This window comes from Corynebacterium sp. HMSC062E11 (assembly GCF_001811845.1).
GTDB classification, from domain to species: Bacteria; Actinomycetota; Actinomycetes; order Mycobacteriales; family Mycobacteriaceae; genus Corynebacterium; species Corynebacterium hesseae.
In genome coordinates this window covers 1-57,671 of the sequence record NZ_KV806816.1, presented here as the reverse complement: position 1 = coordinate 57,671, position 57,671 = coordinate 1, and the positions used below count along the sequence as shown (strand labels likewise).

The window sequence follows — 57,671 nt, the reverse complement described above, 5'->3', positions numbered from 1 at the left end:
GCCCACGGCAGCGTGACCACGCGGAAGTGATCCGGCGTGGGCCAGTTAAAGCCGGTGCCCTGCACCATGAGGATTTTTTCGGCGCGCAGGATGTCGAGCATGAGCTTCGAGTCATCGTGAATCTCATACACGTCCGGATCCAGACGCGGGAAACAGTACAGCGCGCCCATCGGCTTCACTACGGATACGCCAGGGATCTCGTTGAGTTTCTCGTATGCGACATTGCGCTGCTTGAGCAAGCGACCACCCTCACCGGTGAGCTCATAAATCGACTGCCGCCCACCAAGTGCGACCTGAATCGCGTGCTGCGCCGGTACATTCGGGCACAGGCGCGTGCCCGCCAGCAAATCCAGGCCCTCGATGAAACCGCGGGCATGGGACTTCGGGCCCGTCAGCACCATCCAGCCCGCGCGGTAGCCGGCCACGCGGTAGGCCTTCGACAGGCCATTAAACGTGATCGTCAGCAAGTCCGGCGCCAGCGAGGCAATCGAAATGTGCTTCGCGCCGTCATAAAGAATGCGATCATAAATCTCATCCGCCAGAATCAGCAGGTTATATTCGCGCGCTACGTCCACGATTTTCTGCAGCGTTTCACGCGAGTACACGGCACCCGTCGGGTTATTCGGATTAATGACCACAATGGCCTTGGTCTTCTCCGTTACTTTCGCGCGAATATCTTCAATGGAGGGATTCCAATCGTCCTCCTCATCGCACAAATAGTGCACAGGCGTGCCACCCGCCAGCGACGTCGCCGCCGTCCACAGGGGGTAGTCAGGGGCGGGGATGAGAACCTCATCGCCGTCGTCAAGCAGCGCCTGCGTGACCATCGAAATCAGTTCGGAGACGCCGTTGCCCAGGTACACGTCATTGACGTCGAAGCTGGGGAAATCCTCCAGCTCATAGCGCGTCACAATCGCGCGACGCGCCGGGATAATTCCCTTCGATGTGGAGTAGCCCTGGGAGGTCGGCAGCGCCGCAATCATGTCGCGCATGATGACGTCCGGCGCATCGAAACCAAACACTGCCGGGTTGCCGGTGTTGAGCTTCAAAATGCTGTGCCCGTCGAGCTCCATGCGCTCGGCCTCCGTAGAAACCTCGCCGCGAATATCGTAGGCAACGCCCTGTAGTTTGGTGGATTGATCAAAAATCCGGTTCTGAGTCATGCCGGATATGTTACTTCTGGTTCCACTGTTCCAGCTTGCGTTTGGCCAGATTCATCGCATCCCCAGTAATTTCGCTTGCTTGACGACGCCTCTCCGCCCATTGCGCCTGCTCCAACGCCCGCATCTGCGCGCGTTCCTCCGCGCCCGCGGCCTTGAGCTCGCGCATGCGCTGGCGCTCGATCTGGCGCGGCGACGGGCGATGCCAGGATTCCGGGCCCACCTTGGCCACGTACAGCATGATCCACAACGCGGGGATGAGGAAAAGCAGGCCCGTTCCGGTCAGCGCGGCGGTGACGCCGGACATGGCACCGAAAGATGCAATCGAGCCGAACAACAACCCCAGCGTGCCTACCATGGCCGTGGCCAGTCGAGGCTTCTTCGTAGCCTGGTAGGCGCGCTCCATTTCACCTTGGGAGTAGATCTTGAGCTCCGTGCTGGCTTTGGTGGGGATATCCATGAAGACGGCCGCCAGCTCGCGGCGAGTCGTCGCCTCCATTATCGCGTCGGTGCGCTGTTCAAACTCGTCCATCGATAGACGGCCTTCACCCAAGGCCTGGGCGAGGTCGTTGACGGCGTTGGTCCGTTCGGCGTCGGAAAGCCGCATGCTGAAAGGATTAGTCACAATAGCCATCCTAACAGCCTATTTAGCTTGCTCCTTTTCGCGAACGAGGCCGGATAGGAACGGGAAGATTGCGACGGTGAGGGCACCGCCGGCGATGAAGATCGAGGCCATTTCTGTATCGACGATGCCCGAACCCACCGCAAGCGTCATCACCGCCACGATGATGGGCAGGCCGGTCGCCGCATAGAGCGCCACTTGGAGGCGCTCGCGGGTGGTTTCGACGTCGGAGCCCGTGTGGTGGATATTTTCGCGCAGGAACACTGGCAGGCCGCGGGTCACCAGGATAAGAAGCGGGATGCCGAGGACCTTGAGGGGCTCGTCCACGATGACCTTCCAGTCAATCGCCATGCCGGAGACCACGAAGAAGACCGGGATGAGCATGGAATAAAACACCACGTCGAGGCGGTTCTCCAAGCCCTTATGGAACTCATCGGGCACGATGCGGTTCAGGATGATGCCCGCCGCGAAGGCACCCAGCACGATATCGAGCTCAAAGACCGCGGTGACCGCCATGAGGATGGCCAGAATCAAAATGATGAGGCGCATGATGGTCTGGTTCGTTGAGCCCGCACCAGAGATGAAGGCGTCCTTGAACCACGGCATGAGCGTCGTAATGGCAAAGGGCATGATGGCCACGGCGACCGCGATTGCGATGAAGGCCAGAAGAATCAACATCGTGGTCCACGTGGAGCGCGTTCCCAAAAGGAGCGCCATCGCGGTAATCGGCGCGACCTCACCGATGGCGCCGTGGATGACCACGGAATCGCCTACCCGCGTGCCAAGCAGCTTGTCCTGCTTGAGCATCGGCGTGATGGTGCCCAGGGCCGTCGACGTCAACGCAATTGCCATGACGATGGCACCCGGGATGTCATCCATGAGGAAGTACGCGCCGACGCCACACACCACCATGCAGATGAGCCACGTGGAGAGCCCCGTCGCGGCTTCTTTCGATTTCAGGCTGGCGAGGTCGATTTCAAAGCCCGCAAGCAGGAACAGCGCGCCAACGCCAAGCTCCTTGAGCATGCCGATGCCGGGGTCTTCATGGGCCAGGCCCAACATCGATGGGCCGATGAGCATGCCGAAGAAAATCAATAGCGCCACGGCCGGCATTTTCTTACCCAGGGCATGGGATACCAACGGCGCCAACAGTGCCACCGCCATAATCCATGCGAAGGACACCAGCGAGTTGGTGTAGTTGGTCTCGCCCGAGGCGAGGACGTAGGTTACGTCAGTTTGCATGGGGTAGAGCGTACCTGTGGGGTATCAGGCACGCCTACCCCGTGCGTTGGTGGTGTGGCCGACGTCGCACTAGTCGCCCTTGCTTGCCGACGCCCCCGGAGCCTTCGGCACCCCTGGCGCGTCTGGCACAGATGGTGCTTTCGGTGCGGCTGGTGCGCTTGGCGCTGCTGGAGCAGCCGGCGCACTGGGCGCAGACGGCGCTGCGGGTGCCTGAGGTGCGCTGGGCGCGGCTGGAGCCTTTGGTGCCGCGGGTGCGCTGGGGGCCGCCGGTGGTGTCGGAGCGGACGGCGCGGCGGGAGCGCTTGGCGCAGTTGGGGGCGTCGGTGCCGAAGGAGTAGCCGGGGCACTAGGCGCTGCGGGTGCTTGCGGGGCGCTTGGTGCGGACGGCGCGGCGGGTGCGCTGGGGGCAGCCGGAGCCGCCGGTGCAATCGGAGCGCCAGGGGAGGAAGGAACTGCTGGAGCAGTAGGCACGGTTGGCACGGACGGAGCTTGGGGCGCAGAGGGAGCGCTTGGTGCGGACGGCGCTGCGGTGGGGGCCTGCGGAGAACTTGTCGGCGCAGATTGCGCAGCGGGTCCTTCCGGGGAAGGCGCGTTGGAATCTTCCACGGGCAGGCGGCGAGGCGTATCGAGGAAGGCCTTCTCACGCGGGGCAGGAAGGTCGCCGGAGGGGGCGATGGCGCTGTGCAGCATGAGCGCCACATCGCTGACCTGAGTTTCCGGCGCGATGGACTTCACGCCACCCGTGAGCATGACGTTGCAGAACGGGCAGCCCGTCGCGATCTGTTCCGCGCCCGTTGCCACGGCCTGCTCCGAGCGGAACTCGTTGATGCGCTTGCCTAGCTTTTCCTCCATGAACATGCGCGCGCCACCGGCGCCGCAGCAGAAGGCCTCGTCGCGGTTGTGGTCCATCTCCGCCAACGATGCACCGGTGGCCTCCACGAGCTCACGTGGCGGGTCGAAGACCTTGTTGTGGCGGCCCAGGAAGCATGGGTCGTGGTAGGTCACCGGCTTGCGGTCCTCCGGGGAGCGCGGCACCGGGACCAGGAGCTTCTCCCGCACCAAACGGTTGAGCAGCTGCGTGTGGTGCAGTACGTCGAAGTGGCCGTCGAAGTCGGGGTACTCGTTGCGAATCGTGTTGAAGCAGTGCGGACACGTCGTGATGATTTTGCGCTGGCCTTTGGGGACGCCGGCAAAGGCGTCGTTAAGCGTGGCGACGTTCTGCTCCGCCATCACCTGGAACAGGAACTCATTTCCGGCACGGCGCGCCGGGTCACCGGTACAGGTCTCGCCCGTGGCCAGCACGCCGAACTTCACGCCGGCGGTGTGCAGCATGTCCACCACGGCGCGCGTCGTGGCGCGGCCCTTGTCGTCATACGTACCCGCGCAACCGACCCAGAACAGGTACTCCAGGTCCGAAAAATCCTCCGCATCCTCGCCGATGATCGGCACCTCGATGCCGTCGGCGCGCGCCTCATCAATCCACCCACGGCGCTCCGAGGCGTTGCGCCCCCACGGGTTGCCCTTCGTCTCCATGTTCTTAAACAGCCCGGTCAGCTCCGACGGGAAATCAGATTCCGCCAGCACCTTGAACCGGCGCAGGTCCGCCACGTGGTCGATGTGTTCGATATCCACCGGGCACTGGTCCACGCACGCACCGCAGTTGGTGCAGGACCACAGGGCGTCATCATCAATCGTGCCGGCCATCGCCAGCACGTTGAGCCCCTCGTGCGGGTTGTAATTATCCAGCGCGCTCTGGCGCAGGTCCATCATGAGCTTCTTCGGGCTCAGCGGTTTGTCGGTGTTCCACGCGGGGCACAGGTCTTGGCAGCGGCCGCATTCGGTGCAGGAGGAGGCGTCGAGAAGCATCTTCCAGCTTCCCGGCTCGAGGTCCTCCAGGTCCGGCGTGGGCACAGCCCCCAGCGCTTTTTCACCCGTGGCGTTGCGCTGGAAGAAGATGTTGAAGAAGGCCATGAAACGGTGCCACATCACGCCCCACTGGAAATAGCGCGCGATGCAGGCGATGAACACCAGGCCCGTCAGCAGCTTCACCAGGGCAAAGAACTGCACCATGCTTGGCGACGCCTGCATAATCCCCGCCACACGCATGGTCAAGAAATCAGCCCACGGTGAGCCTCCGCCATACGTGGCGATGGCGGAGGCCTTGACGGCGAGCATGCCTAGGCCCTCGAGGAGAACGATGGCCTCCACCAGGCGTGCGGGGAAGACCTGCGAATTGTAGAAGCGGCTGCCGCGCTCGGTGTGGCCGAGTTTCAGGCGCACGCCAATGAGGAAGCAGATGCCCAGCACGGTGCCGATCGCGAGGACCTCTTCGATGAAGTGGTAGACCGGCCAGTCGCTGAGCCACGGCCAGCCTTTATCGGGCGCGAAGGTTTGGATATAGGCCTCGAACCACACGATGGCGCCGAAGAGGAAGCCCACCATCACGAGCCAGTGCGCGGCATTGACCAGCGGCCGGCCTTTGAAGTGGGTATGGCCGAAGACTTCGATAAGCACGCGGCCGAGGCGCGCCAGGGGGCGGTCGGTACGGTTTAGCTGCGTGGGGCCGCCGGAGCGGATGAACCGAAACAGCGCCGTGAGGCGGTAGAAAAAGTACAGCCACACCGGGACCGATGCGGCGATGGCAACCCAGCCGAACATGCGCGCTCCTTTAATTGCTGCTGTGTGTGCCTCTTACCTTAAATCCTCGGCCCCGAAATCAGTGAGTCAGCATTCAGCTAGTGTTTTCGGAGGCCGAGAAATAAGCTGACGTGTATGGGAAGAATCAGTGCGCCGAAGGCGGCGGTGGGGCTCATCGCAGGATTTGCGGCTTTCGGCGTGACGGGGTTTGCGGTGGCGCAAGGCGGTCTGACGGCAAACCTGGCGCTATCGGGAACGTTCTTCAACGTCAACATGCGGCACTTGGAAGGCGAGGCTTTCTCGCTCTTCGTGGATAGTGACAAGAAGGGCGAGGAGGACGTGCCGACGGCCCGGTTGAAGATGGAGCACGCGGTGGCCTCGGATCTTTGCCTCTACGTCACGACGGACCTGCCGGCGGTGGGGGAGGCCACGCTGGCGCTGAAGGCGAAGGGCGATAACAGCGTGGAGGCCACCGACTTGCTGGTTGGTGCGTCGGACATCGAGGGTTCGTTGGTCATGGAGGATGCGAACGTGGGCATCGACGCGCGCCAGCTGTCCACCACCGCGGATCCCGGAACGTGGGGCCTGTATGCAAAGAAGGTTTCGCTGACTGCCGACGACGTCCGCGCCACCTCCATCGGCGCCAAGACGCTGTCAGCACAGAACGTGGGTGTATCCGTGGAACGGGGCCGCGGAAATGGCTGCTGATCGGTTTAAGGCGTGGCGCGGTGGGCGACCCTTCATCCCGGGACTGCTGCTGATTCTTTCTGGTGTTGTCATTGCCTTTCCCGCGTATTTCACCGTGCACATCTCGGACCTGCTGGTCATGATTTCCACGGTGTCGGGCGTGTCCACGCTGCTCATCGGGGCGCTGTTGGTCATGTTCGGCTTAGGCGCGTGGTTTCGCCCGGCCACCTCGACGTATCTGGGAGTGCTCGGCATCATCGTGGCCGTGATTGCGCTGCCTACCTCTAACTTGGGAGGCTTCCTTATCGGCACGCTGCTCGGCATCATTGGCGGCGCGCTCACTCTGGCGTGGGAGCCCACCGATGTTTAAGCACCGTCCTTCGCGCTCACGGAGAGCGTTGTTCGTGGCCGCCATGGTCGCTGCGGCGAGCGCGACGGGCGTGAGCGCGCAGGTCGCCCCGGCGCAGCCCTACTTTTCCACCGTGAAGGCGGACGAGGTCATGCTAACGGGAAACGTGAAAGCCACGCTGGGCACGATGCCCACCCGCGACGGGGAGGTGCGCGTTATCGAGCTCACCGGCGATCGCCTTGCCGTGCGCAACCTGGCCATCACCTTGCCCGGAAATGCCGGCGATGGCCTGCTCACCACCGGTGGTTCAGCAACCACCGTGGAGCCCGCGCGCATCGTGGCGACCTCGCTGACCGCCACGCCTACCGTCGAGGGCGCGCGCACCGTGCCCGTCACGGCGGATCTCACCGGCGGCGATATCAATGCCGTTCTCGATCAGCTCGGAATTCCCCCTGCTCCGGACGCCGAGCTTCCCGACGCCCTCATGGAGCACCTTTCCTTAAGCGACGTCACCCTTGAGCTGGCGAACCTCACGGGTGACACGTTCTCGGCCCCGAGGATGTCCGTGACCGTCGACTAGTCCTCGCGGAACTGGGACTGGTGGAGGCGCCAGTAGGCGCCGTGGGCGTCGAGAAGCTCGGCGTGGGTGCCCTGCTCCACGATGCGACCTTCCTCCATGACGATGATGATGTCGGCGTCACGAATCGTGGACAGGCGGTGCGCGATGATGAAGGAGGTGCGATCCGCGCGCAGCGCGTTCATGGCGTCCTGAACAAGCACCTCGGTGCGGGTATCCACGGAGGAGGTCGCTTCGTCGAGGATGAGGAGCGCCGGCTGCGCCAGGAAGGCGCGCGCGATGGTGATGAGCTGGCGCTCGCCGGAGGAAATCGCGCCATTGTCTTGATCGATGACCGTGTCATAGCCCTCAGGCAGCGCGTGGACGAAGCGGTCCACGTAGGTGGCCTTGGCGGCGGCAATGACTTCCTCATCGGTCGCGTCGAGGCGGCCGTAGCGGATGTTGTCCATGATGGTGCCCTCGAAGACGACGGCGTCCTGCAGCACCATGCCCACCTGGGAGCGCAGCTCGTGGCGCGACATCTGCGCGGTGTCGACGCCGTCGAGGCGGATGGTGCCGGAATCGATGTCGTAGAAACGCATGATGAGGTTGACCAGCGTGGTCTTGCCGGCACCCGTGGGGCCCACGATGGCCGCGGTCTGGCCCGGTTCCACGCGGAGGCTGAGATCCTGGATGAGTGGGGTTTCGGGATCATAGGAGAAGTCCACGTCCTCGAACTCAACCAAGCCCTTCGCGCGCCCGCCCAGGCGGGAGGTGGGTTCTTCGGCGGGCTCTTCGTCGGCGTCGAGGAACTCGAAGACGCGCTCGGCCGAGGCCACGCCCGACTGCACCTGCTGCATCATGCCGCCGAGCTGGCCCAGCGGCTGGTTGAACTCGCGGGAGTACTGGATGAAGGCCTGGGCGCCACCCAGCGTGAGGTTGCCGGAGGCCACCTTCAACGCGCCGAGCACCGCGATGACCACGTAGGACAGGTAGGAGATGAACTGCATGATCGGCATCATCATGCCCGCCAGGAACTGCGCCAGCGAGGCGGAGCGGAAGAGCTCCTCGTTGCGCTTATCAAAGTCCTCCGTCATGGAATCGATGCGCCCGAAGACGGTCGCCAGGTCGTGGCCGGAGAAGGCTTCCTCGACCTGCCCGTTGAGGTCACCGGTGGCCTTCCACTGCGCCTTGAACTGCTTCTGCGCGCGCGAGCCGACGACCCCGATGACCACACCGGTCAGCGGCAGCGCCAGCAGCGCCACGAGGGCCAGCTGCCAGGACACGGTGAACATCATGACCGTGATGCCGATGACCATGAGCAGGTTATAGAACAGCTGCGAAATGGCCTGCTGCAGCGCCGTCTGGACGTTGTCGGCATCGTTGGTGGTGCGCGAAAGAAGGTCGCCGCGCGACTGCGTATCGAAGTAGTTCAGCGGCAGCCGGTTGATCTTCGCCTCGATGCGCTCGCGCAGATCGAAGACAACCTTCATCACCAGCGAGTTCAGAAGGTAGCCCTGCCACCACTGGAAGAGCGAGGACACCACGTACATCGCAATCACGATGCCGATGATCGTGCCCAGCTCGGAAAAATCAATGCCGAAGCCGGGGTTCAAGTCCATGGCGGAGGCCATGTCCGCGAACTTATCCTGCCCGCCGGCGCGCAGAGCGGCGATGGCCTGCTCCTTGGTCATACCGGCGGGCAGGTGGCGGGAAATGACGCCGGAGAAGATGACGTCGGTGGCCTTGCCCATCACCTTGGGCGCGGCCACGGCGAGGAATACGCACACGAGGTTCATCGCGGCAATCGCGACAAGCTGCGCCTTGAACGGCGCGAGCAGGCCAAAAAGACGCTTGGCGGAGGGCCAGAAGTTCTTGGCCTTGCGAGGCGCGTTCTCGCCGGTCTTCTCCTCGATCTCGGCTTCTAACGTCGCGTTATCTTGCTCAGTCATTTATGCCACCTCCTGGGATTCCACAATTTCGCGGTACGTCGTCGAGCTTTCCAGCAGCTCCTCGTGCGTGCCGCGGGCCACGACGCGCCCGGCGTCCATGACCAGAATCTGATCCGCGTCCACGATCGAGCTCACGCGTTGCGCCACGATGATCGTCGTCGCCTCCGCGGTGTACTCGCGCATTCCGGAGCGCACCGCGGCATCCGTGAGGACATCGAGCGCGGAGAAGGAATCATCAAAGAGGTACACCAGCGGCCGCGCCACCAGCATGCGCGCGATGGACAGGCGCTGGCGCTGGCCGCCGGAAACGTTGGTGCCGCCCTGGGAAATGTGCATGTCGAGGTCCTCGACGAAGTTTGCCTGGGCCACGCGCAGCGCTTCCCACAGCTCCTCGTCGGTGGCGTCCGGGGCGCCGAGGCGCAGGTTGGAGGCCACGGAACCGCTAAACAGGTACGGTTTCTGCGGCACGAGGCCCACGCGCTTGACGACGTCCCCTCGTGCCATATCGGCGATATCGGTGCCGTCGAGAAGCACGCGCCCCTTCGTCGGGAGATAGAGGCGCGGGATCAGGGAGAGCGCGGTGGTTTTGCCGGAACCGGTCGCGCCGATGAGAGCGGTGGTGGTGCCGGGGGTGGCGGTGAAGGAGACGTCGTGAAGCACGGGCGCTTCGGCGCCGGCGTACTGGAACGTGACGTTGTCGAACTCGACCACGCCCTCGGAGCGCTCCGGGGTGAGCGGGTTAGCGGGCTCGACGATGGAGGGATCGTGTTCGAGGACGTCGGTGATGCGGCGCGCGCAAATGACCGCGCGGGGCAGCATCATGGCCATGAAGGTGCCCATCATGACGGCCGCGAGGATCTGTAGCAGGTATTGCAGGAAGGCGGTCAGGGAGCCGACTTCCACGAGGCCATCGTCGACGCGGTGGCCGCCGAACCACAGAACTGCGCCCGTGGCTACGTTCAGGATGACGGTGATGATGGGGAACATGAGGACGAACAGCTGGCCCACCTTGAGCGAGAGGTTGGTGATGTCGCGGTTGGCGGTGCGGAAACGCTCGGCTTCGTGCTCTTCGCGGGTAAAGGCGCGGACGACGCGAATGCCGGCGATTTGCTCGCGCAGCGTGCCGTTCATGACGTCGAGCTTTTCCTGCCAGGAGCGGAAGAGCGGCATGAGGCGGACGATGATGACGGAGATGGCGGCCAGCAGCACGATGACGGAGACCGCGACGAGCCAGGACATTCCGGCGTCTTCGCGGATGGCCATGATTATGCCGCCGATGGACATGATGGGGGCGGCAACCATGAAGTTGAGCATCATCATGTAGACCATCTGGACCTGCTGGACATCGTTGGTGCCGCGGGTGATGAGGGTGGCGGTGCCGAAGTTGCTCATGTCTTCGGCGGAGTAGCGGGTGACGCGGCGGAAGACTTCGGAGCGCAGGTCGCGGCCGAGGCCCATGGCGGTGCGGGAGCCGAACCAGATGGCGGCGATGGCGGCGGCGACCTGGATGAAGGCCACGATGAGCATGATGCCGCCGGTGTGCCAGATGTAGTCGATGTCTACTTGGGCAACACCCTTGTCGATGATCTTCGCGTTGAGCGAAGGGAGGTAAAGCGTTGCCGCGGTGGACAGTGCTTGGAGAAGCAGCACCGCGATGACGTAGCCGGTATACGGCTTCGAGCGGGATATGAGGATACGTAGGAGTTCCATAGACCAACGTTTCATGTGAGCGGCCTGGAAAGGCCAAAGGTCAATGACCGCGCAAGTCTATCCCGCTAGACGCGAGTGCGTCTAGCGAGTGCGGTGGTGCAAGGACTGGCAGCAGGCTTCCCCATTTCCCTGCGCGAGCGTTGAGCTCGCGCGTTTAGCTCGCGCGCTAGAAGCAGACCGGGGCGCGCTGGGCGCGAGCCGTGACGGCGGCCCAGTCCTCGACGTCGTCGGTGGGCTGGCACAGGCCCTCCCACGTGGTGATGGCCACGCCGCGGGCCATGAGTTCCAAAAGAACGAGGTGGTGGTCCCCGGAAGCGGAGAGCTGGTTGAGGTCCGAGTGGTTGATGTCCGCGTCGGGGCCATAGCCCACGCGGACGTTGCCGATGAGCCGCAGCCGCGGCGTTGTCCCCTTTGGGCACGGCTCAGCAACGGATTCCGCGCCGGAGAGCCCGGCGAAGCGGCGCAGCAAACCGAAAGGCGCGGGGCGCTCGCAGTAGAGGTCCACGCACAGCCCGGCCCTGATGAGCCGTTCGGCGGTGGAGAGCGCGGCGGGGCTGTCCCCGACGATGGCAACACGCTGCATGAGAACCCCTTCAGTTCGGTAGAAATAGACTGTCTAGTCTGTAAATCTAGTCCGCTCGGTTCATTCTGGCTAATTTTTATTCTCCCTAGTACCCAAGCTCACAGCCCCCGCGCCCCACTGTGGGGCTGCGCACACGCCCGCCTCCCTTTAATGTGAGGTGTCATGACCGAACCGATAAACCTGCTGGACCGCGGCGACTACCGCGACCCCAGCATTAGCCCCGAAGGCACCCGCGACACCGCGCCGCTCGAGCCTGCCGTGGCCCAGCGCAACCAGGAACTCGTCGAGGAGTGGGCCGACAAGCTTTATGACGCCTCCGCCGAGACCATCACCCAATGGGCCGCCGAGCACGCACCCGGCCGCCTCGCCGTCACGATGTCCATGGAAAACACCGTGCTCGCCGAGCTCGCGCACCAAGCGCACCTCGACGCCGACCTCCTCTTCATCGACACCGGCTGGCACTTTCCGGAGACGTTGGAGGTGGCGGGGGACGTCGCCAAGCGCTATGCGGACCTGCCGCTGGTGCGCGTCCTGCCTATCTTGAGCCCCGAGGAGCAGGACAAGATTTATGGCCCGCGCCTGTACGCGCGCGATGTCGCGGCCTATAACCGCATGCGCAAGGTGGAGCCGCTCAACATGGCTATGGACCCGTATGTCGGGTGGGTGACCGGCCTGCGCCGCGCCGATTCCGAGCACCGCGCCACCGCCCCGGCGCTGAGCCTGGACCGCACGGGCCGGCTGAAGATTTCCCCAATTATTACCTGGGACCTTGATGACACCGACGCCTACATCAAGGAACACGATCTCATCATCCATCCCCTCACCCTCCAGGGTTACCGCTCCATCGGCTGCGCGCCGTTGACCTTCCCGGTAGGCGAGGGCGAGGATGCGCGCTCCGGGCGCGTTTTCGCAGACGGCAAGACAGAATGCGGGTTACACGAATAATGACTCTTTCACCACACCTTAAAGACTTAGAGAACGAATCCCTCCACATCCTGCGCGAAGTCGCCGGGCAATTCGACAAGGTAGGCCTGCTCTTTTCCGGCGGCAAGGACTCCGTCGTGGTCTTCGAGCTCGCCCGCCGCGCCTTTGCGCCGGCCACAGTGCCCTTCGAGCTCATCCACGTGGATACCGGCCACAACTTCCCGGAGGTCATCGACTTCCGCGATCAGCTCGTCGAGGAAACCGGCGCGCGCCTGCACGTGGCGCTGGTCCAAGACTGGATCGACCGCGGCGACATCCAGGAGCGCCCCGACGGAACCCGCAACCCGCTGCAGTCCGTGCCGCTGGTGGAGACCATCGCGGAGCGCGGATACGACGCCGTGCTGGGTGGCGCGCGCCGCGACGAGGAACGCGCCCGCGCCAAAGAGCGCATCTTTTCCATCCGCGATTCCTTCGGCGGTTGGGATCCGCGCCGCCAGCGCCCGGAGCTCTGGGACCTGTACAACGGCGGCAAGATGGCCGGCGAAAACGTCCGCGTCTTCCCCATCTCCAACTGGACCGAGTCCGATATTTGGGAGTACATCGGCGCGCGCAACCTGCAGCTTCCCTCCATCTACTACTCGCACCAGCGCGAGGTGTTCAACCGCAACGGCATGTGGCTGACCCCGGGCGAGTGGGGCGGCCCGCGCGAGGATGAACCGCTGGAGATCCGCACCGTGCGCTACCGCACCGTGGGCGATATGTCCTGCACCGGTGCCGTGGAATCCACCGCCGCCTCGCCCGATGAGGTGCTCGCGGAAATCTCCATTTCCACCCTGTCCGAGCGCGGTGCCACCCGCGCCGATGACAAACTGTCCGAGTCCGCCATGGAGGACCGCAAGAAGGAAGGCTACTTCTGATGACGACTACCCTCGCACCGAATGTCGGCGCGCTCAAGCAGCGCGATACCCTGCGCCTGTGCACCGCCGGTTCCGTCGATGACGGCAAGTCCACCTTCGTGGGCCGCCTGCTCTACGACACCAAGTCCGTGCTGGCGGACCAGGTGGAGTCCATGGAGCGTTCCTCTGCCGACCGCGGCTTCGACGGCATGGACCTCTCGCTGCTTGTCGACGGCCTCCGTGCCGAACGCGAACAGGGCATCACCATCGACGTGGCCTACCGCTACTTCGCCACCGATAAGTGCACCTTCATCCTCGCCGATACCCCGGGCCACGTGCAGTACACGCGCAACACGGTCACCGGCATGTCCACCTCCCAGGTGGTGGTGCTGCTTGTCGACGCCCGCAATGGCGTCGTCGAACAAACCCGCCGACACCTCAACGTCGCCGCGCTGCTGGGCGTGCGCCACGTGATCCTAGGCGTGAACAAGATCGACCTGGTGGACTACGACGAGGCCACCTTCCGCGCGATTGAGGCGGAGTTCAACGAGGTCGCCGCGCGTTTGGGTATCACCGATTCGGTGGCCATCCCGATCTCGGCGTTGAAGGGCGATAACGTGGTGGAACGCTCTGCCACCATGGACTGGTACGAGGGCCCGACGGTCCTCGAAACGCTGGAGACCGTCCCCGTGGCCACGGGCCGCGCCGATGATCTGGACCTGCGTTTCCCCATCCAATACGTCATCCGCGAGCACGCCTCCGATTACCGCGGCTATGCCGGGCGCGTGAAGGCTGGACATGTGGCGGTGGGGGATGAGGTGACGCTGCCGGGCGGGCGGACCTCGACGGTCACCGCGATTGATACCACCGACGGCCCGCTTGGCTCCGATGAGGCGGCGCGCGCCGGGGATTCCGTGGTACTTAGGCTGGCCGACGATATCGACTTGGCCCGCGGCGACCTCATCGCCGGTTCGCAGCGCCCGGAGGAGGTGCGCGAATTCGCTGCCACCGCGGTGGTCCTCACGGACAAGGAGCTGCGCGCGGGCCAGATGGTGAAGCTGCGCTATGGCACAGCATTGGTCAAGGCGCGCGTGGCATCGGTGGAGCGCATCCTCGACCTCGATGGCGTGGCGGATGTTGAGGCACCGGAATCAGCAGCCCTCAATGACATTGCGTTCATCACCGTCCAGACACAGGCGGAGCTTCCCGTGGAGGATTATGCCGCCCGCGGCGCGGTGGGCAACTTCCTGCTCATCGATCAATCCAGCGGCAACACGCTGGCCGCCGGTTTTGTGGGCCAGCGCCTGCGCTAGCTCCTCCCTTAACCCGCGGCTATATGGCCGCGGGTTTTGGCGTTTTAAACGTTCTTTTCGGCCTGCTTGCGGCCCAAGGTCTTGCGCAAGGACCAGATGAACTCCGCAATCATCAGGTAGACCGGGGTGCCGCCGGCGACCATGAAGAAGAAGGCGCCGGCGGAACTAGCCTCGTCGACGTAGTCATCAGCGCCGTAGAGAAGCTCAACACTGCTGGCGTTGCCGACCTCCGCGAGGGCACCGAGGCCGCGAATGGTGGAGATGATCCACATGAAGGCCAGCAGGCCCCACACGATGCACCACTGGATCGACTGGGCACGCTGGCGGGAGGGCTCCACGGCGAAGGAGAAGTTGCTCAGGTCGACGTTGAAGTTGGAGGAAGCCTGGGCGGTCGAAGGCTGGGGCATGAGCTGCACACCGGAGCCAGACGTGGCGATCTCACGGATGCGGGCGACGTCCACCTCGGGGCCGAAGGGATCCGCGATAGCTCGGTCATACTGCTCGCGGCGGTCCTGGCGGGAGAAGATGCTGTGGGCGGTGGAGAGTTCGTCGTAAAGCGCGGCGTTGGACGGGTCAGTCGCGGCGAGGCGGCGTTCGATCTCCGAGGCCAAAGTCGCAGAATCAGCGGAAGGGTCAAGGTTGAGGGAGCTATAGAGGTTGTAGTGTGCCACGAGGCGAAAAGTCCTTTCGAGGGGTTAGCAGGGATCGCTGAAATCTGCATTGTTATTGAGCGAACGGGCGTTGCCACCGTATCGCGCCTTGAGCTTACAGACCTCATCCACGCTGTGGCCGGCGTCGTAGTAGGCCGCATAGACCTGCTTGCCTTCGTGTTCCGAACGCAGCGAGCTGCATGCTGTTCCCGGCATGATCTTGACCCCGGCGTAGTGGGCCTCAACGCGGTTGATTTCGGATTGCGGGGAGTCGCCATAAGGGACGAGGAGGGAATCCACGATGAGAATGTAGCGGCCATCGCAGGTCTCTTGCGCTTGTGTGCTCTCAGCGCTGTCCTCAGTGCTCTGCTTGCAGAGAGGGATGTCATCCGTGATTTGCTTCGGGACATTGTCGGCACTAAGGCGGTTGGAATCCCAGCACTTGATCGTCGTTGAGTCAACGAGGTCGTCGTTTTTATAGGAAACCCATTCTCCGCCGCCCCAGGAATAGAGATAAAAAGAGGAGCTGTTTTCTGAGGCGAGGTAGAGCCAGTCGTCATTGCAAAACAGCGTCATCGGGCGGGGAATATCGTTCCTGGTCTTTTCAGCTGCTGTACCGCACCTGTCCTGAGGTGTGGCTTTAGACGTCACGGGTTTCGCGGTGCTCGTCTTAACGCTGGTAGTGCGGGTTTCACTGCTTGTTGTGGTGGCCTCAGCATTTGTTGTGCTGGTGCTCGGGGCCACCTGCGTAAAGAGGGCCTCCTGCTCTGTGGTTTCAGAAGAGGAGCGCGACATTAACAGCCACGTGACACCAGCAATGATCGCAAGGAGTACGACGACGGCGATGATCACTATGCTTCCCGAGCGTGCAGGACGTTCCGGGCCCTCGTTGCTTGGCGGGGCCCAGGGGTTGCTATTAGTCACGCAGGAAGCTCCTTAAAACGGGGGCGGCAGACAGCAGCTTCCACAGGAAGCCGTGTCACACTATAGCCGCATTTACCCTCACAATAAGGGGTTTAATTCGGTGGGACATCACCGCTCATGACTGTTTTCTGCTGGTCTTCGTCCCAGCGGAATCCGGCATGCGTTTCGCCGGTGCGCCCGGCGGTGGTCTCGCCCTCACGCGCCCAGTGGTAGGTCACGGCGATCACAGCGTCACTCACTCGCTCGACGGTGGGGAAGAAACCATAAGGCTCGAAGGTGGCGGTGCCAAGGTATTCGCCTTTGTGGAAGAGCATGATGTGGTGTGGCGAGGAGGCCGTGGCACCCTCGACGGTGATAATTTGCCAGCTCAAATCCGCGCAAGGGTCGAACCCTGAGGAGGAGGATAGTTGCCAGCCAAAGTCATTCCATGGCGCGATGCTGCCAATGCCTGATTGATAGGCCTCGTCGGCGTCAATATCCTCGCAGGACTCCGACTTGTCCGCGCTCTGGGTAGGGGAAGGTGCCTCGTTGCTCGTCGGCTCAGGGCTTATTTCCTCTTCCGTGGTGCTTTCGGCGGCAACGCTCGCCGAGCTGTTGTGGACCGCACTGAACATAGGGGTCTCTGCCTCGTCCTGATGGCTTTGCGCACAAGCAGCGAGTGGGAGGCAGATGAGGATAGCGCCCACAAAGGCAGGCCTGAGCATTATTTTTCCTTCCATAAAAAGTGCGCCTCGTGTGAGGCGCACGATTAGTTTTATTTTAGCGAGGAGGAACGTCACCGCTCATGACGACTTTGTTCTGGGCGGCGTCCCAGCGGAAGTTTGCTTCCGTGGTGCCCGTCGGAGCGGCATTGGCGTCGCCTTCTTGCGGCCAGTGGTAGGTCACGGAAATCTCACTGCCATTGACTTGCTCGACGCTGGGGAAGAAGGCGTAGGGCTCGGCGGTGGCGGTGCCGATGTACTCGCCGTAGTGGAAGAGCATGATGTGGTGCGGTGAGGAGGCAGTTGCGCCTTCGACGGAAATGGTCTGCCAACTCAGCTCCGCGCACGGATCGAAGTGGGCGGAATCAACCAGTGCCCATTCATGTCCATTCCACTGGGGAACCTGGGCGATGTTGTCGGCGAATGCGGCGTGGGCATTGCCAGCCTCGCAGACTTCGGCGACGGGGCTAGCCTGAACCTCTTCTGGGCTGCTGCATGCAATGAGGGGGAAGCAAAGTAGTGCGGCTCCGGCGAAAACTCGTGGTGTGAACATTGTGTTCTCCTTTCTGAGGTCTCGGTGTGGTTCCAGACCCTACAAAGGCCGCAGAGACCCCGGCCAGAGTTACGGAGAGCATTCCTCGGGTCAGCGGGTAGTCTCTCAGGCATGGAGAATCTGTCTGGTCGTACACTGTTCGTCGCCGCCGTGGATGCCGAAGCCACGCATGTTCCTGAGGGAGCGCCGCTGCTCATCACGGGTATTGGTACGGTTCCCGCCGCCATCGAGCTGACAACGGTGCTGGCGTCGGCAGAGGTGTTGCCGGAGCGTGTCATCAACATCGGTACTGCGGGCGCGCTTCGCGACGATCTCTCAGGCGTCTTCGAGATCTCCCACGTACGCAAGCACGACTTTCACCTGGAGGTGCTCAGCGATGTCTCCCGCTATCTGCTCCCGGAGGTCATCGAGCTAGAGACCTCCGGTAAGCTGCCGACCGCCACGCTTGCCACGGGTGACGCCTTTATTTCGGATACCCCGACCCGCACGCGCCTTGCCCAGGATTCTGCGCTGTGCGATATGGAGGGCTACGCCATCGCTGCGGTGTGCCGAAAGTTTGGTGTGCCGTGCACGCTTCTCAAGCAGGTTTCGGACACCGCTAACGAAGAATCCTATGGCTCGTGGGCCTCGGTGCTCGACCGCGCGGCGGAGGAGTTGGCCGCCGCCTTCGGCACGGTGTCCGCGGATTAGACCCCACATACGGAAAGTGCCCTAGTTGCCAAAACCATCGCTCCCGCCGCGGGTGGTGGGGGAGAAGTTTGGCAACTAGGGCAGTTGCACGGCCAGGGCTAGAGCCATGCACCGGTTGTGTGGCTAGCGGGCGCCGCTGGCCTCTAGGTTCTCGTAGAGCTCCATGACGTCCTCATGGCCCTCCGCCGTGGAAATCTTAATGTTTTTAGCTTCGATTTCGCCGGCACGCAGGCTGGCCATCTCCTGGTGGTAGCGGAAGACCACGGCAATGGTGGCAGCCACCGGCACAGCCAGGAAGGCGCCGATGATGCCGGCCAAGGCGGAGCCGACCGTGACGGAGAGCAGCACCATTGCCGCGTGCAGGCCCATGGCCTTGGATTGCAGCATCGGCTGGAGGACGTTGCCCTCCACCTGCTGGACGATGATGATGAGAGCCAAGGCGAGCAAGGCCTTCGTCAGCCCATCGGAGACCAGCGCGATGATGACGGCCAAAGCGCCCGCAGTGACAGCGCCAATGACCGGGATGAAGCTGGCGAAGAACGTAACTACGCCGATGACAAGGGCCAGCGGTACCTGGAGAACCCAGAGGCCGAGGCCGATGAGGATGCCGTCGACGGCCGCGACGGCTGCTTGCGCCTGAATGAAGCCAGATAACGTGTTCCACACGCGAGTCAGCAGCTCGGTGGCGTGCCAGCCGGCGGAGTAGCCGGTGTAGGTGCGCAGCCACGGCAGGAATTTATCGCCGTCCTTGAGGATGAAGAAGGCTACGAAGAGCATGATGGCGAGCGCCATGGCGATGGAGCTGGCCATCGATACACCGGAAATCACCCCGGTGGCGATGTTGGAAGCTTGGCCCTTGATGAAGGTGATGGCATCATCGAGGACTTCCTGGACCTTCGCCGCATCAATCTCAAAGGGCAGATCCTTGGCCATATCGACGAGCTTGTTTAAGCCGCCTTCGGCCTGGCTGACCAGGGAGGCACCTTGGGAGGACACCACCGGGGCCATCGCCGCGAACACGCCGCCGATGATGGCTAAGAATCCCAACAGCGTGGTGATGGAGGCCAGCGCGCGGGGGAACTTGTGCGCGCGCAACCAGTTGGTCACGGGGAAAAGCACCGTGCACACCAGGATGGCCAGGATGACCGGCAACAGGCCAACCCAGATGAACTTCAACAGGTAGCCGGCCAGGCCGACGCCCGCGACCACGATGATGAAAATCAAGCACACCTTGGCCAGGGAGATGGCGTCGCGCCCCAAGATGCGAGACTTGTCATCGGTCTTCGACACCGGGAGAGCGGCCTCCTCATCGGAGGAGTCCGCCGCCTGCGGCTTTTCTTCGTCGTGCGTAGTACTCATACGCTATATCTTTGCACATGAGCCGCGGAAACGAACTATGCGCGGATGCTGCTTACCTGGCGGATGATGCCGAAGCGGTGCATCGTCACCGAGACCGCCTGCTCGAGGAGGAAGGGAAGGAGCTCGCGGCGGCCGTCGGCCAGCACCGGCTGGTCTAGGACCACGGAGTTGGATTCCACCGCGGCCTCATAAACACCCGGCTCGACAGAACCCACGGTTCGAATGCGCGCGGACTCCAAGCCGGAAACCTCGCGGGCGAAGGCGCTTGCCTCCACGGCATCGACGTCAAAGCCCAGCTCGCGCAGCTCCGCGGCCTTTACCGGGGCGGCGCTGAAGCGCACGGGGGAGCCGGTGCGGGTGGCGGCGAGGGCGAGGCGGGAGACGTCGCGAAGCGCGGCATCAGTGCCAATGCGCACCTGGAGCGGGGTGAGCACCGGGCGGTAGCGGAAGACGTTGGCCTCGCAGACCAGGCCGGCGCGGTCGTGCTTGCGGCCGAATTCCTGCTGCCAAGCCAGCTCATCGAGCTCCGCCGCGCGCCACAGCCAGGCGGTGTCCTCCTCCGAGAGCTCCAGATTTCCAAAGGCACGCAGCTGGGCTGCCACCGGCTGCGAGATGTCCACGTCGAAGGGGCGCAGCGGACCCTCGGACCAGGTGCCGAACTGGGTCACGTAGTTCGGGCCGCCTGCCTTGGCGCCCGGGCCCATGACGGACTTCTTCCAGCCGCCGAAGGACTGGCGCTGCACAATCGCGCCCGTGATGCCGCGGTTGACGTAGGCGTTGCCCACCTCGACGCGCTCGAGCCAGTAATCGATTTCGTCGTTATCCAGCGTGTGGATGCCGCCGGTCAGGCCGTAGCCGGTGGAGTTCTGCCACTCGATGGCCTCATCCAGGGTCTCCGCATGCATGATGCCAAGCACCGGGCCGAAGCACTCGTTGACGTGGAACCAGGAACCTGGGCGCACGTTATCGCGGATACCCGGCGACCACAGGGTGCCCTCCTCGTTGAGCTTCTCCGGCTTCACCAGCCACTTTTCACCCGGCTCCAGCTGGGTCAGGCCGCGCAGCAGCTTCTCGCCCGGGGCCTCGGCTAGGCCATTCATCGTCGTGGTGATGTCGTAGCCGGGGCCGGTGATGAGGGTCTTGACGGCGTCGACAAGCTGCGAGCGCAGGCGCTGCGACTCGCCAGCCGCGCCGACGAAGATGACCAGGGAGGATGCGGAGCACTTCTGGCCGGAGTGGCCGAAGGCGGACAGGTAGAGATCCTGAATGGCCAGGTCCGGGTCCGCGGACGGGGTGATGATGAGCGCGTTCTTGCCGGAGGTCTCCGCCATGATGTTGAGCTCCGGCTTCCAGGAACGGAAGAGCTTGCCGGTATCGGAAGCACCGGTGAGGATGACGGCGTCGACATCGTCGTGGGAGATGAGCGCGCAGCCGGCGTCACCCTCATCGGTGAAGACGAGCTGGACCAGATCCGGGTCGAGGCCCTGTGCCTCGAGGCCGGCGCGGAAGGCCTCCACGACGAGCTTTGCGCAGTGCACGACCTGCGGCGCTGGCTTGATGATGACGGCCGAACCCGCAGCGAGTGCTGCCGCGATGCCGCCGGTGGGGATGGCCACCGGGAAGTTCCACGGCGGGGTCACCACGGTCACGCGGTGGGGCGTGAACTCGGCGGCGTAGCTCTCCAACAGGCGCGCGGACTGCGCGTAGTAGGTGCAGAAGTCGATGGCCTCGGAGATTTCCGGGTCGGTCTGCGTGACAGTCTTGTTGGCCTCGTAGGCGGCCACGGAGATGAACTCGCCGCGGCGGTTGGCCAGCTCATCGGCCACGGCCTCGAGGGCGCGGGCGCGGTCCTCGGCAGGGCGCGCGCCCCACTCGGCGCCGAGCTCGGCGGCGCGGGCCACGTGCTTGTCGACGACCCCCGCATCCGTCACCTCCTCCACGCCATGCTCACCCGGGTCGGTGGCCAGGGCCTTGAGCGCCCACTCGCGGTTGGCTTCCAGGGCCGGGTCGGTGTCTGGCTCGTTGGCGAAGCGCCCTGTGCGCGGTGCCTGGCGGCCGGCAGCCTGCTCGGCCTCCTCCAGGCGGTTTTGGGTGCGGCGCGGGCCGGCGAAGGTATCCCAGCGCTGCTCGACGGCCTCGCGGAAGACCTGCTCCTGGTCCTTAAGCGCCTGCTCCTCCGGGGCGAAGAGGGCGTAAAGGAAGTTCTGTGGTGCGGAGTTTTCCTCCAAGCGGCGCACCAGGTAGGAGACCGCGACATCGAAGTCCTCCATGTGCACCACTGGGGTGTAGAGGATCTGGCGGCCCTCGAAGGCATCGCGGACCGCGGCCTGCTGGGCCGGGGACATGCCCTGGAGCATTTCGGAATCCATCATGCGCATGACACCGCGCTTGGTGCCCAGCTTGTAGGCAAAAGCCGCGGTGTAGAGGTTGTGGGTGGCCACGCCGATGCGCACGCAGTCGGCGAACTCGGGGCGCAGGATGTAGTCGAGCAGGCGGTAGTAGTTGGCGTCCACCTCATCCTTGGTGGCATAAGGTGCTGCCGGCCAGCCGTGGATTTCACCCTGGACGTGCTCCATCGAGAGGTTTGCGCCCTTGACGATGCGAATCTTGATGTGGGATCCGCCCTCGGCCACGCGCTGCTTGGCAAATTCTGCCAGGTGCGCCAAGGCGTCGAAGGTATCCGGCAGGTAAGCCTGCAGGACGATGCCTGCCTCGAGGTTGGTGAACTCCGGCTCGCTGAGTAGCTCGGTGAACAGGCGCACCGTGAGGTGGAGGTCGTGGTATTCCTCCATGTCCAGGTTGATGAAGACCTTATCGGGGCGGCGCGCGGCGGCCTCGTAGAGCGGGCGCAGGCGTTCCTTGAGGCGGACCAAGGAACCCTCGATATCCCACGGGTTGAGCTGGGCCACCATGGAGGAGGCCTTGACGGACACGTAGGTCACGCGCGGGTTATTGATGAGCTTGAGGGTGCGCTCGGCGCGGGAGCGCGCTTCGTCGTCGCCCAGCACAGCCTCACCGAGAAGGTTGAGGTTGAGCTGCTCGCCGGACTCGGCGGCCTTGTCCAAGGTCTTGTTGAGGGCGTCGCTCTCGGCGTCGAGGACCAGGTGGCCGACCATCTGGCGCATGCGCATGCGCGCCAGCGGCATAACCAGGTTGGGCAGGATCGGTCCGAAGAAACCACCCAGGCCCACCAGCGAGCCGTTGATGAGGCCGAGGAAGGACGCGTCATAGGTGGTGGTGACGGACTTCAGCGCGTGGGCGGCTACCTTGTCATCCTCGGGGCGCATGACGCGGTCCACGAAGTCCATGGTGAAGGCCACCCCGTCCGGGTTGCGCAATAAGTCTGCGAGTTGTTCTGTGGCCGGATCCTGCTCGTCGGCGGTGGAGGCGAGCCAGGAGTGGGCCTGGGCCGCGGCGTCGGCGATCAGCGCGGCGTCAATGTCGGTGGATTCGGGAACGGGGGTGTGAGCATCGTTAGTCATGGATTACAACCTTTATGGGTCTCAAGGCACACTGGTGCGGCCTTGCGGAAAGCGGAAATTGCAGACTTTCTAGTCCAACACGGGCGCATACTCTGCGCCGTGCCGTTCAGTCTGTGTGAAAAGAGGTGCTTATTTAACGCTGGCGTACACAACCGGTGGCCGGTCGGAAGAACGACGCTGCCTAATGAAGTGAGTATTCATGTGCGACCACCCTTCTTGTGTGTGGGGAGCAGCCAGGCAATGGCCTGGCCTGAGTAGCGAGAAATCGGTGACCTTGATATGGTCCGCCGCACAGAAATCGTAGACGTGTAACCCATCTCGCTTACATGAAAGCTAGCCCCTTAAGTTGGGGTGAGTCAATCCCACAGGTGTTGTTTTGAGGGGAGGGTGCTACCCCCGTGTTAGTGGCTGAGATAGTCCGCGAGATCTGACGCGATTTTCTGTGCGCCCAGAGGCCCCAAGCCGAGTGCCCACGTATCGTCGCTGACCTCGATGGCATGGCCGTCTTTGACCGCAGGTAGCTGTTGGAACGCCGCGGTAGAAACGGCGGTGTCTTGGCCGGTGGTGGAGGGATCTCCGTAGCTGCAGTAGAAGATGTAGTCGGCGTCCGCTTGGTCAATGTTCTCCGGCGAGATTTCCGCAGCGAGCTCTTCGATGTCCTGGTTGGCGGGGCGGGCGAGGCCGGCGTCATCAAGCACCGTTCCAATGAGTGAAAGGCGCCCGTAGAGGCGTACCTTGCCCGGCATGAAGCGCAGAATGGTGACGGTGGTGTCTTCGCTAGCTGGCCCGTCCTCAATGACCTTCTTTACTTCTTCGATCTTCTTGTCATAGTCGGCCATGACTTGTTCGGTGCGCTCCTCTTCTCCGAGGGCTTCGCCGATGAGTCGGAAGTTTTCTTTCCAGGTGTATCCAGGACGGATCGAGAAAACGGTAGGTGCGATGGAATTGAGCTGGTCATAGTGCTTATCCATGCGCAGCTGCGAGCCGATGATGAGGTCGGGGTTGAGCGAAGCAATCTTTTCCATATTGACTTCGTTGATCGTGCCTACCGTTTCGATGTCACTTGCTTTGTCGGCCATGTAATCCGGGACGGGATTCTGGCCCTTGGACGTGGTCATGCCGACTGGCTTCATGCCGAGTGCTAGGACGGAATCGAGTTCGCCGCTTTCTAGAACAACCACCCGCTGCGGCTTGTCTTTGAGTTCGGTCGTTCCGCGTGCATGCGTGACCGTGCGTGGGAATTGACCAGGGGCTGCATCGCTGCCAAAGCTTTGGCTTTTCTCTCTCGCCCCGGCAAAGCCTTCGCCTCCGGTGGCCACGGAGTCATTTCCCGAGGCTGAATTGGAGTTTCCTGATTCTTTCCCGGACGGTGAGGACGCAGGGTTAGAAGCGTCAGCGTTTGAGTTGGTGTTTTCGAGGCTGGCGCAGCCGGTGAGCGCTAGCGCTGCGGTAAGACCAACAGCAGTGAGGCGGAGGAGAGGGGTGCGGGGTGCGATTTTCTTTCGAATGTTCATAAAAGGTAGCCTAACCTAAATTAGGTCGAGCTAAGGAAACGTGAGCATATGAAGGTATTTGGGTGGTGTCGGTGATTGAGCAGGGGTTGCGCGCCGGAAAGAGAAATACCCGGCGTCTTGGTTGGGTAGTAGTTGCTGGCCTTGCCATTCTCTGTATCGGCGTGGCGCTGTCACTGGCGTTGGGCGCGCGTAGCATTCCCTTCAGCGACGTGTTGGCCGCCCTTCGGGGACAGCCTGGTATAGCTTCCTCGATCGTGTGGGAGAGGCGTCTTCCCCGTACACTCGTTGCTGTTTGCGCAGGCTGTGCTTTGGCCCTCGCTGGTGCAGTTCTGCAGATCATGACGCGCAACCCTTTGGCAGATACCGGAGTTTTCGGGATTAACGTAGGCGCCAGCTTGGCCGCCGCCATTGCTCTGGGCTGGTGGGGGTGGCAATCACCTTTTGCGTTTTCGCTCGCAGCCATCATCGGTGCGGCAGTGACCATGCTGCTGGTCACCGCGGTCGGGCGTGGCAGAGCGGGCGATGTTGATCCGCTGAGACTGATTCTTGCAGGCGTAGCCATCGGGGCGGTATGTGAGGGCCTGTCCTCCGCGCTGATCCTGATAGATCCTCACGCCTTTGCAAGAATCCGTGCTTGGGTGACGGGCTCCGTTGACGTTGCTTCGTGGACGCCAGTGGTGATTGCCTTCGGCGGACTGGTGGTAGGCGTGGTGCTACTGATTGTCTTTGCTCGCCACTTGCCGCCCCTTGCTCTGGGGGATGACGTTGCGGCGAGTCTCGGCATTAACCTCAAACTGACTCGTTTGGGGCTTGTCGCGGCGGTAACGGTGTTGGCTGCTACCGCCACCGCAGCGGCGGGGGTGATTGTGTTCGTTGGACTAGTTATCCCGCATGTTGTCAGGCTGTGCGGGATATACGAAGAGCGGGCACAGCTTGTCGCCGCTGCCGTGGTGGGGCCTTTGTTTTTATTGGGTGCCGATATTGTGGGCCGCTACCTCACTGCTGCTGAGTTGCCGGCTGGCGTCACGGTGTCGCTCATTGGTGCCCCAGTATTGATTGCGCTGTCCCATCGCGCTGGAAGGAGGCTGTGATTGTGAGCGTGAGAAGTGTTTTGTCCTTTGCAGGCATTGTGATCGTCGCGCTGGCTATTGCTGCCTATTCGCTCTTCTCGCCTGGTGCCGGGCAGGATAGCGCAGCGTTGTGGTCCGTGGCTACGAATCCCAATAGCACTGACTTTGCGGCCACCGTCGTGTGGCAATGGCGTGCTCCGCGGGTGGTTGCCGCGATTGTCGTAGGAATGTGTTTGGGCATCGCGGGCGCCATCTTTCAGATCCTTACTCACAATCCTCTGGGGTCGCCCGACATCATCGGGTTTAATACCGGTGCCTATACCGGTGTCATCGCGGTCTCCTTGGCGGGCTTTAGCTCCGCATTCAACATTGCGCTAGGCGCGTTGATGGGTGGGGCTATCACTGCGTTACTCATCATGGGGCTTTCATTTGGCGGAAGGCTCACGGGAGCAAGGCTGGTTGTGGTGGGGATTGGAGTGACGTTCTTCCTTTCAGCAATAAACAAGTGGTTGATTCTTAGTGGTGAGTTGGAGCAGTCCCTAGGTGCGGCGACTTGGGCTGCTGGAACATTGAATGCTGTGTCCTGGGTGCGAGTTATTCCATTGGGGGTGCTGGGAGGCGCGGCGTGCGCCGCTGGGTTGCTGCTGCGTGGCTGGTGTGACGCGCTTGCCCTGGGGGATAGCACGGCGAGTGCGTTGGGGTTGAACGTGAGTCGTGCACGTGTGGTGATGGTTCTGGTTGGCACAGTTCTTGTCGCTGTGTCGACGGCGATAGCGGGCCCAATCTCATTTATTGCCCTCGCGGCCCCACATATGGCTCGGTTGCTCTCGCGTCCAGACAGGACGCCGGTGTTGCTCTCTGGAGGACTCGGTGCACTTTTCTTGCTCGCTGCCGATTTAGCAGGGCAGCGGCTGTTTTTCCCAATTACTCTGCCTGCCGGTCTTATTACGGTCTGCGCCGGTGGCATCTATCTGGCGGGTTTGCTGCTGTGGCAATCCCGATCTGCCGGAATGAAAGGTCAGTAAAGTGAACCAACTAAAAGTATGTGACGGTGCGCCGAGCGTGCGGGCTGAGGGGGTGAGCATGTCCTATGGGAGGACTGCCCCGTTAATTCTCGACTCGGTGGATGTGTCTTTTCCGGCCGGGAAATTCTCTGCCATTATCGGCCCCAATGGTTGTGGAAAATCCACTTTGGTGAAGGTGTTGGCGCGGTTGGAAATGCCGAACGCGGGCGCGGTGTGCATTGGCGAAGAAGATGCAGCCGCATTCTCTCGGCGTAGCTACGCTCGGCGCGTCGCCGTGATGTCGCAGCAATCCATAGCTCCCGAAGGGATCAATGTCAGGGAACTGGTTGCGCGCGGGCGATTCGCCCACCAAGGATTTATGGGGTGGAGGAGCCAGGAGGACGAGCGTGCCGTTAGTCGTGCGCTAGCAAAGGTGGGCCTTGAACAACTGGAGACGGCCGAGGTAGCGGCGTTGTCTGGCGGTCAGCGTCAGCGTGCTTGGTTGGCCATGGCCCTCGCCCAGGAAACGCCTGTGCTCTTCTTGGATGAGCCAACGAGCGCGCTTGACATTGGATACCAGCATTCCTTCATGCGGCTGATGCGGCAGCTGGCAGGAAGCAAAACCCTTATTGCGGTCATTCATGATTTGGCGCATGTATTGCGCTATGCGGATCACGTCGTGGCGATGAAAGATGGAACGGTGCGGGACGCGGGCGTGCCGCGCGAGGTCATCACCCCTGCCCTTATTGAGGAACTCTATGGGCTGTCAGTCCGCGTTGTAGATGTGGACGGTGAGCCGGCAATCGTCCCTGTAGGGTGAGTCTCCGCCAAACCGGGTTTGTTTTCCCAGCGTGTTGGCGATAAATAAAAAAGTTGAGTCGATCGGGAACAACTTTGAGTTTGCCTGCGTTGTGTAGGTTGAGTGACCGGCGCTCAGGTTTGGATGACTTTGAGTGTCGCTTCTGTTAGAGTCGCTGACTGGACGCGGCAGAAGTTGAGTCGCGCACTATCAACTTAAAACAAACCCCAACACGCAAGGAGAAAAGATTATGGGACGCGCAGTAGGAATTGACCTTGGTACCACCAACTCGGTTGTATCCGTGCTGGAAGGTGGCGAGGCAACCGTTATCGCTAACTCCGAGGGTTCCCGCACCACCCCGTCCGTCGTGGCTTTTGCCAAGAACGGCGAAATTCTCGTTGGCCAGTCCGCCAAGAACCAGGCGGTCACCAACGTTGACCGCACCATTCGCTCCGTCAAGCGCCACATTGGCACCGACTGGACCATCGATATCGATGACAAGAAGTACACCCCGCAGGAGATTTCGGCCCGCACGCTCATGAAGCTGAAGCGCGACGCCGAGGCTTACCTGGGTGAGGATGTTACCGACGCCGTCATTACCGTCCCGGCTTACTTCGAGGATTCCCAGCGCCAGGCCACCAAGGAGGCCGGCCAGATTGCAGGCCTCAACGTCCTGCGTATCGTGAACGAGCCGACTGCCGCCGCGCTGGCTTATGGTCTGGAGAAGGGCGAGCAGGAGCAGACCATCCTGGTCTTCGACCTCGGTGGCGGTACCTTCGACGTCTCCCTGCTGGAGATCGGTGACGGCGTTGTTGAGGTCATGGCTACCGCTGGTGACAACCAGCTCGGTGGTGACGACTGGGACCAGCGCATCGTCGACTGGCTCGTCGATAAGTTCAAGGCTTCCCAGGGCGTTGACCTGACCAAGGATAAGCGCGCTGTCCAGCGCCTGCGTGAGGCTGCTGAGAAGGCCAAGATTGAGCTGTCCTCCTCCCAGTCCGCCAACATCAACCTGCCGTACATCACGGTGGACTCTGAGAAGAACCCGCTCTTCCTGGATGAGACCCTGTCCCGCACCGAGTTCCAGAAGATCACCCAGGACCTCCTGGACCGCACCAAGGAGCCGTTCAACCAGGTCATCAAGGATGCTGGCCTGTCCCTGTCCCAGGTTGACCACGTGGTCCTCGTCGGTGGTTCCACCCGTATGCCGGCCGTGTCCGACCTGGTCAAGGAGATGACCGGCAAGGACCCGAACAAGGGCGTTAACCCGGATGAGGTTGTGGCAGTCGGCGCTGCTCTCCAGGCGGGCGTGCTGCGCGGTGAGGTTAAGGACGTGCTGCTTCTCGACGTCACCCCGCTCTCCCTCGGCATCGAGACCAAGGGTGGCGTGATGACCAAGCTCATCGAGCGCAACACCACCATCCCGACCAAGAAGTCCGAAACCTTCACCACGGCTGATGACAACCAGCCTTCCGTGCAGATTCAGGTCTACCAGGGCGAGCGCGAGATGGCTTCCGCCAACAAGCTGCTCGGCTCCTTCGAACTCGGCGGCATTGCCCCGGCGCCGCGTGGCGTGCCGCAGATCGAGGTCACCTTCGACATCGACGCCAACGGCATCGTCTCCGTTTCCGCTAAGGACAAGGCCACCGGCAAGGAAAACACCATCAAGATTCAGGATGGTTCCGGCCTGTCCCAGGAGGAGATCGACCGCATGGTCAAGGACGCCGAGGCACACGCCGAAGAGGACAAGAAGCGCCGCGAGGAGCAGGAGACCCGCAACCAGGCCGAGTCCACCTCCTACCAGACCCGCAAGTTCATGGATGAGAACTCCGACAAGCTGCCGGAGGATCTGAAGAACCGCGTGACCGAGGCTGCCGATGCTGTCGATGAGGCGCTGAAGGGCGATGACATCGAGGCGATTAAGTCGGCCGTCGAGAAGCTCGGCACCGAGTCCCAGGAGCTGGGCAAGGCCCTGTACGAGGCGCAGGCTGCTGAGGCGGGCGCCGAGGGTGCCGCTGCTGGCGACGCCGCTGGTGACCCGAACGTCGTCGACGCCGAGGTTGTCGACGAGGACGACGAGAACAAGGAGAAGTAAACCATGACCTCCCCTCAGGACCCGGGCAACCCGGCCAATACCGACCCTGAGGCAGCCTCCGCTGAGGCTGCGGAGGCTGCCGCCGCCGAGGCCGCTTCTGCCGACGGCGCCGTGGATGACGCCACGGCGAACACCGCTGAGGCAGAGGCCGCGGTAGAGGACGCCGCCCGCGACATCACCGATGAAGCGGCCGCGGGTGAGGAGACCGTTGCGGAAAACTCCTTGGAAGCTCAGCTCGCTGAGCGCACCGAGGACCTGCAGCGCCTCAACGCGGAGTACACCAACTACCGCCGCCGCACCGAGCGCGACCGCCAGGCCGTGATCGAGACCACCAAGGCCAAGGTCTTGGCAGACTTCCTGCCAATCCTTGATGACATGGAGCTCGCTCGCCAGCACGGTGACCTCAACGAGGGGCCGCTCAAGGCCATCGCGGACAAGCTCACGGGAGTGCTGACCAAGAACCAGCTGACCCCGTTCGGCGCCGAGGGCGATGCCTTCGACCCCGAGGTGCACGAAGCGGTCCAGGACCTGTCCACCGGTGACGAGCAGGTCATCGGCACGGTTCTGCGCCGCGGCTACACGGTGGGGGAGCGCGTTGTGCGCACCGCCATGGTGATTATCGCCGACCCTGCCGAGTCAGCCGATACCGCTGAAAGTCCGGATAGCTCGGACAACGCAGAATAGGTAGTACAGGTGGCGTCAGGGCTCAATGTTCCTTGGCGCCACTCTTCTTTTCACTATTTAGTTAGCTTTTTTACTTAGCAAAAAATCTTAAAACCCAACCATGAATCGATTCTCCTGAAAGGAGGAGATGCCCAGTGAACGCTAAGCCAGAATGGGCAGACAAGGATTATTACGCGGATCTGGGGGTCTCCTCATCCGCTACCGCCGAAGAGATTAAGCACGCTTACCGCAAGCTGGCCCGCCAGAACCACCCCGATGCCAACCCGGATAACCCCGCGGCGGCGGAGAAATTCAAGCAGGTGGCTGAGGCCTATGACGTGCTCTCTGATAAAGCTACCCGCAAGGACTATGACCAGTTCAAGGCCATGATGCGCAGCGGTGGCTTTGGACGGAGAGGAGGCGCCGGGTTTCCCGGCGGGTTTCGATCCACGCACATGGGTGGACCGGGTGCGCAAGAATTCGACATCTCGGACATCTTTGGAGGATCCGCTCGAGGAGCGTCTCAAGGCGGCGGTCTTGGGGATATCTTCGGTGGCGTTTTCAACCGCGGCGGTGGTGCTGGCCACACAGCTCGGCCGTCGCGGGGGGCCGACGTCGAAACGCAAATAACCCTCGACTTCCGTGAGGCGGCTAAGGGAACCACCATCCCGCTGCAGCTCAGCGGCGAAGCTCCCTGCACTACGTGCCACGGCTCCGGCTCCAAGACCGGCAAGCTGTCGACGTGTTCGACGTGCGATGGCACCGGTTTCACTTCTGAGCAGCGCGGTACCTTCGGCTTCTCCGCGCCGTGCACGGACTGCGATGGCACAGGCCAGCGCGCCGAGGATCCGTGCCCGGATTGCTCGGGTTCCGGAACGGTGCACCGCACCCGCTCCATTACGGTGCGCATCCCCGCTGGCGTGATCGATGGCCAGAAGGTGCGCCTTGCCGGCCAGGGCGAAGCAGGCCCGAATGGCACTCCCTCCGGTGACCTCTTTGTGGCGGTTACGGTAAAGCCTGACAAGGTCTTCACCCGGGAGGGCGATGACCTGCACGTCACCGTCCCCGTCTCCTTTGCGGAGCTGGCCTTGGGCGACACCATTACGGTGCCGACCCTCGATTCACCCGTGCGCGTGAAGGTACCGGCGGGCACTCCCGACGGCCGCACGTTGCGAGTGAAGGGCCGCGGTGTGGCCAAGCGCGGCGGCAAGGCCGGTGACCTCATGGTGACCGTACAAGTTACGGTGCCCTCCACCCTGGATGCTGCTGCCTCCTCGGCGCTGCGCAATTACGCGCAGGCGGAGAAGGACTCCGGCTTCGATCCGCGCGCCGGCTGGGCCGGCAACACAGTAGCCCGCTAGGAGGAGGTGCATGATGAGCAAAGACAGGATGAACCGAAGCGATGCGGCGCAGCCCAAGGCGATGTACGTCATCTCCGTGGCTGCGGAACTGTCTGGCATGCATGCTCAAACCCTGCGCACGTATGACCGGATGGGGTTGGTCTCCCCGGCCCGCACCTCCGGCGGAGGCCGCCGCTATTCCGAGAGCGATATCGAGCTTTTGCGCAAGATCCAGACGCTCTCGCAGGATGATGGTGTGAACTTGGCTGGTATCAAGTCCATCATCGAGCTGACCGCGGAGCGCGACCGCCTCGCCGCCGAGCGCGATGAGTTGCAGGCAGAAGTCGAGCGCTTGCGCAGCCAGGTGCGGCCATCGCGCGGCGAGCTGGTCCACGTGCCGCGTTCGACATCCGTGGTGATGTGGAAGCCGCGTCGCAACCGACGCCGCGACAGCTAGGCACTTCCCCCCTCCCTTGTGGGAGGGGGTTCTCCTGTTTTGGGGCCCAGCCAGCCCTGCTCGGCCTGAGGCCGCGTGCTCTTCGCCTAAAAAGTGCCGTTGTTGCCAAAGTTCTTGTTCAAAATTGCTCTGGGCCTTCGAACTTTGGCAGCAAGGCGCCTTTGGTCAACGACCCCAAAAGCTTTCCTCATTGAAAACGTGAGTTTGGCAATACTTATCGCTACACTCGCGTCCAGAGTTGTGCCGCCCGTCACGTGTAGTTGCGATTGTGCGTGCGGCCACCGTTACGGTACTGAATCCATGAGAAAGGCACTAGGCACATGACTTTGTACGCAAACCCAGGCACCCCTGATGCCATCGTCAACTTCCGCGAGCGCTATGACAACTACATCGGCGGCGAGTGGGTACCGCCGGTCGATGGTGAGTACATGGACAACATCACCCCGGTGACCGGTGAGGTTTTCTGCCAGGTGGCCCGAGGTAAGGAAGTAGACATCAACTTGGCCATCGATGCCGCGGAGAAGGCTTTCGAGACTTTCGGCAAGACCACCCCGGCGGAGCGCGCGCTCCTGCTGCATCGCATCGCGGACCGCATCGAGGAAAACCTGGAGAAGATCGCCGTCGCGGAAACCTGGGAGAACGGCAAGGCTGTGCGCGAGACCCTCGCCGCCGATATCCCGTTGGCTGTTGATCACTTCCGCTACTTCGCCGGCGCCATCCGCGCACAGGAGGGCCGCCTGTCCCAGATCGACCAGGACACCGTGGCTTATCACTTTCACGAGCCGCTGGGTGTGGTGGGGCAGATTATCCCGTGGAACTTCCCGCTGCTGATGGCGGCGTGGAAGATTGCACCGGCGCTGGCCGCAGGTAACACCATCGTGATGAAGCCGGCTGAGCAAACCCCGGCATCGATTCTGCTGCTCATTGAGATTATTGAGGACCTCCTGCCGAAGGGCGTGCTCAACATCGTCAACGGCGTCGGCGAAGAAGCTGGCGTGGCTCTGTCCACCTCGGAGCGCATCGCCAAAATCGCCTTTACCGGCTCCACCCCGGTGGGCAAGATCATCAACAAGGCTGCTGCGGACAAGGTCATCCCCGTCACGCTGGAGCTCGGCGGCAAGTCACCGTCCATCTTCTTCGCGGACATCATGGACAAGGACGATGCCTACCTGGAGAAGTGCGTGGAGGGCTTTGTCATGTTCGCCCTCAACCAAGGCGAGGTCTGCACCTGCCCGTCCCGCGCATTGATCCACGAAGACATCGCGGACAAATTCCTAGAACTGGCGGTGGAGCGCGTAAAGAAAATCAAGATTGGCCACCCGCTCGATACCGAAACGATGATGGGCGCGCAGGCCTCCCAGGAACAGATGGACAAGATCACCGAATACCTTGAGGTGGGCCCGAAGGAGGGTGCGGAAACTCTCGTCGGCGGCCACGTGAACAAGGTGGAGGGCCTGGAAAACGGCTACTACATTGAGCCGACCGTCTTCCGCGGCACCAATGACATGCGCATCTTCCGCGAGGAAATCTTCGGACCGGTGCTCTCCGTGGCCACGTTCAAGGACTTCGAGGAAGCCATCCAGATAGCCAACGACACCAACTTTGGCCTTGGCGCCGGTGTGTGGTCGCGCCACCAGAACACCTGCTACCGCGCCGGGCGAGAAATCCAGGCCGGCCGCGTGTGGGTGAATCACTACCACGTCTACCCGGCGCACAGCGCCTTCGGCGGCTACAAGGAGTCTGGCATCGGACGCGAGAACCACCTCATGATGCTGTCCCACTACCAGGAGACGAAGAACATGCTGGTGTCCTACTCTGAGGAGCACGCCGGCCTCTTCTAAAAGGCAGCAACCCCACGTGGCTGCCTACTAATAGCGTCGTGCGATGATGCCCAGACCCCGCAGGAATGCGGGGTCTTTCCAATAGGAGCCATGATCGCCCGGAAGTCCGCTAGCACCTGGCAGAGGTGTTGCACCGAAGGCGGGGGAGGTGGGATCGGGGCCATGGATGCCACCATGCGGACCGGTGGTAATCGTGATGGGATCCTCGGTGTTCCGCGTGCTCCAGATCCTGCCATGCAATTGCGACGCTCTATCCGCCGAGGCGCCCGGGCTGCCGACGAGCACGACGTCATCCGCAACATAGTCCTGCTGCGCGGCCTTACCTACAACCACCGAGCCATAGGAATAGCCGATGAGGATGTGCTGAGCCCGAGGAAAGCGCTGCCGCAAGGCGCGTTGGAAGCGGCCTAGCTCGGCGGCCCCGCGGCGCGCCGGGTCTTCGTGTGCCGCGCGGGACAATGTGGGCGGGGCGGAGTAGCCAATCCACGCCACCGTAGGCCCATGGGTGGCGCAGGCGATGGCGCGTGCGCGCTCCACCGCAGTGGGCCAGCTTGCTGTAACGGAAGAACCTACCCCGCCCACAAACGTGCTGACCTGGGCGGCCTGTGTGCCGATGTTCTCTGGGTCCACGAGCGCCACCAGCCGCCCAGGGCTGGCCTCGAGCACGGTGACATCAGGGTTAGCCGCGGCCAGAGAGCGAACCTCCTCGCTGGCCATGGTCAGCTGGAGCTCGTGCAACTCGGTCAGCGAGAGGTCGCCGAAATCCTCCAAGCGGCTGGGGGGTTGGGCCAGCTCCGGAGTGCACAGGGCGGTGAGTTGGCGGGCGCAGGCCCAATCGAGGACGTCGGCAAGCGCGTCCAACTGCCCCAGCGCCACGCTGGCGGGTTCTGCAAAAGCGGGGACCGAAGCCAGCCGCACAGCGCGTGCGCGCAGCTGTTCAATTCTCTCCTGCAGTGGTGCGTAGAGGCTCAGAATGCGCGCGGCAAGGCGCATCTGCTGCACGGGATTCACCAGATTGTCGCTGGCGCGGTGCAAGGAACGCCGCGCGGCATCGGCGCCAACGCCAGAAATCGCTAGACCTACCCAATGATGGTGCGACGCAGCTATATAACGTTCCAGCTCAGATGCGTTTCGTTCCATCCCTAACGCTTCCAACCGAAGCGCCCCGGCCGCGCTCATTGCGCTCCTCCCAAACGTGAGGAAAGCTCTGCATCAAGACCGTGGGCCAACCCCACGAAATGGTCAAGCTCTTCCAATTGCGTCCTCCGAGCTTCTTCGCTGGCCCGCCGGGCGTCCTCCCATTGGGCGCCGAGGAGCGCAAGGGCGCGGGCGGTACGGGGAGGTTCCTGCAAGGACGGAAACGCGGCGGGGCAGGCATGGCCGAAGAGGTAGCGGATCTGCTCGCGGGCAGCCCGGTCAATGTCGAGGTGGTTCATAGCATCGAGACTGCGCCAGCTCTCCTATTGCCGTAAAGGGCGGCCGTCGCGATCCGCGAAATCTGTGGATAACTAGTCCGGGCTCGTCTACCGTGGGCCGCATGAAGGTAGCAGCAGTTCAATTGACCAGTACCGGAGACGTTGAGGACAACCTCGCCGCAGCCCTCGACAAGATTCGGGAAGCCGCGGACAACGGCGCGCAACTTATCGTCCTGCCGGAAGCTACCACCCAGAGCTTTGATTCCGGGCGCCTCGATACGCACGCGGAGGGTCTCGATGGCCCCACCGCCACCGCCGTGCGCGCGCTGGCAGAAGAACTCGGCGTGTACGTGGTGCTGGGAATGTTCGCCCCGGCGGATACCGTCCAACGGGGAGAGAAGACCATTAACCGCGTGGCCAACGTCGCGCTCATCGCGGGCCCCGGAGTGCTCGGCGGCTACGAAAAGATCCACACTTACGACGCCTTCAAGTACAAGGAATCCGATACCGTCCGGCCCGGTGAGTCACTTGTTGTCTTCGACGCCGGGGAGCTCACCGTGGGTGTCGCCACTTGCTATGACATCCGCTTCCCCGAGCAGTTCAAGGAGCTAGCCCGCCAGGGTGCCCAGATCATCGTCGTGCCCACCAGCTGGGCGGATGGCCCGGGCAAGTTGGAGCAGTGGCGCCTGCTCAGCGCTGCGCGCGCGCTCGATTCCACGACCTATGTTTTGGCCGCGGGTCAGGCTCGCCCCGGTGGGGAGGCGAAGGCGGGGGAGGCCTCCGGGCCGACTGGCATCGGGCACTCCGTCCTCGTGGCGCCGGATGGCACGCGCCTCGCCGAGGCTGGTTATGAGCCGGAGATCCTCTACGGCGAGGTGGACCCAGACACCGTGGCGAAGGTTCGTGAGTCCCTCCCCATTCTGGACGCCTAAGCTCCGTGTGCACGACTAAGCTCCGTGTGCACGCCTAAGCGCTTTAGCGCTTAGGCCCACTGGGACTTCTTCCATGCCGCCCAGGCCTCCCAGTCATCGCCCCACCCGTCAAGCTCCGCGGCGGAGGCCGCCCACTCGTGGCCACGCTGCCAGCTATCCGTGGTGATTGCCTCCTCCGAAACGCCACCGTCGAGCAGCGCCGCGCGCGCTAGTTCGATGCGATCGGCAGGACCGATGAGCACGAAGCGGCGGTCCGTTCCCGCCGCGAGCACCGGTTCCATCGGTTCATTGGCCACCACTGGGTTGAACCCGGCGGCCAGCGGCCGTGCTCCGAGCAGCCAGGGATCCTGCGAATCCCGAACGATGTGCCGCAGAGTGAGCTCCGGAACCAGGGCCTGCAGGTTGGCCTGAAACTCCGTTTCATAGTGCTCGCCCGGCGAGGGGGCCACGGCATAGACCTCGAGCCCGGAGGGGAGGGTGCTCCCCAGGGCGTCGAGAAGCAGCGCCCGGGCGCCTGCCCACCCGGTGCCGAAGGAAATGAGAGTGGTCTCGGAATCGAGCTGCGGTGGCTCACCGGCGGGCATGCCCAGCGTCCACCAATCGCCCGGCTGGGCCTTCGCCAGCATCGAGGAGGCCTCACCCGCCAGCGCAAGGTGGAATGTCAGCTGCCCTGAATCATCGGAGGGCGCTGCCGGGGTCAGGGGGCGCCAGGTACCGGGCGTGAGCTGCGAGGTCACCGGTACGTGTTGGCCCGCGCGGTAGTCCAGCGCCATGCCGGATTCCAGCCGGACCACAGCGGTGTTCCGGTTGGGCTTGTCCACCGCCACGACCTGGGCGCTGTGAGCAGGGGGAGTGCCGGCGGCATCCGCCTCCTGGGCGGCGCTGCGCATGATTGAACACACGCTGGAAATGGTGCGCGTTGCCACGTCGTGCTGGTGCGGCGTCAGCCCCAGCACCGTAAGCCCCTGCACCAGGGAAGCCTCGAATTTGGGATACACCTCAGGGGGGAAACCGTGGCGGCGATGATCACGCCCCATCTGCGCTAGGCGCTTGGCGACGTCCCCCCGAACCCCACCGTCCTCCACATTCTCCAGCACCCACGCCAGCGCGGGGGCCAGTGAGGGGTGCGTGTCCTTCATCGACAGGGCAAAGACTTGGCGGGATTCGGCCACGGTGGCAAAAAAGTGCCTGTGTACTGCATCGCGATAGTCCTCGGCATGGTTGCGCAGGTGCTCACCCAGTTCCCTCATGCCCGCCCATCCTAGCGCCTGGGGGTAGCGCCAAAACCCCCTAGGGTTATACGTCAGGGGTGGCAAAGCGGGGAGGGAGTTGTAGTGTAATCTACGGTTCATTTCCCGAAAGTGGGTGAGTCTCGTCTCAAGGATGCCGCGATGCGCGGCATGGAAGGAAGATCTCGCATGGAAGATTTCTCTGCGTACACAATCATGACCGACGTGGGCTGGATTTCCTTGCTCATGGTTATCGGCAACGTTTTGCGCCACCAGATCAAGTTCGTATTCCAGGACTTGCTGCTGCCTGCCCCCATCACCGCGGGCCTGCTCGGCTTGATCTTGGGGCCCAATGTCTTGGGCTGGATCGGTTTTTCCGAGAACCTCGGTGATTACACCTCACTGCTCATCGCCGTGGTCTTCGCTTCCATGGCCTTCTCCATGGAGATGGGCGGCAACATGGGCAAGGGCGCTCGCAACATGTGGGGCTATTCCACCATGATGTTCACCGGCCAGTGGGGCCTGTTCATCATCCTTGGCCTCTTGCTGTTTAAGCCTACTTTCGACACGCCCGACTGGTTCGGCATGATGCTGCCCGTTGGCTTTACCGGCGGTTTCGGTACCGCCGCGGCCGTCGGCGGTGCCTTGGAGGGTGTGGGCGCTGAGGCAGCCTCCTCGCTGGGCTTTACTTCCGCTACCGTGGGTACCTTGGCCGCCATCGTCGGCGGCATCATTGCGGGTAACTGGGGCATCCGCAAGGGCAAGGTTTCGCACGTTCCGAAGCAGCTCCCAGAGGAGCTGCGCCGCGGCTATATCTCGCGCCTGGAGGATCGCCCCTCGCTGGGCCGCGCGACGACGAACCCCTCCGCCATCGAGCCCATCACCCTCCACGTTGGCTTCATCGCCCTGACCGTGATGACCGCCTACGGCATTAACAAGGGCATCGCCTCCATCTGGGAGAACGTCTCCATCCCGCTGTTTGCCATGTCCATGGTCGTGGGCCTGCTCTTCCGCGCCGTGATGAACATGGTGGGTGCTAAGGACTACCTGGATAAGGACACGGTGAGCTCGGTCTCCGGTGCGGCGACTGACTACCTCATTGCCTTTGGTGTGGCGGCCATCGTGCCGGCAGCTGTCGCAGCCTACTGGCAGGCCCTCCTGCTGCTCTTCGTCCTGGGCACCATCTACTGCATCTTCTTCCTGATGTGGTTCCCCGCCGAGTTCTTCGGTGAGCGCTGGATTGAGCGCGGCATCTTCGGCTGGGGCTGGGCCACGGCCACCGTGGCTACCGGCATTGCGATCCTCAAGATCGTGGACCCCAAGCTCAAGTCCGGCACGCTGTCGGAGTACGGCATGGCCTACATCGGCTTCGGCCCCTTCGAGATTTCCTGGACCATCATCGCGCCGCTGTCCGTTATGTACGGCTTCACCGCTGGCTTTGGCTGGATCTCCCTGGGCATCGCGGTGGTCATCTACCTCGTGTTCAAGTTCACCGGAATGATGCCGCCGCGCGGAACCATCTTCAAGGAAGGCATCGGGCACGTCGGCTCATCGAAGTAGACGCCAAACCCTTCGCACGCAATCCCCCAGGTCGTGGCCTGGGGGATTGTTTTATTGGTAAGGGTGTGACTTGACTGAAGGAGAGCTTGTTGAACACATTGCTCTTTAACTGAAGATAGGGGTAAAATTAAGAAGTTATTAGCGTGGCGCTCGCCCAGTGTCTGCCTTTCTTCCTCTATGTGAGCGCAAACTTAGGAAGCCGTATGCATTTTCTTTATGAAGACTCACTTCGTGAGCGTGTACTCGAGTCTGCGCTTCATATCGGAGCTGCGGAGGGAGATGAAGCCATCTCCGTCGAATCCGTGGCCAAGCTGGCGGAGCTTAGTGCTGCTCAGGTGCTTGCGGAGTTTCCTGACCGCGAGGCCATCGTGCGGGCGATCCCCGAATATGTGACTGACCGCAAGGTCAAGTTTCTTGAGGAAACGCTCGATGCGGCCCCAGGCTACGCCGATCTTTTTACCAAACTGACAACTTTTACTGAGGCCTATTACGAGTACGCCGAGCGTGAGCCGGAGCTGTTTCGCTACCTCTTTGAAAAGAAGGCCTATGTCTTCGAGGACGAATGGCAGGCTCTCTTGCAGGGCAATTTGTCCTATAACCGGACCTTGGACCTGATCTATGAAACCATCGCGCTCATCGCGACGGAGGAAAAAATCCAGGTTGGAAGCGATGTGTGTTTCGAATCGGTGGCAAAGCTCAGCGTTGCTACCTTGGCCACTGTTCATGGCATGGCACACCTCAGTGTTCTCGGCGTACTGCGGCACCAACACTCGGTGGTGCGGCGCTTCAACCTGCGCGAGGTATGCAAGGCGCTCATCGGAACGCTGTTCAAGGCGGCGGAGTCGCTAGAAATGTCGAGCCTGCGTGATCCTATGCAGGATTACCGTGCGATGCTCGCCGGCTTTGTTCCGGACCGCGATCCAGCTCTCGATATCTCTGCGATTGAGGATTTACAGAAGCTTCCTGCGGAACGCGCGCGCATGGCCGTCATGGAACGCGCTATCCAGCTGGCGGCGTGCGACGGGCTGAAGGCAGTGACCATCGAGAACGTGGCCGAGTACTTCGAGGTCTCCGATGTGTTCATTGCTTCGTTGGTGGACAATGACTTCGTGCTGCGTGAATCCGTGGATCAGGAAACCGACTGTGAGCTGGAAGCCCGCAGCCTCTACCTCCTAGAGCAGCTGCCGGAGGATGCATCGGCCGTCGACAAGCTCCTGTGCGTAGCGGTGGCCTACTTCGATTACGCGGTGACCTACCCCGAACGTTATAGCGCCTGCATCGCCGCTGCCTCTGGGTCCGTGGTGCCGCTGAGTGCGGATGGCGAGGAACAGACCAAGATGGGTGTGTCCTTCGCATTGTTGATGCGTTTTGCCCGCGAAGCGCTGCGGGAGGCCGGGTACGAACCGGAGGATCGCCTGGTTTATATCAAGAACTTCACCCTGTGGGCCGGTGCTGACGGCATGTGCCACCTAGCTTCTATGGGTGAGTTCCGTGGTATCGACCTCGAGGAAAAGTGGTCCATCTATTACTTTGTGACGGGCGTGGTCCTAGCGACCTTTGCCTACGATCTTCCCGGCAAGCAGCCGCAGACTATCTAGCCCGTTTAATCGTAGATAAACGTAGATAAACACCGGCTCTTCCGTTCTGCTGAATCCAGCAGGGCAGAGGGGCCGGTTTTCTTGTGCCCACGGCGTGCCAGGATAGGCGGCGTGTCAGTAAAGGCACGCCATATCAGCGGAAAAGGGAAACTTGAGTGTGAGCCGATCAACCTGGCGTAGACATGGAAATTTAAAAAAGTTCTAGTTGAGTGGAACAGACTCAAGTTCTGTGGCGTTATAGACAGTGAAGCTTCCTTCGCCACTGTTGTTGCGGGAAGGTTTGGACAAACAGTAGAAACGGAGAAACACAACAATGAGTTCTTTTAACCCCACCACTAAAACTCAGGAGGCCCTGCAGCAAGCGCTGCAGACGGCCTCCGCCAACGGTAACCCGGACATCCGCCCGGCACACCTTTTAGCAGCCATCCTTGAGCAGAAGGACGGCATCGCCGCCCCGGTGCTCAAGGCCACCGGCGTGGATCCGGAGACGGTGCTGAAGGAGGCGCGCCAGCTTATCGACGCCCTCCCGAAGGCCGAGGGCGCCAACATGGCGAACCCGAACTTTAATCGCGACGCCCTCAACGTCCTCACCCGCGCTCAGGAGCTGGCGGGTGAGCTCGGTGATGAGTTCGTCTCCACCGAGGTCTTGCTCGCCGCTATTGCGGGCTCCAAGTCGGATGCCGCCGAGCTGCTGACCTCCCGCGGTGCCACCTATGACGCGCTCAAGGGCGCTTTCCCTTCCGTGCGCGGCGCGGCCAAGGTGACCTCGGAGAACCCCGAGGAGCAGTTCCAGGCTCTGGAGAAGTACGCCACGGACCTCACCGCCCGCGCCCGCGAGGGCAAGATTGACCCGGTGATCGGCCGCGATCAGGAGATCCGCCGCGTGGTCCAGGTGCTCAGCCGCCGCACGAAGAATAACCCGGTGCTCATCGGTGAGCCCGGCGTGGGTAAGACCGCCATCGTGGAGGGCCTAGCCCGCCGCATCGTGGCGGGTGACGTCCCGGAATCCCTCAAGGGCAAGACCCTGCTGAGCCTGGACCTCGGCTCCATGGTCGCCGGCGCGAAGTACCGCGGCGAGTTCGAGGAGCGCCTCAAGGCCGTGCTCGATGAGATTAAGGCTTCCGATGGGCAGATCATCACCTTCATCGATGAGCTGCACACCATTGTCGGCGCCGGTGCCACCGGTGAAGGCTCCATGGATGCCGGCAACATGATTAAGCCCATGCTGGCCCGCGGCGAGCTCCGCCTGGTCGGTGCTACCACTCTCGACGAGTACCGCAAGTACATCGAGAAGGACGCCGCCCTGGAGCGCCGCTTCCAGCAGGTCTACGCCGCTGAGCCTTCCGTGGAGGACACCATCGGTATCCTCCGTGGACTCAAGGAGCGCTACGAGGTGCACCACGGCGTGCGCATCCAGGACTCAGCCCTGGTCTCTGCCGCGGAGCTCTCGCACCGCTACATCACCAACCGCTTCCTGCCGGATAAGGCCATCGACTTGGTCGATGAGGCCGGCTCTCGCCTGCGCATGGAGATTGACTCCTCCCCGCAGGAGATCGATGAGCTGGAGCGCATCGTCCGCCGCCTCGAAATTGAGGAGCTGGCCCTAAAGAAGGAGTCGGACGCCGCCTCGAAGGACCGCCTGGCAGCCCTTCAGCAGGAGCTGGCCGATGAGCGCGAGAAGCTCGGCGAGCTCAAGGCCCGCTGGGCCAATGAGAAGAAGGCCATCGATGACGTGCAGACCATCAAGGAACAGCTGGAGGATCTGCGCCGCCAGGCCGAGATTGCGGAGCGCGATGGTGACCTAGCCCTGGCCTCCGAGATCAATTACGGCAAGATGCCACCGCTGGAGAAGGAGCTGGCTGCGGCCGAGGAGAAGGCGAAGCAGCAGCACAACACCATGCTCACTGAGGAGGTCACTCCGGATACCATCGCGGAGGTCGTCTCCGCTTGGACAGGCATCCCGGCCGGAAAGATGCTGCAGGGTGAGACCGAGAAGCTGCTCAACATGGAGGCCGTGTTGGGTGAGCGCGTGGTGGGCCAGAAGGAGGCCGTCACCGCGGTCTCTGACGCCGTGCGCCGCGCGCGTGCCGGTGTGGCTGACCCGAACCGCCCGACCGGTTCCTTCCTCTTCCTGGGCCCGACCGGCGTGGGTAAGACGGAGCTGGCGAAGGCTCTGGCGGACTTCCTCTTTGACGATGAATCCGCCATGGTCCGCATCGACATGTCCGAGTTCGGTGAGAAGCATTCCGTGGCCCGCCTCGTCGGTGCCCCTCCGGGATACGTTGGCTACGACGCCGGCGGCCAGCTCACCGAGGCGGTGCGACGCCGCCCGTACACGCTGGTGCTTTTCGACGAAGTCGAGAAGGCCCACCCGGACGTCTTCGACGTGCTGCTCCAGGTGCTCGATGAGGGCCGCCTGACCGATGGCCAGGGCCGTACCGTGGACTTCCGCAACACGGTCATCATCCTGACCTCGAACCTGGGTGCCGGCGGCACCAAGGAAGAGGTCATGGAGGCGGTCAAGCGCAGCTTCAAGCCGGAGTTCATCAACCGTCTCGATGATGTCGTGATGTTTGAGCCGCTGACTTCGGATTTGCTCACCGGCATCGTGGACATCCAGCTCAAGGGCTTGGCCGAGCGCCTGTCCGGCCGCCGCCTGACGCTGAACGTGTCCGACGCCGCCAAGCTGTGGCTGGCGGAGCGCGGCTACGACCCGGCCTACGGTGCCCGCCCGCTGCGCCGCCTGATCCAGCAGGCCATCGGCGACCAGCTGGCCAAGAAGCTCTTGGCCGGTGACATCGTGGACGGCGATACCGTGCACGTTGACGTCGCCGACGGCGGCGAGCACCTCGACCTAGCTGCCCGCACCGCCTAAGGCGCCGCCTAAACCGGTGAGCACGATAAGTGCTCACCGCGCTCACCGGTCGCCAGCACCCGCTCATGCCCCTATGATCTGGGGGCATGAGCATTTTGATCTCCCCTCACGAGCTGAGTGAGAAGATTTACCGCGGTGACAAGACGACCATCCTCGCTTCCCTCTGGGCCCCAGGGGAAGGCGAGGCCTTCAATCTTTTTTCTTCCCTTCACATTCCAACCGCCCAGTACGCGGACGCCGCGTCAGCCTTCGTGGGCCTGCCGGGCTCCAAGGTCGGACGCAACCCACTCCCACAGACCGAGAAGATTCAAGAGTGGATCGATCACTGGGGCCTGCGTGAGGATAGCGAGGTCGTGGTCTACGACGAAGGCCGCGGCCTCTTCGCCGGCCGCGCGTGGTGGACGCTGCGCTGGGCGGGCATCCAGAACGTCCGCATTCTCGATGGCGGCCTGTCCAACTGGCGCGCCCAGGCAATGCCCACGCTCACCGGTCCGGGCAACCTGGGCATGACCTCGAACCTTAAAGTGAAGCCGGGCTCGATGCCCACGGTCACCATCGATGAAGTCAAGGAACACAAGGGCCTGCTTCTCGACGTTCGCACGCGCAACCGCTTCGCCGGCCGCCGCGAAAACCTCGACTTGAAGGCCGGCCACATTCCGGGCGCGGTCAACCTGCCCGAGCGCCTCTTCCACACGAAGGACATCACCGTGTGGAAGTCCAAGGAAGAAATCCTGGAAATCCTTGATCAGCACGGCGTGACCAAGGAGAACGTGGACGGCGCCATCATCTACTCCGGTTCCGGCAACCACTCCGCGCTCACCATTGCCGTTCTGGAGCACGTGGGCTTTACCGGCCTGCGCCACTTCGTTGGCGGCTGGTCACAGTGGTCGGCCAACCCGAAGAATCCCGTGGAGCGCGGGGACCGCGAGCACGTCTAGAATCCTCGCGTGACCAGCGTGCCAGCGCCTATCGGGCGCGCCGGGCGATTAGAGTCGGTCAGTGATGCCTTTCGTACTCTTATCCCTCGCCGCCCTCGCGCTCGCAGCTGGTCTCATCGTGCTCTGGTTGGATCAGCGCCAGCGCGCCGCGCACTCCGCCGGTGATGCAGCGACCGACACCCTCACCGATACAGGCGCCTCTGCCGACGTTATTGCCACCGATTCTGCCGACGGCGCAGCCGAGGCCGTGGCCCCTGAAGCCGCCGAGCCTGAACCCGCTGAGCCCGAAGCAACCGCAGAGGCCTACCCAGAGCCCGAGGCCGAACCTGTGCTCGCCGAAGAACCCGAGCCCACAGTAGAGCCCGCCATCGCATCCGAGCCGGAGACCACCCCAGAGCCTGAGGCAGAGCCGGCCGTAGAAGCAAGCGCAGAACCGGCACCAGCGCACAGCTTTGCCGAGCGCGCAGAGCGCGCCAGGCACCTCGTGCCGGGCAGCGCCCGCCGCGAGCGCAAGGCCTTTGGCCAGCAGCGCGGCTGGGAATACATCAAGCACGATTCCTACCTGGCCGATGAGTGGACCCGCGGCGCCGCCGCCCGCGGCCAGGAGCCCCGGGATATCGTAGCCGGAAGCGTCCGCGGCCATGAGACGCTGCTCTTCGACATCGGCGCTATCCCCGTCATGGCCATGCGCACCGGCGCGGCCTCCGACGTTGTGGTGGATTTCCGCCGAGCAGGCGAGGAAGCGGAGAACCATTCTGAGGATCTGGTGTACGTGCGTGAGGAGGAAGGCTTCGAGGTCTTCGCCACCGATGCCGGGGTGGGACAACGCCTCATCGATGCCCGCGTCACCGACGCGCTGAGCCGTCTTCCCGCCGCGGTAACCGCCGTGTGGATGGAGGGGGAGTGGGTGCTTGCCCAGACCACCCGGCAGGCACGCAGTGCCGAGTGGGAAGCACTGCTCGAACCGCTGTCTTTGCTCGCCGATTCCGCCCGCGTGCTCCCACCGCGCTCCGAGGCTGCCCAAGTGCTGCGCGTTGATGAGCTCGACCCGAGCCGCGATATCCCGGAGCCCCCGCAACCGGAGCCGACCGGGCCCACGGCAGTTCCGGATCGTGATGATTCCCTCGATACCCCGACCATCCAGCGCCCCACCGAGCCGGTGGTCATGCCGAGCCGCACTACCAGCGAGGCTCGTGGCACCATCGACCATTCCAGCTTGGGTGCGGACGAGGTGGACGCGATTGCCGACGGCCACGAACACCCCGCCCCCGAAAACAACCAGGCCCGCCTCCCACGCCGTTTCGACGGCGGCTCCTCCATCTTCGACTAGGCCCGCCAACCCGGCACCAGCACTAGTCGCGGGCAAGCGTGCGGCAAGAGGGTAAACTACAGGGCGGATTTTTCAAGGCTATAAAGCCACAGACTTTAAGGAGCGAGCGATGAGCCTGGATCAGCAGAAGAAGCAACGCCTAGCAGAGCTGGTGAAGGAGCTGGCCGTCGTCCACGGCAAAGTCACGTTGTCCTCCGGCAAGGAGGCCGATTACTACGTGGATCTGCGCCGCGCCACCCTGCAGCACGAGGCCTCGCGGCTTATCGGCGCGCTGCTGCGTGAGCTCACCGCCGACTGGGATTACGCCGCCGCCGGCGGTCTGACCATGGGCGCGGACCCGGTCGGGTTGGCCATCATGCACGCTGACGGTCGCGATATCGATGCCTTCGTCGTCCGCAAGGAAGCCAAGAAGCACGGCATGCAGCGCCAGATCGAGGGCTTTAACGTTGAGGGCCAGAAGGTGCTCGTCGTCGAGGACACCACCACGACCGGCAACTCCCCACTGACCGCGGTGAAGGCGCTGCGCAAGGCGGGCGCTGAGGTCGTCGGCGTGGCCACCGTGGTGGATCGCAACACCGGCGCTGGCGATGCCATCGCCGCCGAGGGCTTGGAGTACCGCTACCTGTTGGGTCTTGAGGACCTCGGCCTTGCCTAAGCCTGAGGACGAAGCGGAAGCCAAGGGCCCTACCGAATGGAATGAGGGCCGCCACGGCGTCGGCCCTTGGGAGGGCCCGATCCCGCAGGGCCCGGAGGCGGAGAAGTACGATCCCGAGCTGCTCGCGGAAGGGGATCGTCGCAACGTCGTCGACGCCTACCGCTACTGGACGCGCGAGGCGATCCGGGAGGACATCGATAAGCGCCGGCACGCCCTGCACATCGCCATCGAGAACTTCGAGAACGATTCCAACATCGGCACCGTGGTGCGCACCGCCAACGCCTTTGCTGTCGACACCGTCCACATCGTGGGCCGGCGCCGCTGGAACCGGCGCGGCGCCATGGTGACTGACAGGTACCAGCACCTCATGCACCACGCGAACGTCAGCGATCTGATGGCCTGGGCCGCCGACCAAGGCCTCACCGTCGTGGCCATCGATAACACCCCCGGGTGCGTTCCACTGGAGACCGCGGAATTGCCCGAGCGCTGCCTGCTCCTCTTCGGGCAGGAGGGGCCCGGGGTGAGCCCGGAGGCACAAGATGCGGCGCTGATGACCTGTTCCATCGCGCAATTTGGTTCGACTCGCTCCATCAACGCGGGCGTGGCCGCAGGCATCGCCATGCATGCGTGGATTCGCCAGCATGCGGATTTATCAAAAGCTTGGTGAGATCCCGCGCACTGTGTTTACATCTAGGTAACGAATTCACATTTAAGAATGATGAGACAACAGTGTTAGAGAAATGGTCCCACCGCGCTGACCTCGCGGAGACAGCCATCAATGAGCGCCACGCGCAAGCCGTGTGGGGCTTGCCTCGTACCAACCTTGCCGTGGTGAGTTGGCCACCCACCACCAAAGAATCGCTCTTTGTGCACTGGCATTATTGGTGGCAGGCGCACTATTTGGACTGTCTTGTCGACGCCGCCTTGCGCAAGAACACCAAGGCCCGCCGCGCGCGCATTTCCGATACCATCCGCGGCATCCACGTGCGCAACCTCCGCGCGCTGACGAAGAACCGCTACTACGACGACAAGGCCTGGATGGCCCTGGCTATTTCCCGTGCCGGTGAACTGAAGAAGCAGCGCCCCTACAAGAAGTTGGGCACCCTGCAGCACAACATCCGCGATGGCATCGATTCCCAGGTGGGCGTGCTGCCGTGGCGCGAGGGCGAGACCTTCCTCAACGTTCCTTCCAACGGGCCGGGCGCTATCATGCTCGCCCGCATGGGGCGCGTGGATGAGGCCCGCCACATCGTGGACTGGATCTACGATCACCTCATCGATGACGATGGCTTCGTCATGGACGGCATCCGCATGCGCATGGACGGGCAGGAAATCGTCCGCAATATCCACCCCTACTGCCAGGGCGTGGTGCTCGGTGCTTGCTTGGAGATTGTGCTGGCGCTGCGGAAGCAGACGGGCCTGCGCTCCGTGGAGGACATCGACACCATTCATGAGGCCGAGCTCGCCGCGGACATGATGGACTACACCACCCGGATCCGCGGCCTCGTCCAGGCAGTAGCCACGGGAATGGCAACGTATACGGGTGTCATTGATTGGCAGACTGGCGACGGCGACGGTGGCCTCTTCAAAGGCATCCTTGCCCGCTACCTGGCTGACGTGGCGGTGCGCCTGCCGGGTGATTCCCCGGCTAACCGCGCGACGAAGAAGCTGGCCGCGCGGCTGGTGACGGCCTCGGCGGAATCCGTCTGGGAACACCGCCTAGAGGTGGACGGCTTGCCCATTTTCGGCTCCGACTGGACCGCGGATGCGAAACTGCCCCACAACTACGGTTTTGGGCCTTCCTCCTTGGGTCAGAAGGTGGGCATTATCCGCGTGGCTGAGCGCGATTTGTCCGTTCAATTGTCCGGTTGGATGTTGTTGGAAGCCTGCACCCGAATTGTGAAGTACAAGTCAGAATCCGCCTGACGGCAGAATATGCCCAGCTCAAGGGGGCGTTTAAACCCGTGGGAGCCGGGGTTTAAGTGAGGTCACACCGCTTCTCGCGGCGGAAAACCACAATAACAGGCATACTTGGATGTTGGAACGTGTTGTTTCGCTGGTTTGTGAGACGGCACGGCTTACTGCACAGCAACTCCAAAGGATGGAATTTCATGCCTATTGCAACCCCTGAGGTTTATAACCAGATGCTGGATACCGCCAAGAAGGGCGGCTTCGCATTCCCGGCAATTAACTGCACCTCCTCCGAAACCATCAACGCCGCACTCCGCGGCTTCGCCGAGGCTGAGTCCGACGGCATCATCCAGTTCTCCACCGGCGGCGCCGAGTTCGGTTCCGGCCTGTCCGTGAAGAACAAGGTTGCCGGCGCCAAGGCACTGGCTGCCTTCGCTCACGAGGCTGCAAAGCACTACGGCATTAACGTTGCGCTGCACACTGACCACTGCCAGAAGGAAGTCCTGGATGAGTACGTGCGCCCGCTGATCGCCTTCTCCCAGGAGCGCGTTGACCGCGGCGAGCTTCCGCTCTTCCAGTCCCACATGTGGGATGGCTCCGCTATCCCGATCGATGAGAACCTCGTGATTGCCCAGGAGCTCCTCGAGAAGGCCCACAACGCCAACATCATCCTCGAGGTTGAGATTGGCGTCGTCGGCGGTGAAGAGGACGGTGTTCAGGCCAAGGCTGGCGCAAACCTCTACACCTCCCCGGAGGACTTCGAGAAGACCGTCGATGCCCTCGGCACCGGCGAGAAGGGCCGCTACCTGCTGGCCGCTACCTTCGGCAACGTCCACGGCGTCTACAAGCCGGGCAACGTGAAGCTGCGCCCGGAGGTCCTGGATGAGGGCCAGAAGACCGTCGTGAAGAAGCTCGGCCTGGAAGAAGGCTCCCAGCCCTTCGACTTCGTCTTCCACGGCGGCTCCGGCTCCGAGAAGGAGAAGATTGAGCAGGCTCTGGGCTACGGCGTTGTCAAGATGAACGTGGACACCGACACCCAGTACGCCTTCACCAACCCGGTTGCCCGCCACATGTTTGCTAACTACGACGGCGTCTTCAAGATCGACGGCGAGGTTGGTAACAAGAAGGTCTACGACCCGCGCTCCTACATGAAGAAGGCTGAGCAGGGCATGGCTGACCGCGTGGTTGAGGCCTGCACCGACCTGCACTCCGTGGGCAAGACCGTTTCTAAGTAAACCAACGTCCAGCTGACGTCGGCTCCTCCTGGACGCCGTGCTGATTCAGCACATCTCAACAAGCCACCCTTCGCCCTCGAGGGGTGGCTTTTGCATACCCAACCCCATCATCAGAACGCGTAAAATGCCGGAATCATGGAAGCGCAAGAGTCATCGTCGAATTCGTCACCGGGAGCCAAACGCGTCCGCAGGACTACCCGCGAGCAGCTGCGGTTGGTGGATAAATCTCTGAAGTCGCGCTTCACGCGTATTCGCAACCGCCTGGTGTTCATGATTCAGAGCACCCTCGGTGCCGGTTTGGCGTTCTATGTTGCGCATGACTTTTTCGGCCACGAGCAGCCCTTCTTTGCCCCGATGGCCGTCATCATCATCCTCGGCCTTTCGGGCAGTGATCGCCTCAAGCGCGCCGTCGACATGTCCATCGGCGGCATCGTGGGCGTGCTGGTGGGCACGCTGCTTGTCGACGCCCTCGGGACCGGCCCCATCCACATGACCATCATCATCGGTCTGGCGCTGGTGATCGGCTCCTTCGTCACGGGCTCGCAGATGGTGAGCAACCAGATCGTCATCGCCGCCATCCTTATCGCCACCATTCTTCCGCCGGAAGATATGGGCGGGCTCTCCCGCGCCATCGACGCCATCATCGGCGCGGTTATCGGCCTCACGATGATTGTGCTGATTCCCTCCTCACCCCTGCGGGCGGGCCGTTCTGAAGTCTCGAAGGTCTTGGGCATTACGGCCTCGGTTCTCTCCGATGTCTCCAGGGGCCTTGCGGACAATGATCCCGAAACCATCATGGAGGCCCGCGATGCCGTGCGCGGCACGCAAGATGACATCAACAACATGCTCAACGCCACCAAAGGCGGCGCGGAGACCGCAAAGCTCTCGCCCTTCCTGTGGAGCTCGCAGCGCAACGTCCGCTCGCTGGAGCGCATCCTCACGCCCGTCGATAACGTGGTCCGCGGCACCCGCGTGCTGTCCCGCCGCGCCCTCGTGCTCGCCGAGGACGGCGACCAGGCCACTGCCGAGCAAGTGGAGCTTATCGACGAGCTAGCCGAAATCACGATGGAGCTCTCCGACCTCTATACCCACCAAACTGCGCATGAGCGCCGCGTGGATGAGGCGCATGCCATTCCGGAGATAGTCAAACGCCTGCGCCAGCTGGCTGCGCGCTGCTCGATGGACGTCGCCGGCGAGGAAGCAGTGCTCTCCGCCTATGCTGTGCTGGCTCAGACCCGCTCCGTCATCGTGGACCTGCTCATGGTGTGCGGCATGTCGCGTGAGTCCGCCGTGGCGCAGCTGGTACCCACCTCGAAGCACCCGGCCTACCCGCCGGAGGTGCGGGAAGAGGACTAGGGCTAAAAGGTCACGCCTCAGCTGCACAAAACTGGGGTATGTGTGCGCTTCCAACCAGCTTCGTAGGGAACACGGGGGAGTGGTAGAGTCTTCCGCAGACCGCCTAGGTGCATTGCACAATGCGCATGCGGTGAGGATTCGGTTTCGAGCCTAGCGCCGAAAAGGTAATGCTGGCCGAATCCTTCTTTCGTTTTCCTTCAACCGCGAGAATTAGGGCCGGACTATCTGTAGGTCCCGCAGGTGACGGTAGAACGTCACGCGCTTGACCGGCCTCTTGGCGCGGACTCCATCGACGCTGACGCTGAGCGCCGGCCCCCCTGCCTGTACCGCCCGGCCCTGCACGACGCTGGATGGGTCGAGCTGCCCTGGTTGGGCAGGCTTGCGCATGCGGGCGAAGAGCCCACGGCGCGGCGCTGCGTCCGCCTCAAAACTTGCCACCGCCTTCGCCGCCACGATGCCCGGCGCATCCGTCATCGGCACGAGCTTCGCACCGAAGACATCCTTCTCGCGGTCTGCGCGCAGCAGCACGGCATCGTCAACGATGATCTCACCGGTGATCTCCTCGTTCGACCACTCCGCAATCGTTGCCGAACCCGCCACGGCGAGGCCCGCATCATTGCGGATGAGCGGCGCCGGCTTGACGGGTGCGGTCATGGCAAAGGAGAGCGCGTCCTCCATCACTGCTCCCTGGTCGCCGAGACCCTGGCGGCCCTGGCCCGTTTCGCTAGCTTTTAAGCCCCAATTCATCGCCGCGGTGGAGTGCTCCCCAGTTGGGACATAGCCCACCTCGGCCCACAGGTAGTCAGCCCGCATCATGCGGGTCAGCACGGCACTCAGCGCGGCATCGCTGCCAATGACGACGACGCGCAGTGGCTCACGCAGGAACGGCGCTTGGGGCGCTGGCCCTGGTGCGCCGAGGTGGCTCACGTCCGGCTGTGCGGCAATTTCATCCAGCGATGGGGTGGGGTCCTCCGGGAGAATCTCACTGGCCAGGGCATCAATAGCCTTCAACTCCTGCCGGCTGGGAACCTCTGCGAAGCGGAAGTGCTCGACGCGCATTCCGCGCTGTGAGGCCTCGACGAGGGCAGTGGTATGGGCGTCGGTGAAGTGGCCGCCGCAGTCTACAAGCGCACAGATCATACAAGAAGCATAGAAGCGTGGAAAGAGCTTCGCTAAAAAGCGCCGCCAACAGCGCGCAAACAGCGGTGCTTTCCCCGGAAAAGTAGTGCACATCACAGCGCGTCAGTAGGCTCCAAGGCAACGCCCAACTTCTTAGCAATCAATTCTTAAGCCCCTAACAGCCGGAGGTAAGCACCATGTCCACTCGCATGACAACTCTTGCACTTGTATCCACCGCCGGGCTTCTGATGAGCTCGTGCAGCCTCATCGGCGGTGCACTGACGGAAGTCGAGGAGCCAGCATTCACCGAGGCTGCCGCCGAGTCCACGACGAGTTCGGCGGCGCCTACTTCGTCGAAGGCCACGTCGACATCGAGCAGCACGTCCTCCTCGAGCACCAACGCTGACTGCGACGAGAATAAAGAACTCGAGGACACCGAGCTGAGCAAGGTCCTCGAGAATAAAGAAGCCTATGTGAAGGGCTCGACCGAGAAATTTGAAGACGTGAGCGTCAGTGAAGATGAATACGACGCTTGCAAGTTCCTCAGCTACGCGGTGCTGGAGGGCGAGTTTGATGGGGAGGACGTCAAGGTTCCTGTCTTCTTCGTCAACGGTGAGGTCTATGACGAGGATGCCCTCTACATCACGTCAACGTCCTTCGAGGTGGAGGAAGACGGCGAAGGCTACACTTTTGAGTCCAAGACTGAAGGCGACGTCGTTGGCGTCGAAGGAAAGGCATACAAACGCCCAGGAACCGAGGCGCCGTCCATGGAAACCTCCTTCGACGGCGTGGATTCGGACATCTTCTTCATCGACGTGGATTCGGAACCAACCGAGTCCGCGGATTTGGCTAAGGATGAAGAAGACCTCCGCGGCGAAGAGCTCTTCACCATCTCCGCCGATGGCTGGAACATGGTCTGCGGCATCATTGAAGAAAACAACGCCATTGATTGTGCGCATGGCGACGGCGGGACTTGGTCCATCAAAGGTGGTAAGACCCCAATGCCGGAGGGTATGGAATTCAACCTGGTGACCTTCCTGCCTCTAGAGGGCAGTACTGAGTTCACTCAGTATGACGATGAAATCCCAACTAACGGCACAAAGATCGAGGGCAACGGGCTCTACCGAATCGGCATCGGTGATGTTGAAGCCCAAATCGCTGTTGTCGATGACGGCATCATCGTCAGCACCCCGGACAAGTCGCGGTTGATGTTTACCAATGACACCATCTACTTCGATGAGGAGGGCTCAGGCGACGGCAGCACCGACGATGAAAACACCGAAAACGTCTAGCCCACCCGTACCGACACCGCATCAATTCCTGATGACCATGTCACAAACCCACCGTCGTACCGCCATGCCGGGTAAAGTAGGTGCGTATTTGACTTCAATAAATAGGAAGTGACACCAACATGGCAGCGATCGTCATCGTCGGCGCCCAGTGGGGCGATGAAGGCAAGGGCAAGGCTACCGACATCCTCGGCGGCAAGGTCGATTACGTAGTGAAGCCCAACGGCGGTAACAATGCCGGCCACACCGTCGTGGTCGGCGGCGAGAAGTATGAGCTGAAGCTCCTTCCCGCCGGCATTCTTTCTGAAAACGCCACCCCGGTCCTGGGCAACGGCGTGGTCATTAACTTGGAGGCCCTGTTCGATGAGATCGATGGCCTCGAAGCCCGCGGCGCTAACGCTTCGCGCCTCAAGATTTCCGCCAACGCGCACCTCGTGGCGCCCTACCACCAGACCCTGGACCGCGTGCAGGAGCGCTTCTTGGGCAAGCGCGCTATCGGTACCACCGGCCGTGGCATCGGTCCTGTCTACGCCGACAAGGTTGCCCGCATCGGCATCCGCGTGCAGGACATTTTTGATGAGTCCATCCTGCGCCAGAAGGTCGAGTCCGCCCTGGACATTAAGAACCAGATGCTGGTGAAGATGTACAACCGCAAGGCTATCGATCCGGAGCAGGTTGTGGAGTACTTCCTGAGCTACCGCGATCGCCTGCGCCCGATGGTCATTGAGGCCGAACTGGAGCTGAACCAAGCCCTGGATGCCGGCAAGCACGTCCTCATGGAGGGCGGTCAGGCGACCATGCTGGATGTTGACCACGGAACCTACCCCTTCGTGACCTCCTCGAACCCGTCGGCCGGCGGTGCCTCGGTCGGCTCCGGCATTGGTCCTACGCGCATTAAGACTTCCCTGGGCATCATCAAGGCCTACACCACCCGCGTGGGCGCTGGTCCTTTCCCCACTGAGCTCTTTGACAAGTGGGGCGAGTACCTGCAGACCACCGGCGGCGAAATCGGCGTCAACACCGGCCGCAAGCGCCGCTGCGGTTGGTACGACTCCGTGGTGGCTCGCTACGCCACCCGCGTCAACGGTTTCACGGACTACTTCCTGACCAAGCTGGACGTGCTCACCGGCATCGGTGAGATCCCCATCTGCGTGGCCTATGACGTTGACGGCAAGCGCTACGACGAGATGCCGCTGACCCAGTCTGAGTTCCACCACGCGGAGCCCATCTTTGAGACCATGCCGGCTTGGGACGAGGACATCACTGACTGCAAGACTTTTGAGGACCTCCCGCAGAAGGCTCAGGATTACGTCCTGCGTCTGGAGGAGCTCTCCGGCTGCCGCATCTCCTACATCGGTGTCGGCCCTGGCCGCGACCAGACCATCGTGCGCCACGACGTCATGCAGGACCAGTAAGGCGCCGGCCAGTCCAAGACGAACGAACCTCAGGCACCGCCTAACGGTGACGGTGCCGCGCAACAACCGCCCAGCTTCTCCCGTGTCACCGTGCACATGGCTATAGGAACCACCGCACGGGAGAGGCGGGGCGGTTTAATGCCTCTAATGCCTCTGAAGGGGGTTTGGGGGACGTCGCCAAGCAATGCAGCACCAGAAGTGTGCGATAATTCGAGAATGACTACCGTAGGCGACATCGCAGGCCACATCGGAACCCCTCTGACGGGAAACGCCACCAAGGTGCTTCTTTTGGGGGCGGGAGAGCTGGGCAAGCAGCTGGTAATTGCCTTTCAGAACTTAGGGCTGGAGGTCCACGCCGTGGACCGCTACGCAGGAGCCCCCGCGCAGCAGCTTGCGCACTTTAGCTACATCGCAGACATCAGGGACCCGCACAAGGTGTGGGAGCTTACAGAGCGCATCAAACCGGACTATGTGGTCCCGGAAGTGGAGACCGTCGCGGTGGAGGCGCTGAAGCGTATCGAGGAATTCGGCACCACCGTCGTGCCGACGGCGCGGGCCTGTGAGCTAACACAGTGCCGCGAGAGCGTGCGTGAGGTGGCTGAGAGCATCGGCCTGCCCGTAACGGCCTATCGTTTTGCTGAGTCCGCTGAGGAGCTGAAAGAGGCGGTGGGGGAGTTGGGACTGCCGTGCATCGTGAAGCCGGATATTACGACTTCCGGCAAGGGGCACGTCCTTCTTAAGGAAGAAGAGGATGTGGAAGAAGCCTGGGCCATGGTGCGCCACGTGTCCTCCGATAATAAGCGCGTGGTGGTGGAGCGCTTCGTTGACTTTGATTATGAGGTCACGCTGCTTGCTGTGCGTTCCATTGACCCGGCTACGGGCAAGATGGCGACGTGGTTCAGTGAGCCTATTGGCCACCGGCACGAGAACGGTGACTTGGTGGAGTCCTGGCAGCCCATGGCGATGAGTGAGGACGCCCTGGCGAACGCACGCTCCGTTGCGGCGCGTATCTCTAATGAGTTGGGCGGGCGCGGCGTTTACGGCGTTGAGCTCTTCGTGGCGGGCGATGAGGTGTACTTCTCCTCCGTCTCACCGCGTCCTTTGGACACCGCCATGCTGACCGGATACACACAGCGCTTCTCTGAGTTCGAGCTTCATGTCCGCGCGATCTTGGGCTTCCCCATTGACGTGACGATGGTCAGCCCCGGTGCTGCGGTCATCCTGCACGCGGACGCCGAGCTTGATGACGTCTCCTTCTCCGGCCTCGACACCGCCCTATCCTATGAAGAGACCGACGTGCGCTTGTTTGGCAAGCCTTGGGCCTACGCCGGCCGCCGCATGGGCATGGTGGCTACGACCGCCGAGGACGTTGAGACCGCCCGCGACAGGGCAGCGCTCGCGGCCGGGAAGATTACTGTTGGGCCGAATGCTGATAAAACCGTCCACGGTGACTCACAGCCCGTGGAGCCGACTGCCAATGCCGTCTCCGACATTGAGCTGATTGAGGTGCCGGAGCCGGTTGTCGACGTCGACCCGAAACTCATCCGCTCCACCGACGATTAAAGAAACAGTGACGTTATAACTTAAGGGGGATGGTACCCTACGCCTTGACGGGGGAATGGGGTACTGAATGTGATTGAAGTGGCCGTGTGTTACGTATGGCCACTTCTGCGCATTTCTGGGGGCTACTTGTCGGCGGGCCAGAGTGATGCGTGCGAGCCATCTTCCGCCGGGGAAGCCGGTTAGCGCGACGCCGCCTTAAGGAAACGCTTATGCAGAAACTTAAGAAACCTTAAATGAGGGAATCTAAGAAAATATGGGTTATATGCTATGTCAACATTTAGGGGAACGTATTGGCGAAAAGCGGCCTAAAGGTCAAGCGCACAGCACGTTCTACCTGCTGAAATATCGCCATGTGGGGGTATAAGGAAAAGTTATGCAGCAATCAACTATCTTGCGGCTAGCTGTGAGTGATGATAGTATCCTGAGTGGACTATAAGAGTACGTGAGATTCTTAAGGAGAATCGCCGGTCAGGGTGTAAAAACCTACGTCCAGATTTCAGATTGTCTCAGCGGAAACTTACTGCTGTGCAAAGCAACTTGTAGACATTCATATCATTCGAAGAGGAAACGATGAGTAAATTAAGGAATATCTCCAGAGAGGGGTGGATGGTCCTTACTGCTGTTTTCACAGCAATAGCAGTGATTGCGGCCATGGTCACCGTTCCCTGGACGAAGGCCGGTGCGGCTGAGCCGACCGACTTCAAGCCGAATATGACTATGGGTGAAAAGACTGACGATCCCGTTACTGATACATCTTGGGGACCGCTGGTGTGGGCCGGAAAACCGGCTAGTACTTACTATCACAAAGGAAACAAGGCCAACAATGTAGGCTGGGCATGGTGTATCGATGCTACTGCTTCGATTCCGATGCAGAATAATAGTAAATATGATGCTTCAACTGCGGTAAAGGCTCCGATTCCCGAGGAGTTCCGGGATGCCGCTATCAATGTAGCTATGAAGCAGCAGGATGCACTCAAGCGAAACGATAAGGCCGCTGTGCGAACCTACGCGGTATATCTGGCTGCGCTTCTTGGTTCTAATTCGCTTCACCGGAAGGTTGCAGCTCTGACCATTACCGGTGATGACTACAAATACAACGAACCATTTGGGAATGAGTGGTATCCGTACTTCAAGAATGATGGCGGAAGTGCAGAAGAGTTTAAACAGCTTACTGGCTTCGAGATAAAGACCACAAGAAACAGTGATGGATTTGCTGTCGAATTTGTTCGTGATCCATCCGTGATGGTTCCAAAGGCTCCTGAGGGCGCTTACATCACCATTATTGGACCTGATGGGAAGCCAGGGGGAGATCCCCACGGTCAGCGAGTTATGCCGCCGGATCAACCTGGTCTTCCAGACGATGAGTCTGTAGAGCCGTCGATCGGAACTCAGGCTAAGTTTGCTGAGGGTTCGACTCAGGTTGTTGCTGGGGCAAAGGTTGAGGACACGGTGACCTATGAGGGTCTGGTTCCGGGTAA

48 protein-coding genes (1 of these 48 running past the window's edge) are annotated in these 57,671 nt (G+C 62.3%); 30 read left to right on the top strand and 18 right to left on the bottom strand.

Going from position 1 to position 57,671, the window contains the following annotated elements:
- From HMPREF2822_RS08570 to HMPREF2822_RS08555, 4 genes are all read right to left on the bottom strand, one after another.
- On the bottom strand, positions 1-1,163 hold the 5' portion of the coding sequence (locus tag HMPREF2822_RS08570; RefSeq protein WP_070523710.1) for a pyridoxal phosphate-dependent aminotransferase. 61 nt of this gene lie to the left of the window's left edge; only the first 1,163 of its 1,224 coding nucleotides appear in the window; it begins with the start codon at positions 1,161-1,163; the stop codon falls past the left edge of the window.
- A 10-nt stretch (positions 1,164-1,173) separates the two neighbouring features.
- Entirely contained in the window at positions 1,174-1,794 is a 621-nt protein-coding gene (locus HMPREF2822_RS08565) for a DUF1707 SHOCT-like domain-containing protein (RefSeq protein ID WP_227485910.1), read from the bottom strand.
- Positions 1,795-1,803: 9 nt separating this feature from the next.
- On the bottom strand, positions 1,804-3,024 hold the full coding sequence (locus HMPREF2822_RS08560) for a cation:proton antiporter (protein ID WP_070523707.1): 1,221 nt from the start codon (positions 3,022-3,024) through the stop codon (positions 1,804-1,806).
- A gap of 69 nt (positions 3,025-3,093) precedes the next feature.
- Complete coding sequence (locus HMPREF2822_RS08555) at positions 3,094-5,682, bottom strand: (Fe-S)-binding protein (protein ID WP_070523704.1); 2,589 nt, start codon at positions 5,680-5,682, stop codon at positions 3,094-3,096.
- A gap of 114 nt (positions 5,683-5,796) precedes the next feature.
- Between HMPREF2822_RS08555 and HMPREF2822_RS08550 the strand changes: the two genes are divergently transcribed.
- Genes HMPREF2822_RS08550 through HMPREF2822_RS08540 form a run of 3 tightly spaced genes read left to right on the top strand, consistent with a single transcriptional unit; the run spans position 5,797 to position 7,277 of the window.
- Positions 5,797-6,369, top strand: coding sequence for a DUF6230 family protein (locus tag HMPREF2822_RS08550; protein ID WP_070523701.1), 573 nt, complete (start codon positions 5,797-5,799; stop codon positions 6,367-6,369).
- Entirely contained in the window at positions 6,359-6,718 is a 360-nt protein-coding gene (locus tag HMPREF2822_RS08545) for a DUF6114 domain-containing protein (protein WP_232755643.1), read from the top strand. The genes HMPREF2822_RS08550 and HMPREF2822_RS08545 overlap by 11 nt, the downstream gene beginning before the upstream one ends.
- On the top strand, positions 6,711-7,277 hold the full coding sequence (locus HMPREF2822_RS08540) for a hypothetical protein (protein ID WP_070523696.1): 567 nt from the start codon (positions 6,711-6,713) through the stop codon (positions 7,275-7,277). Before HMPREF2822_RS08545 ends, HMPREF2822_RS08540 begins: the two co-directional genes overlap by 8 nt.
- On the opposite strand, the gene HMPREF2822_RS08535 is transcribed toward HMPREF2822_RS08540, so the two are convergent.
- The 3 genes from HMPREF2822_RS08535 to HMPREF2822_RS08525 all read right to left on the bottom strand — a co-directional run bounded on the left by HMPREF2822_RS08535 (position 7,274) and on the right by HMPREF2822_RS08525 (position 11,498).
- Positions 7,274-9,205 carry an ABC transporter ATP-binding protein gene (locus HMPREF2822_RS08535; RefSeq protein WP_070523693.1) on the bottom strand — a complete coding sequence of 644 codons (1,932 nt, stop codon included), beginning with the start codon at positions 9,203-9,205 and terminating at the stop codon, positions 7,274-7,276. The genes HMPREF2822_RS08540 and HMPREF2822_RS08535 overlap by 4 nt on opposite strands.
- Entirely contained in the window at positions 9,206-10,915 is a 1,710-nt protein-coding gene (locus HMPREF2822_RS08530; protein WP_070523691.1) for an ABC transporter ATP-binding protein, read from the bottom strand. It abuts the gene before it with no gap.
- Positions 10,916-11,081: 166 nt separating this feature from the next.
- Entirely contained in the window at positions 11,082-11,498 is a 417-nt protein-coding gene (locus HMPREF2822_RS08525; protein ID WP_070523689.1) for a methylenetetrahydrofolate--tRNA-(uracil-5-)-methyltransferase, read from the bottom strand.
- A 162-nt stretch (positions 11,499-11,660) separates the two neighbouring features.
- Between HMPREF2822_RS08525 and HMPREF2822_RS08520 the strand changes: the two genes are divergently transcribed.
- Genes HMPREF2822_RS08520 through HMPREF2822_RS08510 form a run of 3 tightly spaced genes read left to right on the top strand, consistent with a single transcriptional unit; the run spans position 11,661 to position 14,631 of the window.
- Positions 11,661-12,443 carry a phosphoadenylyl-sulfate reductase gene (locus tag HMPREF2822_RS08520; protein WP_070523686.1) on the top strand — a complete coding sequence of 261 codons (783 nt, stop codon included), beginning with the start codon at positions 11,661-11,663 and terminating at the stop codon, positions 12,441-12,443.
- Entirely contained in the window at positions 12,443-13,339 is an 897-nt protein-coding gene (cysD, locus tag HMPREF2822_RS08515; protein WP_070523684.1) for a sulfate adenylyltransferase subunit CysD, read from the top strand. Before HMPREF2822_RS08520 ends, cysD begins: the two co-directional genes overlap by 1 nt.
- Positions 13,339-14,631: a sulfate adenylyltransferase subunit 1 gene (locus HMPREF2822_RS08510; protein WP_070523682.1), complete on the top strand. Its 1,293-nt coding sequence runs from the start codon at positions 13,339-13,341 to the stop codon at positions 14,629-14,631. The genes cysD and HMPREF2822_RS08510 overlap by 1 nt, the downstream gene beginning before the upstream one ends.
- A gap of 44 nt (positions 14,632-14,675) precedes the next feature.
- On the opposite strand, the gene HMPREF2822_RS08505 is transcribed toward HMPREF2822_RS08510, so the two are convergent.
- From HMPREF2822_RS08505 to HMPREF2822_RS08490, 4 genes are all read right to left on the bottom strand, one after another.
- Entirely contained in the window at positions 14,676-15,302 is a 627-nt protein-coding gene (locus tag HMPREF2822_RS08505) for a hypothetical protein (protein WP_070523678.1), read from the bottom strand.
- 24 nt (positions 15,303-15,326) lie between these two features.
- Positions 15,327-16,205 (bottom strand): flagellar basal body-associated FliL family protein, encoded by an 879-nt coding sequence (locus HMPREF2822_RS13335; protein WP_141754755.1) that lies wholly within the window; start codon positions 16,203-16,205, stop codon positions 15,327-15,329.
- 92 nt (positions 16,206-16,297) lie between these two features.
- Positions 16,298-16,909, bottom strand: a complete 612-nt coding sequence (locus tag HMPREF2822_RS08495) for an LppP/LprE family lipoprotein (protein WP_070523672.1) — start codon at positions 16,907-16,909, stop codon at positions 16,298-16,300.
- Between the two features lie 55 nt (positions 16,910-16,964).
- Positions 16,965-17,459, bottom strand: coding sequence for an LppP/LprE family lipoprotein (locus HMPREF2822_RS08490; protein ID WP_070523669.1), 495 nt, complete (start codon positions 17,457-17,459; stop codon positions 16,965-16,967).
- Positions 17,460-17,570: 111 nt separating this feature from the next.
- Between HMPREF2822_RS08490 and HMPREF2822_RS08485 the strand changes: the two genes are divergently transcribed.
- Complete coding sequence (locus HMPREF2822_RS08485; RefSeq protein WP_070523666.1) at positions 17,571-18,149, top strand: nucleosidase; 579 nt, start codon at positions 17,571-17,573, stop codon at positions 18,147-18,149.
- A gap of 123 nt (positions 18,150-18,272) precedes the next feature.
- Here the strand turns inward: HMPREF2822_RS08485 and HMPREF2822_RS08480 are convergent, their stop codons facing one another.
- The 3 genes from HMPREF2822_RS08480 to HMPREF2822_RS08470 form a co-directional block, all read right to left on the bottom strand.
- Positions 18,273-19,508, bottom strand: coding sequence for an AI-2E family transporter (locus HMPREF2822_RS08480; RefSeq protein ID WP_070523662.1), 1,236 nt, complete (start codon positions 19,506-19,508; stop codon positions 18,273-18,275).
- A gap of 35 nt (positions 19,509-19,543) precedes the next feature.
- Positions 19,544-22,990 (bottom strand): bifunctional proline dehydrogenase/L-glutamate gamma-semialdehyde dehydrogenase, encoded by a 3,447-nt coding sequence (locus tag HMPREF2822_RS08475; RefSeq protein ID WP_070523658.1) that lies wholly within the window; start codon positions 22,988-22,990, stop codon positions 19,544-19,546.
- Between the two features lie 401 nt (positions 22,991-23,391).
- The gene (locus HMPREF2822_RS08470; protein WP_070523655.1) at positions 23,392-24,504 is read right to left on the bottom strand and encodes an ABC transporter substrate-binding protein; all 1,113 of its coding nucleotides are present in this window, start codon (positions 24,502-24,504) and stop codon (positions 23,392-23,394) included.
- A 161-nt stretch (positions 24,505-24,665) separates the two neighbouring features.
- Between HMPREF2822_RS08470 and HMPREF2822_RS08465 the strand changes: the two genes are divergently transcribed.
- The 8 genes from HMPREF2822_RS08465 (at position 24,666) to HMPREF2822_RS08430 (ending at position 33,773) form a co-directional block, all read left to right on the top strand.
- Positions 24,666-25,595, top strand: coding sequence for a FecCD family ABC transporter permease (locus HMPREF2822_RS08465; protein WP_232755653.1), 930 nt, complete (start codon positions 24,666-24,668; stop codon positions 25,593-25,595).
- Positions 25,592-26,599 (top strand): FecCD family ABC transporter permease, encoded by a 1,008-nt coding sequence (locus tag HMPREF2822_RS08460; protein ID WP_083306830.1) that lies wholly within the window; start codon positions 25,592-25,594, stop codon positions 26,597-26,599. Before HMPREF2822_RS08465 ends, HMPREF2822_RS08460 begins: the two co-directional genes overlap by 4 nt.
- Positions 26,600-26,657: 58 nt before the next feature.
- The gene (locus HMPREF2822_RS08455) at positions 26,658-27,398 is read left to right on the top strand and encodes an ABC transporter ATP-binding protein (protein ID WP_209167872.1); all 741 of its coding nucleotides are present in this window, start codon (positions 26,658-26,660) and stop codon (positions 27,396-27,398) included.
- Between the two features lie 229 nt (positions 27,399-27,627).
- Entirely contained in the window at positions 27,628-29,472 is a 1,845-nt protein-coding gene (gene dnaK / locus HMPREF2822_RS08450) for a molecular chaperone DnaK (protein WP_070523650.1), read from the top strand.
- A gap of 3 nt (positions 29,473-29,475) precedes the next feature.
- Positions 29,476-30,156 (top strand): nucleotide exchange factor GrpE, encoded by a 681-nt coding sequence (gene grpE, locus HMPREF2822_RS08445; protein WP_070523647.1) that lies wholly within the window; start codon positions 29,476-29,478, stop codon positions 30,154-30,156.
- A 134-nt stretch (positions 30,157-30,290) separates the two neighbouring features.
- Entirely contained in the window at positions 30,291-31,496 is a 1,206-nt protein-coding gene (dnaJ, locus tag HMPREF2822_RS08440; RefSeq protein ID WP_070523643.1) for a molecular chaperone DnaJ, read from the top strand.
- A 13-nt stretch (positions 31,497-31,509) separates the two neighbouring features.
- On the top strand, positions 31,510-31,932 hold the full coding sequence (locus tag HMPREF2822_RS08435) for a heat shock protein transcriptional repressor HspR (protein ID WP_070523924.1): 423 nt from the start codon (positions 31,510-31,512) through the stop codon (positions 31,930-31,932).
- 320 nt (positions 31,933-32,252) lie between these two features.
- Complete coding sequence (locus HMPREF2822_RS08430; RefSeq protein ID WP_070523641.1) at positions 32,253-33,773, top strand: acetaldehyde dehydrogenase ExaC; 1,521 nt, start codon at positions 32,253-32,255, stop codon at positions 33,771-33,773.
- A 27-nt stretch (positions 33,774-33,800) separates the two neighbouring features.
- Here HMPREF2822_RS08430 and HMPREF2822_RS08425 read toward each other — a convergent pair whose 3' ends face one another.
- Positions 33,801-34,913 carry an alpha/beta hydrolase gene (locus HMPREF2822_RS08425; RefSeq protein WP_232755641.1) on the bottom strand — a complete coding sequence of 371 codons (1,113 nt, stop codon included), beginning with the start codon at positions 34,911-34,913 and terminating at the stop codon, positions 33,801-33,803.
- 80 nt (positions 34,914-34,993) lie between these two features.
- Between HMPREF2822_RS08425 and HMPREF2822_RS13330 the strand changes: the two genes are divergently transcribed.
- Positions 34,994-35,245 carry a hypothetical protein gene (locus HMPREF2822_RS13330; RefSeq protein ID WP_148139630.1) on the top strand — a complete coding sequence of 84 codons (252 nt, stop codon included), beginning with the start codon at positions 34,994-34,996 and terminating at the stop codon, positions 35,243-35,245.
- A 65-nt stretch (positions 35,246-35,310) separates the two neighbouring features.
- Positions 35,311-36,120, top strand: a complete 810-nt coding sequence (locus tag HMPREF2822_RS08415) for a carbon-nitrogen hydrolase family protein (protein WP_070523632.1) — start codon at positions 35,311-35,313, stop codon at positions 36,118-36,120.
- A 50-nt stretch (positions 36,121-36,170) separates the two neighbouring features.
- On the opposite strand, the gene HMPREF2822_RS08410 is transcribed toward HMPREF2822_RS08415, so the two are convergent.
- Positions 36,171-37,370, bottom strand: coding sequence for an FAD-binding oxidoreductase (locus HMPREF2822_RS08410; protein WP_070523629.1), 1,200 nt, complete (start codon positions 37,368-37,370; stop codon positions 36,171-36,173).
- Positions 37,371-37,538: 168 nt separating this feature from the next.
- On the opposite strand from HMPREF2822_RS08410, the gene HMPREF2822_RS08405 reads away from it, so the two are divergent.
- The 10 genes from HMPREF2822_RS08405 (at position 37,539) to HMPREF2822_RS08360 (ending at position 50,807) form a co-directional block, all read left to right on the top strand.
- Positions 37,539-38,909, top strand: a complete 1,371-nt coding sequence (locus HMPREF2822_RS08405; protein ID WP_070523626.1) for a sodium/glutamate symporter — start codon at positions 37,539-37,541, stop codon at positions 38,907-38,909.
- A gap of 203 nt (positions 38,910-39,112) precedes the next feature.
- Positions 39,113-40,507 carry a TetR/AcrR family transcriptional regulator gene (locus tag HMPREF2822_RS08400; protein ID WP_070523623.1) on the top strand — a complete coding sequence of 465 codons (1,395 nt, stop codon included), beginning with the start codon at positions 39,113-39,115 and terminating at the stop codon, positions 40,505-40,507.
- Positions 40,508-40,820: 313 nt separating this feature from the next.
- Positions 40,821-43,382, top strand: a complete 2,562-nt coding sequence (gene clpB, locus HMPREF2822_RS08395) for an ATP-dependent chaperone ClpB (RefSeq protein WP_070523620.1) — start codon at positions 40,821-40,823, stop codon at positions 43,380-43,382.
- Between the two features lie 86 nt (positions 43,383-43,468).
- Positions 43,469-44,320 carry a sulfurtransferase gene (locus tag HMPREF2822_RS08390; RefSeq protein ID WP_070523617.1) on the top strand — a complete coding sequence of 284 codons (852 nt, stop codon included), beginning with the start codon at positions 43,469-43,471 and terminating at the stop codon, positions 44,318-44,320.
- A gap of 64 nt (positions 44,321-44,384) precedes the next feature.
- On the top strand, positions 44,385-45,650 hold the full coding sequence (locus HMPREF2822_RS08385; protein WP_070523614.1) for a hypothetical protein: 1,266 nt from the start codon (positions 44,385-44,387) through the stop codon (positions 45,648-45,650).
- Positions 45,651-45,759: 109 nt separating this feature from the next.
- Positions 45,760-46,305: an orotate phosphoribosyltransferase gene (gene pyrE / locus HMPREF2822_RS08380; RefSeq protein ID WP_070523611.1), complete on the top strand. Its 546-nt coding sequence runs from the start codon at positions 45,760-45,762 to the stop codon at positions 46,303-46,305.
- Complete coding sequence (locus tag HMPREF2822_RS08375; protein WP_070523608.1) at positions 46,298-46,972, top strand: TrmH family RNA methyltransferase; 675 nt, start codon at positions 46,298-46,300, stop codon at positions 46,970-46,972. The genes pyrE and HMPREF2822_RS08375 overlap by 8 nt, the downstream gene beginning before the upstream one ends.
- A 62-nt stretch (positions 46,973-47,034) precedes the next feature.
- Entirely contained in the window at positions 47,035-48,231 is a 1,197-nt protein-coding gene (locus HMPREF2822_RS08370) for a glycoside hydrolase family 76 protein (protein WP_070523604.1), read from the top strand.
- A gap of 185 nt (positions 48,232-48,416) precedes the next feature.
- Complete coding sequence (gene fbaA / locus HMPREF2822_RS08365; RefSeq protein ID WP_070523601.1) at positions 48,417-49,451, top strand: class II fructose-bisphosphate aldolase; 1,035 nt, start codon at positions 48,417-48,419, stop codon at positions 49,449-49,451.
- Positions 49,452-49,586: 135 nt separating this feature from the next.
- Positions 49,587-50,807: an FUSC family protein gene (locus HMPREF2822_RS08360; RefSeq protein ID WP_070523598.1), complete on the top strand. Its 1,221-nt coding sequence runs from the start codon at positions 49,587-49,589 to the stop codon at positions 50,805-50,807.
- A gap of 210 nt (positions 50,808-51,017) precedes the next feature.
- Here HMPREF2822_RS08360 and HMPREF2822_RS08355 read toward each other — a convergent pair whose 3' ends face one another.
- Positions 51,018-51,947 (bottom strand): hypothetical protein, encoded by a 930-nt coding sequence (locus HMPREF2822_RS08355; protein WP_070523594.1) that lies wholly within the window; start codon positions 51,945-51,947, stop codon positions 51,018-51,020.
- 1,045 nt (positions 51,948-52,992) lie between these two features.
- Positions 52,993-53,040 carry a hypothetical protein gene (locus tag HMPREF2822_RS13860; RefSeq protein WP_118781210.1) on the bottom strand — a complete coding sequence of 16 codons (48 nt, stop codon included), beginning with the start codon at positions 53,038-53,040 and terminating at the stop codon, positions 52,993-52,995.
- A 297-nt stretch (positions 53,041-53,337) separates the two neighbouring features.
- On the opposite strand from HMPREF2822_RS13860, the gene HMPREF2822_RS08345 reads away from it, so the two are divergent.
- The 3 genes from HMPREF2822_RS08345 to HMPREF2822_RS13500 all read left to right on the top strand — a co-directional run.
- Positions 53,338-54,630, top strand: a complete 1,293-nt coding sequence (locus tag HMPREF2822_RS08345; protein ID WP_070523587.1) for an adenylosuccinate synthase — start codon at positions 53,338-53,340, stop codon at positions 54,628-54,630.
- A gap of 216 nt (positions 54,631-54,846) precedes the next feature.
- Entirely contained in the window at positions 54,847-56,193 is a 1,347-nt protein-coding gene (gene purT, locus HMPREF2822_RS08340; RefSeq protein ID WP_070523584.1) for a formate-dependent phosphoribosylglycinamide formyltransferase, read from the top strand.
- 570 nt (positions 56,194-56,763) lie between these two features.
- Positions 56,764-57,671, top strand: a 908-nt coding sequence (locus HMPREF2822_RS13500) for a hypothetical protein (RefSeq protein WP_198530968.1), incomplete at its 3' end; no start/stop codon positions are given.

What these genes read in the sequence shown, in the direction of transcription:
- HMPREF2822_RS08565 (WP_227485910.1), bottom strand. Translation starts at nt 1,794, where the DNA reads ATGGCTATTGTGACTAATCCTTTCAGCATGCGGCTTTCCGACGCCGAA.
- HMPREF2822_RS08560 (WP_070523707.1), bottom strand. Translation starts at nt 3,024, where the DNA reads ATGCAAACTGACGTAACCTACGTCCTCGCCTCGGGCGAGACCAACTAC.
- HMPREF2822_RS08555 (WP_070523704.1), bottom strand. Translation starts at nt 5,682, where the DNA reads ATGTTCGGCTGGGTTGCCATCGCCGCATCGGTCCCGGTGTGGCTGTAC.
- HMPREF2822_RS08550 (WP_070523701.1), top strand. Translation starts at nt 5,797, where the DNA reads ATGGGAAGAATCAGTGCGCCGAAGGCGGCGGTGGGGCTCATCGCAGGA.
- HMPREF2822_RS08545 (WP_232755643.1), top strand. Translation starts at nt 6,359, where the DNA reads ATGGCTGCTGATCGGTTTAAGGCGTGGCGCGGTGGGCGACCCTTCATC.
- HMPREF2822_RS08540 (WP_070523696.1), top strand. Translation starts at nt 6,711, where the DNA reads ATGTTTAAGCACCGTCCTTCGCGCTCACGGAGAGCGTTGTTCGTGGCC.
- HMPREF2822_RS08535 (WP_070523693.1), bottom strand. Translation starts at nt 9,205, where the DNA reads ATGACTGAGCAAGATAACGCGACGTTAGAAGCCGAGATCGAGGAGAAG.
- HMPREF2822_RS08530 (WP_070523691.1), bottom strand. Translation starts at nt 10,915, where the DNA reads ATGGAACTCCTACGTATCCTCATATCCCGCTCGAAGCCGTATACCGGC.
- HMPREF2822_RS08525 (WP_070523689.1), bottom strand. Translation starts at nt 11,498, where the DNA reads ATGCAGCGTGTTGCCATCGTCGGGGACAGCCCCGCCGCGCTCTCCACC.
- HMPREF2822_RS08520 (WP_070523686.1), top strand. Translation starts at nt 11,661, where the DNA reads ATGACCGAACCGATAAACCTGCTGGACCGCGGCGACTACCGCGACCCC.
- cysD (WP_070523684.1), top strand. Translation starts at nt 12,443, where the DNA reads ATGACTCTTTCACCACACCTTAAAGACTTAGAGAACGAATCCCTCCAC.
- HMPREF2822_RS08510 (WP_070523682.1), top strand. Translation starts at nt 13,339, where the DNA reads ATGACGACTACCCTCGCACCGAATGTCGGCGCGCTCAAGCAGCGCGAT.
- HMPREF2822_RS08495 (WP_070523672.1), bottom strand. Translation starts at nt 16,909, where the DNA reads ATGCTCAGGCCTGCCTTTGTGGGCGCTATCCTCATCTGCCTCCCACTC.
- HMPREF2822_RS08490 (WP_070523669.1), bottom strand. Translation starts at nt 17,459, where the DNA reads ATGTTCACACCACGAGTTTTCGCCGGAGCCGCACTACTTTGCTTCCCC.
- HMPREF2822_RS08485 (WP_070523666.1), top strand. Translation starts at nt 17,571, where the DNA reads ATGGAGAATCTGTCTGGTCGTACACTGTTCGTCGCCGCCGTGGATGCC.
- HMPREF2822_RS08480 (WP_070523662.1), bottom strand. Translation starts at nt 19,508, where the DNA reads ATGAGTACTACGCACGACGAAGAAAAGCCGCAGGCGGCGGACTCCTCC.
- HMPREF2822_RS08475 (WP_070523658.1), bottom strand. Translation starts at nt 22,990, where the DNA reads ATGACTAACGATGCTCACACCCCCGTTCCCGAATCCACCGACATTGAC.
- HMPREF2822_RS08470 (WP_070523655.1), bottom strand. Translation starts at nt 24,504, where the DNA reads ATGAACATTCGAAAGAAAATCGCACCCCGCACCCCTCTCCTCCGCCTC.
- HMPREF2822_RS08455 (WP_209167872.1), top strand. Translation starts at nt 26,658, where the DNA reads ATGTCCTATGGGAGGACTGCCCCGTTAATTCTCGACTCGGTGGATGTG.
- dnaK (WP_070523650.1), top strand. Translation starts at nt 27,628, where the DNA reads ATGGGACGCGCAGTAGGAATTGACCTTGGTACCACCAACTCGGTTGTA.
- grpE (WP_070523647.1), top strand. Translation starts at nt 29,476, where the DNA reads ATGACCTCCCCTCAGGACCCGGGCAACCCGGCCAATACCGACCCTGAG.
- HMPREF2822_RS08435 (WP_070523924.1), top strand. Translation starts at nt 31,510, where the DNA reads ATGAGCAAAGACAGGATGAACCGAAGCGATGCGGCGCAGCCCAAGGCG.
- HMPREF2822_RS08430 (WP_070523641.1), top strand. Translation starts at nt 32,253, where the DNA reads ATGACTTTGTACGCAAACCCAGGCACCCCTGATGCCATCGTCAACTTC.
- HMPREF2822_RS08425 (WP_232755641.1), bottom strand. Translation starts at nt 34,913, where the DNA reads ATGGAACGAAACGCATCTGAGCTGGAACGTTATATAGCTGCGTCGCAC.
- HMPREF2822_RS08415 (WP_070523632.1), top strand. Translation starts at nt 35,311, where the DNA reads ATGAAGGTAGCAGCAGTTCAATTGACCAGTACCGGAGACGTTGAGGAC.
- HMPREF2822_RS08410 (WP_070523629.1), bottom strand. Translation starts at nt 37,370, where the DNA reads ATGAGGGAACTGGGTGAGCACCTGCGCAACCATGCCGAGGACTATCGC.
- HMPREF2822_RS08405 (WP_070523626.1), top strand. Translation starts at nt 37,539, where the DNA reads ATGGAAGATTTCTCTGCGTACACAATCATGACCGACGTGGGCTGGATT.
- HMPREF2822_RS08400 (WP_070523623.1), top strand. Translation starts at nt 39,113, where the DNA reads ATGCATTTTCTTTATGAAGACTCACTTCGTGAGCGTGTACTCGAGTCT.
- clpB (WP_070523620.1), top strand. Translation starts at nt 40,821, where the DNA reads ATGAGTTCTTTTAACCCCACCACTAAAACTCAGGAGGCCCTGCAGCAA.
- HMPREF2822_RS08390 (WP_070523617.1), top strand. Translation starts at nt 43,469, where the DNA reads ATGAGCATTTTGATCTCCCCTCACGAGCTGAGTGAGAAGATTTACCGC.
- HMPREF2822_RS08385 (WP_070523614.1), top strand. Translation starts at nt 44,385, where the DNA reads ATGCCTTTCGTACTCTTATCCCTCGCCGCCCTCGCGCTCGCAGCTGGT.
- pyrE (WP_070523611.1), top strand. Translation starts at nt 45,760, where the DNA reads ATGAGCCTGGATCAGCAGAAGAAGCAACGCCTAGCAGAGCTGGTGAAG.
- fbaA (WP_070523601.1), top strand. Translation starts at nt 48,417, where the DNA reads ATGCCTATTGCAACCCCTGAGGTTTATAACCAGATGCTGGATACCGCC.
- HMPREF2822_RS08360 (WP_070523598.1), top strand. Translation starts at nt 49,587, where the DNA reads ATGGAAGCGCAAGAGTCATCGTCGAATTCGTCACCGGGAGCCAAACGC.
- HMPREF2822_RS08355 (WP_070523594.1), bottom strand. Translation starts at nt 51,947, where the DNA reads ATGATCTGTGCGCTTGTAGACTGCGGCGGCCACTTCACCGACGCCCAT.
- HMPREF2822_RS08345 (WP_070523587.1), top strand. Translation starts at nt 53,338, where the DNA reads ATGGCAGCGATCGTCATCGTCGGCGCCCAGTGGGGCGATGAAGGCAAG.
- purT (WP_070523584.1), top strand. Translation starts at nt 54,847, where the DNA reads ATGACTACCGTAGGCGACATCGCAGGCCACATCGGAACCCCTCTGACG.